Source organism: Syntrophaceae bacterium, from assembly GCA_013177825.1.
Classification (GTDB): domain Bacteria; phylum Desulfobacterota; class Syntrophia; order Syntrophales; family PHBD01; genus PHBD01.
Map to the genome: position 1 here is coordinate 114,522 of JABLXX010000004.1, position 57,671 is coordinate 172,192.

Below are 57,671 nucleotides of genomic sequence, written 5' to 3' on the forward strand. Positions count from 1 at the left end.
GGGAACCTGGACACGCGGATCCGGAAGGTCGAGACGGAGGACCTGGACGGGATCATCGTCGCGGCGGCGGGGATCCGCCGGATGGGCTGGATGAGCCGGGTGACCCAGTTCCTGCCGGAGGAGGTCATCCTGCCGGCGGCGGGCCAGGGCGTTCTCGCCCTCGAGACCCGGCAGGGCGACGGGAAGACGGGCGAGGCCCTGGCCTTCCTGAACGACCCGGTCACGTGGGGCGAGGCGGGGGCCGAGCGGGCTTTTCTCCAGCGCCTCGGCGGCGGATGCCAGGTCCCCGTGGCGGCCCACGCGAAGCAGAAAGGCGGCGACATCGTCATCCAGGGACTCATCAGCAACCTGGACGGCCGGCTGGTTGTGCGGGACGAGGTACGCAAACCCTTCGGGGAGTTCGAGGCGGCGGGCACCCAGCTTGCCGATAACCTCCTCTCCCGGGGCGGCCGGGCGATCCTGGAGATGGTCTACCGCCAGTGCTGAGAGCCGCATAAAAAAAGAAAAGGAAGGTATCGGATGGCGGAGAAGGGAATCGTCTACATCGTCGGCGCGGGGCCGGGGGACGCGGGGCTGATCACGCTAAAGGGCGTCCGGTGCATCGCCCGGGCCGACGTCATCGTCTACGACCACCTGGTCAACGAGGAGATCCTCGTCCATGCGAAGCCCGGCGCGAGGATGATCTACGCCGGAAAGGAGGGGGGCGACCACACCCTTGTCCAGGATGAGATCAACCGGATCCTCGTGGAGGAGGCCCTGCAGGGCCGCGTGGTGGCCCGGGTCAAGGGCGGTGATCCCTATATTTTCGGCCGCGGCGGGGAAGAGGCGCTGGTCGTGGCGGCGGCGGGGCTGCCCTTCGAGGTCGTCCCGGGGGTGTCCTCGGCGGTGGCCGTACCGGCCTACGCGGGCATCTCGCTGACCCAGCGGGGATACACGTCCACGCTGGCCTTCGTGACGGGCCACGAGGACCCCACGAAGGGCCAGAGCGACATCGACTGGAAGGCCCTGGCGGGTATCGGGACATTGGTCTTCCTGATGGGCGTAAAAAATCTCCACCGGATCGTCGCGAGCCTCGTCGAGAACGGGAAAAGGCCGGAGACCCCGGCCGCCCTGATCCGCTGGGGGACGACGCCGGACCAGCGGACCCTGGCGGGAACCCTGGGAACCATCGTCGAGCTGGCCCAGGAGCGGAAGTTCAAGCCGCCGGCGATTTTCGTCGTCGGCGAGGTGGTCTCCCTGCGGGAGAAGCTCTCGTGGTTCGAGAAGCGGCCCCTCTTCGGCCGGGGCGTCATCATCACCCGGCCGGAAGCCCAGGCGGAATCCTTCGCCGCCCTCCTGGAGGAGCGGGGCGCCCGGGTCGTTCATTTCCCCGTCATCCGCATCGCGGAGCCGGAGGATTGGTCGGGCCTGGACCGGGCTCTGGATAACCTGTCCGCCTACGCCTGGATCGTCTTCACCAGCGCCAACGGCGTCCGGCATTTTTTCGAGCGCCTCCGCGAACGGGGCGGCGACGTGCGGGACCTCCGGGGAATCCGGATCGCCACCATCGGCCCCGCCTCGGCGGCGGCCGTCGAGGGCCGGGGGATCCGCGTGGACATCGTCCCGGAAGAGTATATCTCGGAGGGCGTGGTGAAGGCGTTCGAAAGGGTGGACCTGAAGGGCGCCCGGGTCCTCCTGCCCCGGGCGGCGGAGGCCCGGGATGTGATCCCCGACGGGCTCACCGCCATGGGGTCGACGGTGGACGTCGTCACGGCCTACCGGACGGTCCGCTCGGAGAAGACCCGGGAAGAGCTGGAGGCGGTCTTCGCGGAGGACAAGGCCGACGTCGTCACCTTTACAAGCCCCTCTACGGTCAGGCACTTCCTGGACATTTTGGGCGGAGTGGAGGCCCTGCCTCCCGGCCTCAAAATCGCCTGCATCGGCCCCATCACCGCCGCCGCGGCCCGGAAAGCCGGCTTGGCCATCCACATCCACCAGCAGGAGTACACGATCCCCGGCATGGTGGCAGCAATAGAATCTTTCTTCTCAAAGCATTAAAAGGAAAAGGTGCCAGACACCTTTTCCCATTTTTTCTTTTCTACCGGGAACTTTTTCCTTCTTCCTCCTGTCCAATCCTCCAAAAGGCAGCACCAAAATCCCAGGATGGAAGAAGGAGGAAGTCATGAAAACTCTGTTTGCGATCTTTGCAGCGCTGTTGGTTCTGGCTGGGGGCCCCGCCTGGGCCTCCATCGGCGACTCGGTGGACGTGAGCATCGTTACCGACGACGGTCGCACCCTGCCCCTCCACATGCAGAAAAACCGGTATGGGCTGAAGAAGGTTTATGCCGAGGCCGTCCGGGGCGATCACTACCGGATCGTCGTCCACAACCGGCTGGACCGGCGGGTCGGCGTCGTCGTCGCCGTCGACGGCCGGAACATCATCTCCGGACAGAAATCGTGGCTGAAGAACACGGAGCGGATGTACATCCTCGAGCCCTACGCCACCAACGAGTACAGCGGCTGGCGGACCGGACAGGACCGGGTGAACCGCTTCTTCTTCACCGACGTGGCCGATTCCTATGCGGCCGCCTTCGGCGACACCTCCGCCATGGGTGTAATCGCCGTTGCGGTTTATCCTGAAGTCCGGCGCTACGAGCCGCCGATGGACTTCTCCATGTCGGCGCCCATGGGCAAGGCCAAGGGCGATACGGCCCGCCGGCAGGCGGCTCCCTCTGTGCAGCGGGAAGAATCGAAGAGCGCAGGCACCGGGTACGGCCGCGAAGAGTACTCGCCCTCGCGGCAGGTGCGCTTCGACCCGGAGGCAAGGGCTGTCGAGACGATCCTGGTGAAGTACGAGTGGCGGGAGACCCTCTGCCGGAAACACGTCATCTCCTGCGGCCACGGGTACCGGGAACACGGAAACCGCCTGTGGGACGGCTACGGCTTCGCCCCGCCCCCTCCGGGGCGCCACAGATAGCAGGGCTCTGCCTATTCCTCCCGGGCGCCGGCTCGAAGACGGAGAAGGGGATTGCCGACAGTCCGTTTCTCCGTCTCACTTTCCGGTTTCACTGATCGTGATTATCTCGGATCGAAGTCCTCGGGGTTGATTTCCCGCCGGGGTTCCGGTAGGTAGATGTTTCCCTTTCGGGACGGGAAGGCGATATGATCGGAATTTCAAAACTCTACTGCGGCGCCGTGGAGGCCGCCGACGTCCTCCGCTACAACCGGGAGTCAAAGCGCCTGCCGTCGCACCTGCTCCAGTTCTCCGCCGACAAGCGGCCGGTGGTGGTCTGGAACATGACCCGGCGCTGCAACCTGAAGTGCATTCACTGCTATTCCAGCTCGCGCAACATCCCCTACCGGGACGAAATGACGACGGAGGAGGGGAAGGCCCTGATCGCCGACCTGGCGTCCTTCGGCTCCCCGGTGATCCTCTTCTCCGGCGGCGAGCCCCTGATCCGCAAGGATCTGCCGGAGTTGGCGCAGTTCGCCGTGGACCGGGGCATGCGGGCCGTCATCTCCACGAACGGCACCCTGCTCACGCCGGATCGCATCCGTGTTTTCCGGGAAATCGGCCTGTCCTACATCGGAGTGAGCCTGGACGGCCTGAAGGAGACCCACGACTTCTTCCGGGGAGTGCCGGGGACCTTCGAGCGGACGATCCGGGGCATCCGGGCCTGCCGCGATGCGGGAATCAAGGTGGGCGTCCGGTTCACTGTCAACCGCCACAACGTGAAGGACGTCCCCGCGATCTTCGACCTGCTCGAAGAGGAGAACATTCCCCGCTGCTGCTTCTATCACCTCGTCTATTCCGGCCGCGGCTCGGCCCTCGTGGAGGAGGATCTCTCCCACGACGAAACGCGGCGGCTTCTGGACCTGATCATGGACCGGACGCGGGACCTCTTCGAGAAGGGCCTCGAGAAGGAGATCCTCACGGTGGACAACCACGCCGACGGCCCTTACATCTACCTGCGCCTTCTCCGGGAAGACCCGGCCCGGGCGGCGGAGGTCCTGGAACTCCTGAAAATGAACGAGGGAAACAGCTCCGGCAACGGCATCGGCTGCGTGAGTTGGGACGGCGCCGTCCACGCGGACCAGTTCTGGCGAGGCGTCTCCTTCGGGAACGTCCGCGAGCGGCCCTTCAGCGCCATCTGGACGGACACGTCCAACGAGCTGATGGCGAAGCTCAAGGACAAGAAGCCCCACGTCAAGGGCCGCTGCGCAACCTGCCGATGGCTCGGCGTGTGCGGCGGGAATTTCCGGGCCCGGGCGGAGGCCGTCGCGGGCGACATCTGGGCGCCCGATCCGGCGTGCTACCTGACGGACCGGGAAATCGCACAATAAAGGAGGCGACGATGCAGTTCCCCCTGTACAGGCCGAGGAGGCTGAGAAAAAGCGAGAATCTCCGGCGCATGATCCGGGAGACGAGGCTTTCCGTGGACGATTTCGTGTATCCGCTCTTCGCCGTCCCGGGAAAGAGCGTCAAGAAGCCCATTCATTCCATGCCGGGAAACTTCCAGATGTCCGCGGAGTACCTTGTTCAGGAGGCGAAGGCGGCGAAAGATTTGGGAATCCCGGCGGTCCTCCTCTTCGGCATCCCCGATAAAAAGGACGAGCTGGCCACGGGGGCCTTCGCGAAGGATGGCGTCGTCCAGCGGGCTGTCCGCGAGATCAAGAGCCGCGTTCCCGACCTCCTCGTCATTACGGACGTTTGTCTCTGCGAGTACACGAGCCACGGCCACTGCGGCATGCTGGAGAAAGGCGCCGTGGACAACGACTCGACGCTGGAGGTCCTGGCGGAGACGGCGGTGTCCCACGCCCGGGCCGGGGCGGACATGGTGGCACCCTCGGCCATGATGGACGGCCAGGTGGGGGCCATCCGGGAAGGGCTCGACGAGGCGGGCTTCGACGATCTTCCGATCATGGCCTATTCGGCCAAGTACGCCTCCTGCTTTTATGGGCCGTTCCGGGAGGCCGCGGAGAGTGCTCCGCAGTTCGGCGATCGGAAGGCCTACCAGATGGACCCCGCCAACGGGGACGAAGCCATCCGCGAGATCACCCTGGACGTGGAGGAGGGGGCCGACATCATCATGGTCAAGCCCGCCCTGGCCTACCTGGACGTGATCCGCCGGGCCCGGGAGGAGTTCGACCTGCCCATCGCCGCCTACAACGTAAGCGGCGAGTTCGCCATGGTCAAGGCCGCCGCCCAGATGGGCTGGCTCGACGGCGAGCGGGCCATGATGGAGTGCCTGACCTCGATCCGGCGGGCCGGGGCGGACATCATCATCACTTATTTCGCCCCCGAGGCGGCGAAGGTCCTTGCCCGCTGATTTTGCGGATAGCGAATGGCTGACACTGGAAAAGAAAGGCGCCTGCCCGTCCTGGAGGATACGCTCCGCATGGTGGCCTGGGAGGTCACCCGGCGCTGCAACCTCGCCTGCGTCCACTGCCGGGCCTCCTCCGAGCGGGGCCCTTACCCGGGCGAGTTGACCACGGATGAAGGCCTGCGCCTCCTGGACGACATTGCCGCCTTCAGCCGGCCCGTCATCATCCTAACGGGAGGCGAGCCCCTGCTTCGGGAGGACGTCTACGACCTGGCCGCTTACGGGACGAAAAAGGGCCTGCGGATGGTCCTGGCCACCAACGGCACCCTCGTAACGGAGACCGTTGCTCGGCGGATGATTGAAGCGGGCATCCAGAGGGTCAGCATCAGCATCGACGGGGCCGACGCGGCGAGCCACGACGCTTTCCGGTGTGTCTCCGGAGCCTTCGAGGGCGCCATGGCCGGCATCGAGGCCATGAGGCGGGCGGGCCTGGAATTCCAGATCAACACGACGATCACCCGGGCGAACCTGGCCGCGATCGGCCGGATCCTCGACCTCGCCGTCAGGATCGGGGCGGCGGCCCACCACATCTTCCTCCTCGTCCCCACGGGCCGGGGGCGGGAGATGGCCGACCAGGCCATCTCGGCGGAGGAATACGAAGAGACCCTGAAGTGGTTCGCCGGACAGGACCGCCGGTCGCCCATCCAGCTCAAGGCCACCTGCGCCCCCCACTATTTCCGGGTCGTGCGCCAGCAAAAGAAGCTGAAGGCGGGAGACAGTGACTCCGGGTCGGCCGGGGCGGGGGCATCGGGTCCCCAGGGCCATCCCTTCCACGCCATGACCCGGGGATGCCTGGGGGGGAGCGCCTTCTGCTTCATCTCCCACACCGGCCAGGTGCAGCCCTGCGGCTACCTGGAGGTGGACTGCGGCCGCGTACGGGAGCGGGGGTTCGAGGCGGTGTGGAAGGAATCGGCTGTTTTCAAGGACCTGCGGGACCTGAACCGCTACGGCGGCAAGTGCGGCCGCTGCGAGTTCATCCGGGTTTGCGGCGGCTGCCGCGCCCGCGCCTACGAGGCGACGGGGGATTACCTGGCGGAGGAGCCTCTCTGCATTTACGAGCCGGGGGGCAGTCGATAGAGGGCGGGCCGGGAGCATGCCCGGACCGGGGGAAGAGGAACAACGGGGCGCAGGGAATGCGCCGACTGGGAGAACGGAGCGAGACAATGAAGAGAGTGTGGCTGACGGCGGTGTTGATCCTCACCTTTCTGGCCGGAACGGCCCTGGCCGCGGGGCCTTCCTTTCAGGACATGGACACGGACAAGGACGGAAAGCTGTCCCGCCAGGAGGTGGATGCCGCGGCGGAAAAGGTGTTCAAGGAGGCCGACAAGGACCGGGACGGCTACCTGAGCGAGCAGGAGTTCAAGGCCATCCAGGGGGCGCGGTCGAAGTTCAAGGACCTGGACAGGAACAAGGACGGCAAGCTGTCCATGGACGAGCTCAGGAAGTCGGCGGACAAAAGATTCCAGTACCTGGACCGGAACCGGGACGGCTCCATTGACGCGCCGGAAAGCAAGATCCGCCGGGCGCCTGAAGTGAGCCCTCTGTTCAGAGTTTATTTCTGAACGTTGTTGCGACGGGCGGAGACCGGCCGGAACGGCCGAGCCGCCCGTTTACGGTGAGTGATGATGGACGGCAAGGACCGGGAGATTCTGAACATCCTCCAGAAGGAGTTTCCCCTGGAGGCGGCGCCCTTCAGGGCGGTCGGGGAGGCCGTGGGCCTCCCGGAGGGCGAGGTCCTGCGCCGGGTCCGCGCGCTCCGGGAGAAGGGGGTGATCCGCCGCATCGGGGCCTCCTTCAACCCCCGGAAACTGGGGTTCGTCAGCACCCTCTGCGCCGCCCGGGTCCCCGATGAGATGGCCGGCTCCTTCGTGAAGACCGTAAACGCCTATCCCGGCGTCACCCACCATTACCGCCGGGATCACGAGTACAACTGCTGGTTCACCTTCATCGCCCCGTCCGAGGAGGCCCTGGAATCTTCGCTCGCGGAGATCCGGGAGAAAACGGGGATCGAGATCCTGAGCCTCCGCGCGGTCAAAACCTACAAGATCGACGCCACCTTCGAGCTGTAATGCCGGCCGTTACGCCAGCGCCCGCCGGCACAGCTCCGTCACGAAGAGGGGTTCCAGGCCCTCGTCGCGGGCGACCTTCCGCAGATTCAGGAAGCACATGGGGCAGAGGAAGACCATGGCCTGGGCGGCCGCGTCCTTTGCATCCCTGATGTTCCAGCCTTTCACCTCCGCCGCGCGATCCCGGTCGCGGGCCATCAGGGGCGCGCCGCAGCAGAGGGCATTGATCCGCTCGTACTTCCGCGGCGGGCGCTCCACGCCGAGGAGCTCAAAGATCCGGTCGAGGTAGTAGTCCTTGCCCGGGGTGTAGCGGGATGCGCAGGGAGCCTGGTAGGCCACGCGGAGCGGGATCTTTTTCAGCTGGTCCTTCCGCTTGAGCAACTCCCGGTAGAGGTACTCGAAGATATGGACCGGGTGGAATGGGACCTTCAGACCGTACTCCGGTGCAAGGGACGTCAGCAGCGTGTAGCAGTCGTCGTGGAAACAGACGACTTCTTCCGAGTTGAGGGCCGCGAGATTGTCGATGAACCGCTGGGCCTCCTTCGCGACGGGGCTCGGCCGGCCCAGGTGGATGTAGCCGACGGTGCAGAAGTAGTCGGCCCCCTCGACGACCGTCAGTCCCTCGAACAGCGGGTTCTCCAGGAGGTCCCGCACCATGTCGCCGACGATGCAGATGTTCATCACCGGCTTTCCCGGGTCGCCCTTCTTCACGACGGTGGGCAGGCCGGACAGGCCGGCGAAGTTCTTGAAGGCCTGCTCGGGGATTCCGAGGGCTCCCGACGCTTCCTGACGCTCGTTCAGGAGATCGAAGGGATTGGCCTGGGTCGGGCAGACCATGTTGCAGGAGGCGCAGGTGACACATGCCCCCACGATGGGCGGCGTTCCCCCCGCCACGAGGTCCCGCATCTCCGTTTGGGCGCGCTCCAGATCGTAGTTGACATAGGGACAGAATTCCAGACATCGGCCGCAAAAATCACACCGCTCCGCATGAAACATGACCATCCTCCTTATTCACTCCCGTGACCGGCTCTCACCCCGGTCCTGAATTTTCTTCCGGATCGCCTCCACCGCGCTGTCTTTCATCTTGACGAGTTCGCGCCGCTGCTTCGCCGTGAGCTCCTTCACGGCATTGAACTGGATCTCCGTTTCGATCTTCGCGAAGGCCGCCATGGTCGAGAGGACCTTTTCCGTCTGCTTCAGGATGCCCTTCTCGTCCAGCTCGTCCGCCGCCAGAAGCTGATCCAGGTTGTCCCGCTCCTGGCGGAAGGTTTTCTTCAGCTCGGCGCTCTTTTTGACGTCGCCTCTGGTCTGTTTCCGGATGCGGCTGATCTGCTCCTCTGAGATCCCTAACATCTGGACGACCTTCGGGCGTTCCCACCAGTGCCGGTCGGAATCGTCGTCGCTTCGGGCGGGGGCGGCGGAAACGACGGGGTTTGCGATCAGGAGGAGCAGTAGTGCCGCCATCAAACCAGGGAGGATTCCCCTTCGATGAATGCCGCTGTGCATGGTTCTCCTCCTTTCCGTCGGCTTCGGTATCAGCGCCTGTATTTCTCGTCCAGTTGGGCGTTGATCGCCCTCATGATGACCGCGGTGGCTCCCTCGAACTGTTCCCTGAATTTCTGCTGTGAATCCCGGGACAGGAGCCGGAATTTCTCGGGGATTCGAAATTCCTTCAACTGGTTGTCCAGCGTGATGGGCTCTCCGATGCGGTAGGTGATCCAGCCGCTCTGTGCGACGGGACTGCTGCCGGGATAAACGGCGTCGGAATTGTTGCAGCCCACCGGTATGATCGTCTTCCCCGTGTGCAGGGCCACCTGGGCGATGCCCGTCCGCCCCTCTCCGAGTTGGGATCCCCGGGTGCCCTCGGGAAAAATGATGACGCTCAACCCCTTCTCGAAGAGAGCGTAAAGGCTCAGGTCCGCCACCTTCTCCATGATCTTCTCGTACAGGTCGCGGATGAAATCCACGAAGGTATCTCCCATCAGGCCGGCGACTTCCGCCAGGCCTTTCCGGTAGGCTTCCGGGTCGTCGCATTTCCGGTCGACGACGTCGCGTATCTTTCGGTATTCTTCCCGGTCGATCATCTTCCCGAACCGCTTCTTGTATAATTCCTCGATGAGGTAACCCATGGACGGTACCGGGATCAGGTTGCAGAGATCCAGGCCCTTGGCGAGCAGGTCGTTCCGGTAGTACTTGCCCTTCACCCAGACCGTCGTGAACGGGAATTTCAACCGCCAAAGCTTGTACTGAAACGGCCAGTAGTTGAACCGGTCCGTGTGGTTCATTGCGTAGATGACGTTTTCGTTCCGGGGGATCCGCTCGGCGTTTTCCAGGCGGATGTCCACATGCCGGAATATTTCGTAGTTCGGTCTCAGGAAGAACGTGCCCAGGAACCGCTGGACCTTTGGGTCCGATACAAGATGGATGTTATTGAGGTATTCGAGATCCACCATCGCTTCCGTTCCCTCCTTTTTGCAGCCTCGTTCAGGATGATATTTCCCCCACCAGGATCCGCCGGATCCGATCCAGCTCCTGGGGCGTGTCCACTTCGATGGAGTCGTGTTCCGTGACCACGACCCGGATGCGGTAGCCGTGCTCCAGGGCCCGGAGCTGCTCCAGGGATTCGAGATGCTCCAGGGTCCCCTCGGGGAGCTTCGTGAAGGTGTCGAGAAAGTGCTTCCGGTAGGCGTAGATGCCGTGGTGCTTGTAGTATTCCGCCGTTTTTCCCCGGTCCCGGACATAGGGAATGGTGGAGCGGGAGAAATAGAGGGCGTTTCCGTCCCGGTCGAAGACCGTCTTCACGGCGTTCGGGTGGGTGATTTCCTCGTCCCGCCGGATCCGGTAGATGAGGGTGGACATGGGCAGGGAGGGATCGCCCACGAGCGGTGCGACGACCTCGTCGATCTGGACCGGTTCGAAGACGGGCTGATCGCCCTGGACGTTCACCACGATGTCGTCCTCCCGGAGGCCCAGGATCCCCGCTGCTTCGGCGATCCGGTCCGAGCCGGAGCGGTGCGTGTCCGCCGTCATGACGGCCCGTCCTCCGAAGGCCTCCACAGCCGCGAAAATGCGCGGATCATCCGTGGCGACGGCAGCCAGGTCGGCCGTTCCGGACATGAGGACGCGCTCGTAGACGTGCTGGATCATGGGCTTTCCCGCCAGGTCCGCCAGGGGCTTGCCCGGGAACCGCGTCGATTCGTACCGAGACGGGATGATGACGGCGATCGTCATGGTCACTGAATGGCGCAGCACTGGCCCAGATAGGGGTCGCGCTGCGAGAGATGGTTTGCGACGTAATCCTGCACGGCTTCCTCCAGGGGGGCGGACGGGACGGGACAGCCCGTAGAGGCGAGGCGGTCCGTTTTCGCTTCCGTGAAGTACTGGTACTGCTCGTCCAGCCCCGGCGGCATGTCGATGTAGTCGATGACTGCGGGCCGGTCCATGGCCCGGAAGACCGCCGCCATCAGGTCGTTCCAGGTCCGGGCCTTTCCGCTTCCCAGGTTGAAGATCCCGTTGGCCTCCGGGTGGTTCAGGAGCCACCACATCGCCTCCGCGCAGTCCTTCACGTAGACGAAGTCCCGCATCTGCCCGCCGTCGGCGTACTCGGGGCGGTACGACTTGAACAGCCGGACCTTCCCGGTGGCGCGGATCTGGTGGAAGGCCTTGAAGACAACGCTCGTCATGTCGCCCTTGTGGTACTCGTTGGGGCCGAAGACGTTGAAGAACTTGAGGCCCGCCATGTGCCGGTCGGCGCCGCGCCGGAGCGCCCAGAGGTCGAAGACCTGCTTCGAGTAGCCGTACATGTTGATGGGCTTGAGAAGCGCCGACGTCGCGTCGTCGTCGGAGAAGCCCAGGGAGCCGTCGCCGTAGGTGGCCGCGGAGCTGGCGTAGAGGAAGCGGATGCCGTTCCGGATCGCCCAGTCGGCCAGTCGGCAGGAATAGAGGTAGTTGTTCGTCCAGAGGTAGTCGGCGTCCTTCTCCGTCGTGGACGAGCAGGCGCCCATGTGGACCACGGCCCGGACGGTGAAGGGCACCTGGTCGGCGTAGACCATCTTGAGGAAGTCGTCCTTGTGGATGTATTCGACGAACCGCCGGTTCACGAGGTTCTTCCACTTGTCGGAGGTCCCCAGGCGGTCGACGACGACGATGTCCTCGATGCCTTCGCTGTTGAGCTTCCACACGAAGGCGCTGCCGATGAAGCCGGCGCCGCCGGTGACGACGATCATGCCTGCATCTTCCTTCCGCATGGTTGAAAGGCCTCTCGCGCTTCCCGGCCCCGCTACAGGGCCTCGGCCGCCTTCTTCACCGCCGCCCGGATCTGCTCCAGGCGCCCCTCGGGCATCCGGATCGGGAGGCCCAGGAAGAGGGTCCGCCCCAGGAGGTCGTGGGCCTGCGGGTACTGGCGGATGCTGTAGTCCACCTTCCCCCGGTAGATGGGATTCGTGAAGGGGAAGCTCTTCGGGTTGGCCGTGGACCAGGCGATCAGGTGCTCCCAGTTGGCCAGGTAGTGCCACTTGTTCTTCTTGAAACAGACCGTGTCGACGCCGCCCGCGCCGAGGGCCGCCTGGAAGGCCTCCGCCTGTGCCTCCGTGGGGAAGTTGAAGGCCAGGTGCGTCGCCGTGTCGCCATCCGGGTCCGGGATCGCCCGGAAGCCGATCACGGGGATGCCCGACAGCATTTCCTTCACGGCGGCCTTGTTCTTCTTCTGCTCCGCGATGATGAAGTCGAGCTTCCGGAGCTGGGCGAGGCCCAGGGCTCCCTGCAGTTCGTTCATCCGGAAGTTGAACCCGAGGATGGTGCGGCCTTCCATGGCCCGGCTGACGTTCGGGTTGTGGTCGTGACCGTGGTCGTGGTACCAGTCGGCCCGGTCGTAGAGGTCCTTCCTGTCCGTCAGGACCATCCCGCCCTCGCCGGTGGTCAGGGTCTTGTAATAATCAAAGCTGAACGTGCCCATCTCCCCGAAGGTGCCGAGCTTTCTTCCCTTGTAGCTTCCGCCGACGGATTGGGCGTTGTCCTCCAGGACCATGAGCTGGGAGCTGCGGCAGGTCTCCATAATCCGGCCGATGTCCGCCGGGGCGCCGCACATGTGGACGGGAATGACGGCCTTCGTGTAGGGCGTCATCTTCCGGATGATGTCGTCGGGGTCCATGTTCAGGGACGCGTCGATGTCCGCCGCGACGGGGATGGCCCCCACCTCGAGGACGGCCTCGTACGTTGCGATAAAGGTAAATGCCGGAACGATGACCTCATCGCCGGGGCCCACGCCCATGGCGGAGAGAGCCACCGAGAGGGCCGTCGACCCGGACGTGACGCCCAGGGCGTGGGCGGCTCCGTGATAGCGCTTGAACTCCTCCTCGAACTGGCGGACCTTGAAGACGCCCTTCCGCTCCTTATCGAATCCGTAACGCGCGAAGACGCCCGTTTCCAGGACGTCCAGAACTTCCTTTTTCTCCTCGCTGCCGATCAGTTCCATTCCGGACATGGCTTTTTCTCCATCCTTGTCGTTTTTGATCGTGGGAAGGGACGCTCAGAGAGCATCCCGGTAAATGTCGATGGCGTCCTCCCGGGTGACTTTCCGGGGGTTGTTGGCCAGCGGGCGCGCCACGGTGAGGGCGACGTCCGCCAGGGCCGGCAGATCCTTCTCGGCGATGCCGAATTCCTCCAGGGTCATTGCCAGGCCGCAGTCCTCGATGAGGAGCTCTACCGCGTCCAGGGCGAGCGTGGCGGCGTCCCGCATCGAGACGCCTTCCACCTCCTGCCCCATGACCTCGGCGAGGACGGCGAACTTCTCGATGGCGCCGGGAAGGTTGTAGGCCATCACCGCGGGAAGCATCAGGGTGTTGGCCATCCCGTGGGGGATGCCCCAGGCGCCGCCGAGGGGGTACGAGAGGGAGTGGACCGCCGTGACGCCCGCATTCGCCAGGCCAAGGCCCGCGTAAAGGCTTCCCAGGAGCATGCGTTCCCGGGCCTCCAGGTCGCTTCCGTTGTGAACGCAGGTCCGCAGGTTCTCGGCGATGAGGCCAACGGCCTCCAGGGAAATCGTTTCGCTCATGGGTGATGCGTTGATGGAGGTGTACGACTCGATGGCGTGGCAGAGGGCGTCGATTCCCGTGGAGGCGGTGGCCTGCGCGGGGAGGCTCAGGGTCAGTTCCGGGTCCAGGAGGGCGACTTCGGGGTACAGGTAGGGGCTGTTCATGCCCTCTTTCTTCTTCAGGTTCTTTCGGACGAAGACGGCCGTGAAGGTGACCTCGCTGCCGGTGCCGGCGGTAGTGGGGACCATGATGGTCGGGAGGCCCGGACCGGGGACCTTGTTCAGTCCCAGGTAATCGACGGCCTTGCCCTTGTTGCCGGCCAGGGCGGCCACGGCCTTGGCCACGTCCATGGAGCTGCCGCCGCCGATCCCCACGACGAGATCGCACTTGCCCTTCAGGGCGGCCTTGGCGCCCTCGTCGGCCCTCTCCAGGGCCGGTTCCGGCTCCACGCCGTCAAACAGCGAATAGCGCAGGCCGCTCTTGTCGAGCAGGTCCTTCACGGTTTTCCGGAAGCCTGCCTCGGCCAGGGCGTGATCGAGAACGATCAGGGGGCGTGCCCCCCCCAGTTCCCGGATGTGGTCGGCCAGGCTGCGGAAGGAGCCCGTGCCGAAAACGATTTTTTTTGCCCCCGTATAGGTGAACGGTCGGATCATCGTTTTTTCCCTCCTGTTCCGCCGCCGAAGCGGCCAAGGTGTTGAAACAAGGGATGCTTATACATGATGAGGGACTCGATGGAAAGGGAAAAAACGGGACCGCCGGTTCGGGCAAACCCCGGTTTGCTTTGCCTTTTCCGGGAGGTGTGATAGGTAGGGACCCATGAATCCCTGGAAAACGTCGCGCCGCATCGTCCTCACCTGCGCCCGGGGCATGGTTCCCTTCCTTCTCACGGAAGTGGCCGGGCTGGGATTCCCCGTCCGCACCGAGACGGAGACGGCCGTGGAAACAGAGGGGTCTCTCACGGATTCCCTGCGCCTGAACCTCCGCCTCCGGACGGCCCACCGGGTCCTCTACCACCTTGCGACCCTGGAGGCCGACGGTCCCGGGAGCCTCTACGGGGGGATCACCGACCTCCCGTGGGAAGAATACATCCGCGAGGACGGCTACCTGACGGTGACCTGCACGGTGAATCACCCCACCATCAACGACTCCCGCTTCGTGAACATGAAGGCGAAGGACGCCATCGTGGACCGCATGACGGCCCGCCGCGGCCGCCGTCCGGATTCCGGGCCGGAGCGGACCGGGGCGGTCGTTCACGTTCACTGGCAGGGAAACCGCGCGGAGATCTTTCTCCACACCTCCGGAGAGCCGCTGTCCCGCCGGGGGTACCGCCGGATCCCCATGGCGGCACCCATGCAGGAGACCCTTGCGGCAGGAGTCCTGATGGCGGCCGGCTGGAAGGGGGAAGGGAACCTCGTCAACCCCATGTGCGGGAGCGGCACGCTGGCCGTCGAGGGAGCCCTGATGGCCCTGAACCGGGCCCCGGGACTGCATCGTGAGCATTTCGGGTTCATGTCCGTCCGGGGTTTCCCGGAAAAGGAATGGGACGTCCTCCTCCGCCAGGCCCGGAAAGAAGGCCGGAGAAGTATTCCCGGCCGCATCGTCGCCACCGACATCGAGCGGGAGGCCGTGGCGGCGGCCCGGAAGAATGCCCGGCGGGCCGGGGTGGAGGAGCACATCTCCTTCTCCGCCGGCGACTTCATGAGAACGGAGGTCCCCCCCGGGGACGGACTCGTGATTTTCAACCCCCCCTACGGAGAGCGCCTGGGGGACCAGGCTGTTCTCGGGGAGCTGTACGGACGCCTCGGCGACTTCCTGAAGAAATCCTGCCAGGGATACACCGGCGCCGTTTTCACCGGCAACCTGGCCCTGGCCAAGCGGATCGGCCTCCGCACCAGCCGGAGAATCCCCTTCTACAACGGGGATATCGAGTGCCGCCTCCTCCTCTACGACCTCTATGGCGGCAGCCGCAAGGGAGACCGCGGGGTTTGAATTTTCCTCCTCCGTAGGGTAAGAAGAAGTTCATCGTTTCGGTGAGGAGAATCTCATGGGCGACATGACAAAACATCCCATCGGCGTGTTCGACTCCGGCGTGGGAGGGCTCACGGTAGTGCGGGCGCTCATGGAGCGGCTCCCCTTCGAGGGCATCGTCTATTTCGGAGATACCGCCCGGGTTCCCTACGGCGTCAAGTCCGTCGAGACGGTGACCCAGTACGCCATCGAGATCACGGACTTCCTGCTGAAGAAGGGAGTCAAACTCCTCGTCATCGCCTGCAACACCGTCGCCGCCGTGGCCGGTGACGCCGTGCGGAGCCGCTCGCCCGTGCCGGTCCTGGACGTCATCGACGCCGGCGCCCGTTCCGCCGTCCGGGAGACACGCTCCCACCATGTCGGCGTCATCGGGACCCCCGCCACGATCAACAGCAACGCCTATGCCCGGGCCATTCATGCCCTCGATCCGGCGACCCGCATCTTTTCCCAGGCCTGTCCGCTTTTCGTGCCCCTCGTGGAGGAAGGGTGGCTCGATCACACAGTGACGCGGATCACGGCCAACGAATACCTGAAGCCCGTCCTGGCGGAGCACCTGGACACCCTGGTCCTGGGGTGCACCCATTATCCCCTGCTGAAACCACTCCTCGGAGAGATCGCCGGTCCCGATGTTCACCTGGTGGATTCGGGGGAGGCGATGGCGGATGCCACGGCGGACCTCCTGACGGAGCTTCACCTGGGAAACCCGAGCCGGGAGAAGCCCTCCTATTCCTGCTATGTCAGCGACGTTCCTTTCCGGTTCCAGACCATGGCCGAGCGGTTTCTCGGCAGGACGATCGGCCACGTCGAGCTGGTGAAACTCTGAATGATGGAACGGGTCGTTGTCACCGGACTGGGAACCCTCAACGCAACCGCCAAGAGCGCCCCTGTCTTCGCGCAGGCCCTGCGGGAGGGCCGCTGCGGGATCGGGCCGTTTTCGGTCTTCGATCCCTCGACGTTCCGGACACAGATCGCCGCGGAAGTGAAGGATTTCAATCCCCGCGACCACATCCCCCGGCCGTACCCGATCAAGCGCATGTCCCGGGCGGACCTTCTCGGATTCGCCGCGACCCTGGAGGCCCTGCAGGACGCCGGGCTAGCCCCGCTTTCGCCGGTACTGGCGGAGGAGACGGGCGTCGTCATCGGCGGAGGCGGGGGGGGGCTCCTGGAGGGGGAGCGGTTCTACGGCGAATACCTGCGCACGGAGGGCAGGCTGGCCCGCTTCTCTGCCCTGTCGGCGGTCTACTGCGCCTCATCGGCGGACCGGATCGCGAGCCTCCTGGGGCTCCGGGGACCCAAGACCACCTTCATGACGGCCTGCTCTTCCGGGGCCACCGCCGTCGGCTACGCCCGGGACCTGATCCGGAGCGGAGCAGCCCCGGTCGTCATCGCCGGCGGGACCGAGCCCCTCTGCCGCATCACCTACGCCGCTTTCAACGCTCTCCAGGCGGTGGACCCGGAACCCTGCAAGCCCTTCGCCGGAAACCGGGCGGGTCTTTCCCTGGGAGAGGCGGCGGGGATCCTGGTTCTCGAGTCCCTCGGACACGCCCGGGCCCGGGGGGCCCGGATCTATGCCGAGGTGCTGGGCTACGGCGTCACCTGCGACGCGCACCACATGACGGCCCCCGACCCGGAGGCCTCCGGGGCGGTCCGGTCGATGCGGGAGGCCCTGCGCGACGCCGGCGTTTCCGCGGAGCGGGTCGATTACGTCAACGCCCACGGCACCGCCACGCCGGCCAACGATGTCATGGAGAGCCGGGCCATCCGGCACGTCTTCGGCGACCGGGCCGGGCGAATCCCCGTCAGCTCCACGAAGTCCATGACGGGCCATACCCTGGGCGCCTCGGGAGCCCTCGAGGCGGTCGCGTCCGTCCTGGCGATCCGCCACCGGTTCATCCCGCCGACGATCCACTGCACCGTGCCGGATCCCGAATGCGATCTCGACTATGTCACCGAGGGGGCGCGGGAAACGGACCTGGCGGTGATTCTGTCCAATTCCTTCGCCTTCGGGGGGAACAACACCTCGCTCGTCATCGGGCGGTTCGAAGGAGGGAACGGGTAGCATGGACCGGCGCGTCGCGATCACCGGCATCGGCATCGTCTCCCCCCTCAGCTCCGGCCGCGAGGCCTTCGGGAAGGCCCTTTTTGCCGGGGAAAGCGGGATCGCCCCCGTGACCGCATTTCCCGTGGAGGCGCTTTCCTGCCGGCTGGCGGCGGAAATCCGCGATTTCCAGGCGAGGGACTTCATCTCCGTCAAAAACCTCCGGCGCATGGACCGCCTCTCCGCCGTGGCGACGGCGGCGGCCCGGATGGCCTTGGACGACGCGGGGCTCGCCGTAACGCCGGCCAACCGGGACCGCACGGGCATGATCCTGGGGACGGCCTGGGGCGGCACCGACGTGACGGTCTCCTTTGCCCGGGTCCTGGTGACGGAGGGACCCGGATCCGCCAACCCGATCCTCGTGCCCAACGTGGTCATGAACGCCCCGGCGGGGCATGCCTCCATCGAGCTGGGGTTCCGGGGGATCAATACGACGGTCAACCACTACGCCGTCTCGGCGGAGTCGGCCCTGGCCTACGGCGCTCAGGAGATCCGGCGGGGCGCCGCGGACGTCCTTCTGGCCGGCGGGGCCGACGTCCTGGCCCCTTTCTACTTCGAGTCCCTGACGCGCTTCAAGGCGCTGTCGCCCCTCCAGGGCGGGGGCTCCGAAGGCGCCCGCCCCTTCGACCTCCGGCGGAACGGGCCGGTGGCAGGGGAGGGCTGCGGGATCCTCTGCCTGGAGCCGCTGGATGCGGCCCGGGAGCGGGGCGCAACCGTCCATGCGGAGATCGTGGGGCAGGGCATGGCCTCTTCGCCGGCGCCCATGACCGGCTGGCCGGAGGACCCGCGGGGCCTTGTCCTGGCGGTCCGCCGGGCGCTCCGGTCCGCCGGTTGCGGGCCGGAGGACGTGGACGCCGTCTTCGCCGCCGCCAGCGGCGGCCTTCAGCCGGACCTCCTGGAGGCGGAAGGGCTGGAGCAGGTGTTCGGGCCAGGTGGAAAGATGCCGCTCGTGACGGCCCTGAAGGGCGCCCTCGGGGAGAGCTTCACCTCCGGGGGGATGCGGGCGGCGGCCTTGGCCCTGGCGCTCCGGGACGGCGCCGTGCCCCCCACCCTGGGACTGGAAGACCCGGTCCGGCCACTGAATATCGTGACGGGGCCGTCCGTCCGGGCGAATGTGCAAAGAGGACTCCTGAACGGGATCTCCCACGGGGGGAGCTACGTCTCCCTTCTGTTTTCCAATATCGGGGAAGAATCATGAACATCGGAGAATGGATTGAAAAGAGGGCCTTTACCCACCCGGACCGGGAATTCCTGAAGGACGGTGAGCGGGCCTTCAGCAACCGGGCCTTCAACGAGCGGGTCAACCGGACGGCCCGGGCGCTCCAGAACCTGGACATCGTGAAGGGCGAGCGCCTGGCGCTCATCATGGGCAACACGAGCGAATTCCTGGAGATCTTCTTCGCCTGCGCCAAGACGGGGGCCATCCTGGTGCCTGTGAACTACAGACTGGCGGGGCCGGAGATCGAATACATCCTCCGCGACTCGGCCCCCCGGGGGCTCGTCTACGCCGTCGAGTTTGCCGAAAAGGCGGCTCCCCTCAAGGAGCCGGGCCTGGGGATCCGCCACTGGATCCGCCACGGCGGAGAGCCCCTTCCCGGGGAATCGCTCCTGTCGGACCTGACGGCGGCCGAGTCGGATGGCGAGCCAAGGCCGATGGAGGAAGTGACGGGCGAGGACCCCCTCTTCATTATGTACACCTCCGGAACGACGGGCGATCCGAAAGGGGCCGTCCTGACCCATGGGAACATCCTCTTCGGGGCCGTCCATTCCCTCATCGGCTACGGCGTCAACCGGACCTACCGGTCCCTCGTCGTGGCGCCCCTCTTCCACATCGGCGCCCTGGCGGCGTCGGTCACGCCGGTCATCTACGCCGGCGGCTCCGTCGTCCTGTCGGGGTTCTTCAACGCCTCGGAAGTCCTCCTGACCATTGTCCGGGAGCGGATCAACTACATGTTCGCCGTCCCCGTCATGTTCCAGATCATGGCGGACACGCCCGAGTGGGCCGGGGCGGACCTGTCCCACGTCCACTTCTTCATTTCCGGGGGGGCGCCGATCCCCCTCCCGGTCATCCGGAAGTACCAGGACGAGAAGGGGATCGGCTTCGTCCAGGGCTACGCCCTCACGGAGACGGGGCGGCTCACGTCGCTGGACCTGGAGGACGCCGTCCGGAAGGCCGGGTCCGTGGGCAAGGAGGTCTTCCACGTGCGGCTCCGCATCGTCGACGAGGAAGACCGGGACGTCGCCCCCGGGGAGCCCGGGGAGATCGTCGTGAAAGGTCCCAATGTCTTCTCCGGCTACTGGCGGAAGCCGAAGGAAACTGCGGAGGCCAAGAAAGGCGGCTGGTTCCGGACGGGCGACATGGGGCGGCGGGACGAGGACGGATTTCTCTACATCATCGGCCGCAAGGTGGAGATGATCATCTCCTCCGGGGAGAACATCTACCCCGCCGAGGTGGAGCGGGCGATCCAGTCCCTCCCGGCGGTGAAGGAAGCGGCGGCCGTGGGCATGCCGGACCCGAAGCGGGGAGAGGTGGTGGCGGCCTTCGTGCTGCTCAGGGAGGGCGAGGCTGTGACGGAGGAGGACATCCTGGCAGGGCTCCAGGGGAAGATCGCCCCCTTCAAGATGCCGAAGCGGATTTTCTTCGTCGACTCCTTCCCGAGGAATCCCGGCGGCAAGATCCTCAAGCGCATCCTCCAGAAGCGCCTGCGGGAGGGATGATGGAGATCCTGCCCTGGACCGGTGAGCACCGGGCCTTCCGCGAGGAATTCCGCGGGTTCCTCGCCAGAGAGGTCATTCCCTTCGTGGACCGGTGGGAGGCCGACGGCATCGTTCCCCGGTCGGCCTGGCTGGCCATGGGCGCAGCAGGGTTTCTCTGCACCGACGTGCCCCGGGAGTACGGCGGCCGCGGCCTCGATTTCCTCCATTCCGTCATCGTCGTGGACGAGATGGCGAAGACCAACTGCTACGGTCTCTCCCCGCGGCTCCACAGCAACGTGGTCGTCCCCTACATCACGTCCTTCGCCTCCGAAGAGCTCAAGCACCGCTACCTGCCAGGCTGCATCCGGGGCGAGATCGTCACCGGCATCGCCATGACGGAGCCCCACGCCGGGAGCGACGTGGCGGCCATCCGGACAAGTGCCGTGGAGGACGGCGATTTCGTGGTCCTGAACGGCCAGAAGACCTTCATCTCCAACGGAACCAACGGCGACCTCTTCGTGGTGGCCGCGAAGGACCCGGCGACGGAGGACCCCCACCGGGCCGTGGACATCTACCTGGTGGAGGGGAAGACCCCGGGCTTCGAAAGGGGGCGCCGCCTGAAGAAGGCGGGCTGGCACAGCCAGGACACGACGGAGATCTTCTTCCACGACTGCCGGGTGCCCCTGACCCACCGCCTCGGCGGGAAGGGCTCGGGGTTCAAGAACCTGATGCGGCACCTCCAGCCGGAGCGCCTTGTCGTGGCCATCGGCGCCGTCTCCGCGGCGGAGTGGGTCCTGGAGCACACGATTTCCCACGTGAAGAAGACGGACGTCTCGGGGACGGCCCTGTCGTCGTTCCAGCACGTCCGCTTCGAGATCGCCGAAATGGCTACGGAGGTCCAAATCGGCCGGACCTTCGTGGACAAGCTCATCGCCGACCACATCGAGGGGAAGAACGTCGTCCGGGAGGTCTCCATGGCCAAGTGGTGGACCACCGAGACGGCCTGGCGGATCGCCGACCGGTGCCTCCAGCTCCACGGCCGCCTGGGCCTCGACGAGAGCGGCCCCCTCGCCCGGGCCTGGCGGGACCTCCGCGTCACCCGCATCCTCGCCGGCACCAATGAAATCATGAAAGGCATCATCGCCCGGATGACGGGGATATAATGAGAAAATAGGTCGGATTTATTTTCTATGTTGCAGTGCAAAATAATCTGACCTACTTTTCGAGGGAGCCATGAACGTCCGGATCGTCAACCTTCACCCGGGGTGCGAGAACAACGCCCTGTTTCTTTCCCGGGCCCGGCGCTACTTCGAGTTGAACGGCCACCGGGCCGGTGGCGAGAGGGAGGCGGACCTGGTGTTTGTGGGGGCCTGCGTCGTGACCGACTGGATGCGCCGGCGGTGCGAGGAAGCCATCGCCGGGGCGATGCACAGCCATCCGCTGGCTCATTTCGTTGTCTTCGGCTGCCTGGCGGCCTTTCCCGGGGAACTGCAGGCGTGCCTCGGCGGGGAGGCCGCCCGGATCCGGTTCATCCCGTACGGAGCGAGCGCCGAACTGGACGCCCTCGTCGGGGCGCGCGTTCCTTTCGAGACCGTCCACGTCTCCCGTCTTGAAGGGCACCGTCCCTACCAGCCCCGCATGGGGCCGGATGACCGCTACCTCCTGATCTCCCAAGGTTGTGTCAACGACTGCAGCTACTGCAGCATCCGGCTGGCCAAGGGGCGGGTCCGTAGCCGGCCGGCGGAGGAGATCGAGGCGGATGCCCGCGAACTGTACGATCAGGGCGTCCGGACCGTGACCCTGCTCGCGGACGACTGCGGCTCCTACGGCCTCGACCGGGACGACGACCTTCCGGGGCTGCTTGGCCGGATCTGCAGGATCGCCCCGGACCTCCGGATCAAGCTCTACACGGTGTTCCCGGCCCTGTTCCTGCAATACGCCGACCGGCTGGCACCGTTTTTCGCCGCCGGGCGCATCCCCTACGTCTGCCTGCCCGCCCAATCCGCATCCCCGCGCATCCTGGACCTGATGAACCGCCGCTACGACCCCGGCCGCCTGGCGGATGCGGTTCTCCGGCTCCGTGCCCTCGATCCCGGCGTCTTCGTCTATTCCCACTTCATCTTTGCCTTCCCAACGGAGACCTGGGAGGAGCTTGCGGAAAGCGTCTCCTTCGCCGGACTCTTCGATCACTCCGTCTTCATCGGCTATGGTGGAAACCGGGTGACCCGGGCGGCGGCCCTGGCCTCCCGGTGCGACGACGCCGACCGGCAGGCAAAAGCGGATTACCTGGGGCGACTGGTGGCGGAAGGAAAGCTCGCCTCGTTCGTGGTGCCCTATGCCTGATCCCGCAGCGGCCCCGAAGCCCGGCATCTTCGTCTTCAACCCGAGCCGGCGCTGCGCCCCCGGCGCATACCTCTTTACCCAGGCGGTCCGCTTCTTCCTCCTGAACGGCCACCCCCTGGTGCGGGACGTCCGGGACGCCGGGATCATCCTCGTGAACTCCTGCTGCGTCACGGAGGGAAAGATCGGCACGTCCCTGGCGGCGCTCGAGACGGCCAGGAGTCACGGGAAGGGGAAGAGCGTGGTTCTCCTGGGCTGCCTGGCCGGCCTGCCGGACACCCCGTTCGATCCGGAGGGGGTGTTGTGCGTCGGGCCGAAGGACCTGGACCTTCTCGATACGCATTTTCCAAACCGGATCCCTGTCCGGGCGGCCGCGGCGAGCCGCCTGCCGCCGGAGTTCTTCCTGCCGGGACAGCACCTCGGTCCGCAGGACGCCTTCCTCTTCATCGGCCAGGGATGCGTGAACGCCTGTTCCTACTGCAACATCCGCCGCGCGAAGGGAGGCCTGTCGAGCGTGCCCGTGGAGTCGATCCTCTCCCGGGCCCGCAGCGGGCTCGAACGAGGCGTGCGGGAATTCGCCCTGCTGGCGGATGACTGCGCCAGCTACGGCCGGGACATCGGGAGCGACCTGGTCGATCTGATCGGGGGGCTCCTCGGGCTGGACGGCGGCTTGTCGCTCAAGCTGAGCTACGTGTTCCCATCCTTCGTGGAGGATCGCTTCGACGATCTGGCGCCGCTCTTTGCCACCGGGCGCATCCGCTACGCGAACATCCCGCTCCAGTCGGGCTCGCAGCGCATCCTGGACCTGATGAACCGGCGCTATCCCATCGGCCGGGTCGTGGAGCGCGTGCGACGGCTCCGGGAGATCGCGCCCCGGTCGCTCCTCTGTACCCATGTCCTCATCAATTTTCCCACGGAGACCCGGGAGGACTTCCGGGCGTCCCTGGCCCTGGCGGACGCCTTCCGCGACACGTACTTTCTCCACTATTCGGACAACCGGGGGACTCCCGCGGCCCGGCTGGAGCCGAAGGTCCCGCCGGAGGAGGCGCTGCGGCGGCTGGACGCCGCCTCGGACTTCGTGAACGCCCGGGGGCGGGGGGTGGTGATCCGGGATTTCGACTGCGATCTGCCCTATAACGTCAGCCGGGATCGGGGTGCCTGACATGGCCCTGCCGCTCATCAAGGTCGTCCAACTCACCCTGACCAACCGGTGCCAGTTGAGCTGCCAACACTGCGGGGTGGCGGAGCTCAGAAACGTCATGCCCGGCGAGCTGACCCTGGAGCAGATCGACGATGTCTTCCGGGACCTCCGGCTGGCCGGCTGCCTGGTGGTGGATCTCTTCGGCGGCGAGCCGACGCTCAGGAAGGACCTGTTCGAGATCATCCGGCGCGGAAAGGCCTCCGGATTCATGATGTCCCTGGAGACGAACGGCTGGCTCCTGGACGGGGCCTTCGTCCGGGAGCTGGAAGCGGCGGGCCTGAACCAGATCTACCTCAGCCTGGACGATTCCCGCCCGGAGGAGCATGACCGGCGGAGGGGAAGGGCGGGGAGCTTCGAGCGGGCCGTCCGGGCGTTGGAGCTGGGGGCGGCGACCTCCATGGCCGTGCATGTCTCCATCGTGCCGCAGACGGCCGAATTCTTCACCGGCGGTGCCATGAACCGGTTCATGGCCTTCGTCCTGGCGAAGGGGGCCGAAAAGGTGCGGCTCCTCCTGCCCCGCTTTTCCGGCCGGTCGGCCCATCCAGACGGGACTCCCTTTGCGGCCCGCCGGGAGCGGGATCTCTTCGCCTGCATCGCCCCGGAGTACGCCCCCCACATTTACGTTCACACGCCGGGAACGCCGTTGGGAGAGACGAATAAGTGCACGGCCAAGAACATCTTCTGCCACATCATGAGCAACGGCTGGATCGCCCCCTGCCCGTACCTTCCCCTCGTCTTTGGCGATGCGACCCGGGAATCAGTCGTAGAGGTGTTCGAGCGGATGCAGTCCCATCCGCTGGTTCGGCTGGGCGGCGACACCTGCCCGATGCGGAATCCCGACTACATCGAGGAGCACATCCGGCCGATGGGCACGGGACGTCCCTTCTATCCCGTTGCCTCGAAAAACCAGGTGGATCTCGGCGCCCCCTGCCCGCCGGACTGCCGCGGCTGCGATGCCGCCGGAAGGCCGTCGCGCAGGCCCGCCGAGGCGGTGATCCGCGACCTTCAGGCCGTGGACCCGAACTACCGGAGCATCGAGTTCTACGGCGGGGACGCGCTGCTCCGGGCCGATCTGATCGGCATCCTTGGCCGCGTTCCCCCGGGCATGGATATCCGCCTCTGGACCACGGGAAGCTGGCTGCCGGAGGATCCGGGGTTCCGGGAACAGTTACGTTCCTTTCCCGTCCGCGCCATCCGGGTGATGATGCCGCTTGGCGAGGCGGGGACACCGGGCGGCCTGGGAGACGCTCTCGGACGGATCCGGGCCGTGCAGGGGCTGGGCATCCCCATCCATCTGTACGCCCCGGCGGACGCCCCGGCGGAGGCGCACCGGATTGTGGCCGAAAACGCGGCCCGTCTGGGGGTGGAGCGGATCTATCTCTTCCGCCGGGATCCGGTGTCGCCCCTGTCGAACGCAGTCGCCTGTTTCGGCAGGGCCCTCGGCCGGGCAAGGCTTGCCTGGGCCGCCCGACCATAAAAAAAACAGGCCCGGTTCAATGCCTCTCCTGCAGGAGGAGGCGGAATGGCGCGAATTCACGGGACGATGCCCGATTATGCCGCAAGCCGGGGGAATTTTTCATTGTATTTTGGGAGATGGATAGGTATACGGCCATACTAATCGTCCAGGCACACCCGGTCTTCGCGGTGAGGAATCATCGGCGGAGACCGCAGGAATCCACGCGGGGAGGGAAGGTTCCGAAATGCAGGAAATCTTGACGGCCGTCACCTACCTGTTGGTCTGGCTCCTCTGCGAGCGGGTCATCGGGATCGAGAGCGGACTGGTGAATCTGGTTGTCTCGCTGGGGGCGGCCGTGGGCGTTTACGTCTTCATCGCCGTCCGGGACCACCGCAAGAAGAAAGAAAACGGAGAGCCCTAGCGGACGCCGGTTTCGAATCCACGAAGACCAGTGCCGCCGCCGTCACCGCCGGTCTCATCCGCCGCTCGGCCGTTTCAGCGGCGAACGCAGGATGAAGGCCCGTCCCTGTGCCGGGACGCCGGATTTTTCCGCTGCCGCGGTTGCAGGCCCGTCCTTTATCCCCCCGTCACGAGTACCTTCGCTCCCCGGATTTTTCCTTCCTTCAGCTCCGACAGGGCGTGGTTCGCCTCCGCCAGCGGGTAGGCCTGCACCTCCGGCCGGATCGGGATCTCCGCCGCCATGGCCAGGAATTCCGCGATGTCCCGGCGGGCCACGTTGGCCGCGCTTTTGATCTCCTTCTCCATCCAGAGATGTTCGGGATACTGGAGGGCGAGGAGGACCTCCTTGTCGCCCTCCTCCTTGCGGATCGCGTTGATCACCAGGCGGCCCCCCGGTGCCAGGTTTTTCAAGGCCTCCACGACGGGCTTCCAGGCGGGGGTCGTGTCGATCACGGCGTCGAGCCGTTCCGGGGCCGTATCGGCCGTATCCCCCGCCCAGACGGCGCCCAGCTCCCGGGCGAAGGCCCGCTCCCGCTCGCTCCTCGCGAAGACGAAGACGGGGGTGTCGGGGTAGCGGTGCCGCACCAGCCGGAGAACCAGGTGGGCCGAGGCGCCGAATCCCGTGAGGCCGAGCCGTTGACCGTTCCGCAGGCCTGTCAGCCGGAGGGACCTCCAGCCGATGGCCCCGGCGCACAGGAGGGGAGCCGCCTCGACGTCGTTAAACGCCGGCGGCAGGGGATGGGCGAAAGCCTCCGGAACGGTTATGTATTCGGCGTACCCGCCATCGGTGTCCCGTCCCGTTGCCTCGAAGTCCGGGCAGAGATTCTCGTTTCCCTCCAGGCAGAATGGACAGCGGCCGCAGGCGCGGTAGATCCAGCCTACGCCGACCCGTTCTCCGACCGGAAACCGCTCCGCCCCGGATCCACGCCCGACGACGCGGCCCACCACCTGATGGCCGGGGATGACGGGGAAGCGGGGCGGTGGCGTCCGTCCCTCGATCTCGTCCAGCTCCGTGTGGCAGACACCGCAGGCGGAGACCCGGAGAAGGACCTCGCCTTCTCCCGGAACGGGCGTGGGAACCTCTGCAAACGCCAGGGGACTTCGATTTTCGGTGAAACGGGATATACCCTTCAGGAACATTGCCTTCATGGGGAGCAACCCTACTTTCCCTTCTTCATGGCCAGCTTGAGGGCCGTGAGGAGACCCTTCTCCCGGATGGCCTTCGCGGCGATCCCCCCGGGGGTGATCTCGAAGAACTTCTCCCCGTAGCGGGCGAGCCTGTCCTCGTCCAGGACGATGCCGAGGCCCGGGGCCTCCGGCAGCGGAACGGTGCCGTCGGCGGAGACCCGGATCGGTTCCGCCAGGATCCCGTCGCGGTACTCGGGGATCCAGGCGGGAGGTTCGTAAGGGTACTCGAGAGGGTGTTTCCGGGGGCCCGCGGCGTAAAGCTGGAGATTGACGAGGAAGCCGATGCCGTTCGTCCAGGTGTGAGGACTGAAGTCCAGGCCCTGGGCGGCGCAGGCGTCCATGACCTTCTTCGAGTCGCCGATGCCGCCGCCCATGGTGGCGTCGGGCTGGTAGATGTCGAAGCTCCCCTTCTCCAGCATGATCTTGTACTCCTGCCAGCCGGCGTTTAGCTCCGCTCCGGCGATGGGAACGTCGGAGCGGCGGCGGAGCTCCGCCAGTTCATCCCAGGCGTACATGTCCAGGGGCTCCTCAAGCCAGGAGACGCCCAGGTCTCTGCAGGCCCGGGCGAACTCGGTCGCCCGCTCGAGATCCCAGACCGGAGGCTTCTCGATGATCGTGACGGGCCATCCCTGGTTGGCGTCGACGCCGATCTCCATGGATTCTCCCACGGCCCGACGTACCGCCTCCACCTGGGCGACGTCCTCCGTGAGGGTGGCGCCGTGGACCCGGAGCTTCACCGTCCGGAATCCCATCTCCCGGAGGCGGAGCACCTCCTCGGTCCGCTGCGCCGGGGGGTGGACCTCGCCGGTGGAGGCGTAGACAGCGACAGGCCGGTTGTCCGTGCCGCCGAGAAGCGCCCAGGCGGGCTTTCTCTCCATCTTGCCCCGGATATCCCAGCAGGCCGCTTCGATCCAGTAGTTCCGCCAGCCCAGATAGCTGATTTCACGGAGACGCCGGCGGACCAAGTCGATGTCCGTCGGGTCCAGGCCGATCAGATAGGGGCCGATGAGCCCGCCCAGGCCCTCCCGCTCCCGTTCGAAGGCCATGCCCGCCGCCAGGCCCTGGAGACCCCCGTCGGTGGTGAGGCGGATGAGGGTGAAGCGGTTCACCGTCTGGGGATAGCCGGGAATCCAGGACGGCCAGAACGGTTTGGGAAGGGGGACGGCGACGTGGAAAAGTTCGATGCGGTCGATTTTCATGGCAGCCTCCTTTTCTTCAGGAAAGAAAGCCCGTGATCCCGCCGTTCCGCGACCAGGCGGTCTTCGCCGCGGGCAGGGATCCGGGGCAAACCCGTCAGGCGAGGCGCCTGATCAGCCCCGCCAGTTCCTCCCGGTTGAATCGATAGGCGATCCGGCAGAAATGGCAGTTCACTTCCGCCTCTCCGGGATTGTCGAGGATCGCCTTGAGCTCGTCGGCCCCCAGGCTCAACAGGACCCGTTCGATCCGGCTGCGGCTGCAGGAGCACCGGAGGGTCAGGGGCTGGGTCTCCAGGATGCGGAACGGGATTTCGGAGAAGATGTCCCGGAGCAGGTCTTCCGGAGTCTTTCCTTCCTGGAGAAGCGCGGTTACGGGAAGCATCGCCTCCAGGCGGGAAGCGATGCGTTCCACCGACTCCGGATCCGGCGGGGGGAGTGACTGGACCAGGAACCCCCCGGCGGCGGACACTCGGTCGTTGGATTCCACGTAAACGCCAAGGGCGATGGCGGAGGGGATCTGTTCCGATTCCAGGAGGTAATAGGCCAGGTCCTGAGCGATCTCCCCGGAACGGAGGCGAACGATGCCCTGGTAGGGTTCCTTCAGGCCGAGGTCTTTCAGGACCGTCAGGAAGCCGTTTTTCCCGAGCGCGCCGGACACGTCCAGCTTTCCATCCCGGTCCGGCACATCGGCCTCCGGGTTCTGGACATAGCCGCGGACGCTGCCGTCCCGTTCCGCCTCCACGACGATCTTCCCCAGCGGGCCGTCGGCTTCGAACTTCAGGGCCAGTCCCTGGCCTTCCTTGAGAAGGGACGCCAGGAGCGCCCCGCCCGTGAGCGACCGGCCAAGAGCGGCGGCGGCCACGGGAGACGTCCCGTGACGGCGGGCGGACCGGGCGACAAGATCCGTGGTGACACAGGCCAGGGCCAGGACCCCGCCGTCGTCGGAGATGGCTCGGACGAGGTAATTTTCAGGGTGATGGTGTTTTTGAGGCGTTTCCGTCATGGTCCCTGCCGAGCGAACGGTGAGCGTTGAGGGCCTCTCCGGAGACCCCCGCGGGTGGTCGGCGCGCACTGGGGATGTAACAAAAAACCCTTTATGTTGCAAGTGGTTGTTCTTGTTCTGCGGGGTGTGTCATGGATTCCATAGGGGGGTGAAATCGACTTGACAGGACGCCCTAATCGTGGTAGCGGCTCCACGGTCCAATCACGCCTCCCTCCAACGGGGGCGGTCGTAAGAGCGGTTTCATCGCAAGGTCCGCATATCTGCCCGATTCGCGTTCTGATCGATAATCCTGGGTGGAATGACGGGACGGACGAAAACATTCTGAGATATCCCGAGGTGGTGTCCAGTGGCTCAATCAAGCGAAAAAATCGGTGCGGTCATGGTAGTGGGGTCCGGAATCGCCGGCATTCAGGCGTCCCTGGATCTGGCAAACTCCGGCTTGAAAGTTTATCTGGTGGAAAAAGGCATCAGCATCGGCGGCGTCATGGCCCAGCTGGACAAGACCTTTCCCACCAACGACTGTTCTGCCTGTATCCTTTCCCCGAAGCTGGTGGAAGTGGGCCGCCATCCCAACGTGGAGATTCTCACCCGGCGGACCGTAGAATCCGTAGAGGGTGAGCCGGGCCGCTTCAAGGTCCGGATGACGAAGGCGCCGCGGTTCGTCGACCTCTCCAAGTGCACCGGCTGCGGCGACTGTGCCAATGTCTGCCCCATCTCCGTTCCTTCCGACTTCAACGAAAACTTGAGCGAGCGGAAGGCCACCTATCGGCATTTTCCCCAGGCCATTCCCAGCGGCTTCGCCATCGACAAGCTCGGCACCTCCCCCTGCAAGGCGAACTGCCCCACCCACATCAGCGTGCAGGGCTACGTCGCCCTCATCGCCACGGGGAAATTCAAGGAAGCCCTGAAGCTCATCAAAAAAGACAACCCGTTCCCCATCGTCTGCGGCCGGGTCTGCAACCATCCCTGCGAGACCGCCTGCATGCGAGGCAAAGTCGACGAGCCCATCGACATCATGCACCTGAAACGGTTCGTGGCCGATCTCGACCTGAAGGACGAGACCCGCTACATCCCCGACAAGAAGGAGAGCAAGGGCAAGAAGGTGGCCGTCGTCGGCGCCGGCCCCGCCGGCCTGACCTGCGCCTACTACCTGGCCGCCGAAGGCTATGACGTCGAGGTCTTCGAATCCCTCCCCGTCGCCGGCGGCTGGCTGGCAGTGGGCATTCCCGAGTACCGGCTTCCCAAGGATGTCCTGAAGGCCGAGATCAAGGTCATCGAGGACCTGGGGGTCAAGATCCACCTGAACAGACCCGTGGGCAAGGACCTCCCCTTCGCCCAGCTCCAGAAGGACTTCGATGCCGTCTTCATCGGCTGCGGAACCGTCAACAGCAGCAAGCTGAACATCCCCGGGGAAGACATGCAGGGCGTCATCCATGGCGTCGATTACCTGAAGCGGGTGAACCTGGGCGAGAAAGTCTTCCTGGGCGACAAGGTCGCCGTCGTCGGCGGCGGGAACGTCGCCATGGACGCCGTCCGGACGGCCATCCGTACGGGCTCGAAAGACGTCTTCATACTCTACCGCCGGTCCCGGGCCGAAATGCCCGCCTCGCCGGAGGAGATCGAAGAGGCCCTGGAAGAGGGCATCAAGATGGAATTCCTCGTGGCCCCCAAGCGGGTCGTGGGGGAAGGCGGCAAGGTCACGGGCATCGAGTGCACCCGGATGGAACTTGGCGAGCCCGACGCCAGCGGGCGCAGGCGGCCCATCGAGATCAAGGGCTCCGAGTTCATCGTCCCCTGCGACGCCTTGATTCCCGCCATCGGCCAGGAGGCGGACCTTGATTTCGTGCCTGCCGAGAGCGGCATCTCCATCAACAAATGGAAGAACTTCGACGTCGACGCGGTCACCTTCGCGACGAACGTCCCCGGCGTTTTCGCCGGTGGCGACGTGGTCACGGGACCCCAGACGGTCGTCAAGGCCGTCTTTGCCGGGAAGGAAGCGGCGGTGTCCATCGACCGGTATCTCCAAGGCGAGGACATGGCGGCGGGCCGGGCCAAGGACTGGACGAAGGATCTGGCCGACAAGGCCGACGTGAGCGCCGTTCCAAAGGCCCCCCGGGTCAAATATCCCCACATGAAGCCCGACGAGCGGCGGACGACCTTCCAGGAAGTCGGCATCGGCTTCGGCGAGGAGGAGGCCGTCCGGGAAGCCCAGCGCTGCCTGGCCTGCGGCATCTGCTCCGAGTGCTACCAGTGTGTCGACGCCTGCATCGCCGGCGCCATCAAGCATGACGATACATTTGAGGAAGAGACCATCGAGGTCGGCGCCGTCATCGCCGCCCCGGGCTTCGAGACCTTCGACGCCTCCATCCGTGGGGAATACGGCTTCGGCACCTACGCGAACGTCGTGACGGCCATCCAGTTCGAGCGGATCCTTTCCGCCTCGGGTCCCTACTTCGGCCACGTCCAGCGCATCTCCGACGGCAAGGAGCCCAAGAAGATCGCCTTCATCCAGTGCGTGGGCTCCCGGGACACCTCCTGCGGTAACAGCTGGTGCTCCTCCGTGTGCTGCATGTACGCTACGAAGGAGGCCATCATCGGCAAGGAGCACGCCAAGGAACTGGAGCCGACGATCTTCTTCATGGACATCCGGGCCCATGGAAAGGATTTCGACCGGTTCGTCAACCGGGCAAAGAACGAATACGGGATCCGATACATCCGCTCCATGCCCTCCAGCGTGAAAGAGCTCCAGCAGTCCAAGAACCTGCTCCTCAAGTACGTCACCGAGGACGGCAAACTCGTCGAGGAAGAATTCGAGATGGTGGTCCTCTCGGTGGGTCTGACACCTCCCCCGGAGGCGGCGAAGCTTGCCAAGGCCCTCGGGATCGACCTCGAAGAGCACGGATTCTGCCGGACCGCCCTTGAGAATCCCGTCGAGACCAGCCGGAACGGTGTCTTTGTCTGCGGTGCCTTCGGCGGTCCCAAGGACATCCCCGAGACGGTCATGGAAGCATCGAGCGCCGCGGCATGCGCCGCCGGTCTCCTGTCGGAACGCCGCGGAACGATGATCACCGAGGAGGAATTGCCTCTGGAGACGGACATCCGCGGGGTCGGTCCCCGGACAGGCGTTTTCGTCTGCCACTGCGGCATCAACATCGGCGGCGTGGTCGATGTTCCGGGAGTCGTTGAGTACGCCAAGACCCTGCCCAACGTGGTCTTCGCCACGGATAACCTCTTCACCTGTTCCCAGGACACGGCTGTGAAGATGGGCGAGGTCATCAAGGAACAGAACCTGACGCGCGTCGTTGTCGCCTCCTGCTCCCCCCGGACCCACGAGGGTCTTTTCCAGGAGAACTGTGAGAAGGCGGGACTCAACCGCTACCTCTTCGAGATGGCAAACATCCGGGACCAGGATTCGTGGGTCCACATGCACGAGCCCGAGGCGGCCACCGAGAAGGCCAAGGACCTGGTCAGAATGTCCATCGCCAAAGCCCAGTTCCTGAAGCCCCTGAAGCCGGGACAGCTGGGCGTCAACAAGAACGTCCTCATCATCGGCGGAGGGCTCGCGGGCATTACGGCGGCCCTCTCCTTTGCGGACCAGGGATTCAAGTCCTACATCGTCGAGAAGAAGCCGTCCCTGGGCGGCAACTACGCGAGCCTCTACTACACCCTCGAGGGGCTGGACACGAAGAAGCACCTGGCCGGCCTGATCGACCGGGTGAAGAAGAGCGAGCTGATCCAGGTCTATACGGGGACGGAGATCAAGAAGATCGAGGGCTTCATCGGCAACTACAAAACCACCGTCGCCACCCGGGACGGAGAAGAACAGTTCGAGCACGGCGTGGTCGTCGTGGCCACCGGCGGCTATGAGCTGGAGACCAAGGAATACCTGTACGGCCAGTCTGACCGCGTGCTGACCCAGCGCGACCTGGAGAAGTTGATCGCGGAGAAGGATGCAAAGGCCGCGGCAGCCAAGAGCGTCACGATGATCCAGTGCGTGGGCTCCCGCATCCCCGAGCGGCCCTACTGCAGCCGCTACTGCTGCTCCGAGGCGATCAAGAACGCCCTGAAGCTCAAGGAAATGGACCCGGAGAAGGATGTCACGGTCATATACCGCGACATCCGGACCTTCGGTCTCAAGGAAGACTTCTACAAGAAGGCCAGGGAGCTGAATGTCAAGTTCGTCCGCTACGACGAGGACCGGAAACCCGAAGTGAGGGCCGAGGGGGACAAGCTGGTGATCCGGCTGCTCGATCCCATCCTCAACGAGACGGTGGAACTGAAGACGGATCTCCTGGCGCTCAGCGTCGGCACTGTTCCGAATCCGGAGAATGAAGAAATCGGCAAGATGCTGAAGGTGCCGACCAACCAGGACGGATTCTTCCTGGAGGCCCACGTGAAGCTCCGCCCGGTCGATTTTGCCACCGACGGCGTCTTCATGTGCGGCATGGCCCATGCGCCGAAACTGAGCGAGGATTCGATCGTTCAGGCAAACGCCGCGGTCTCCAGGGCCTGCACGATCCTGACGAAGGACTTCATCGAGGCCGAGGGCAAGACGGCCTATGTCAACAAAGAGCGGTGCGCCGCCTGTGGGCTCTGCGAGGTCAACTGTCCCTTCAGCGCCATCGCCGTGGATCTTGCCGAAGGATGCGCGGCGGTCAATACCGTCCTTTGCAAGGGCTGCGGGGTCTGCACGGCCTCCTGCCGCATGAACGCAGTAGACCTCAACGGTTTCAACAACGAAGAGGTGCTGGCGCAGATCGCCGCCCTGTAACCGGCGGCGCGGATACGCGGTTGAATTAATCCCAACAGAAACGGAGCCGATATGTCTGGACAGCAAGCCAAGGAAAACTGGGAGCCGAAAATCGTGGCCATCGTCTGCAACTGGTGTACTTACGCCGGGGCGGATCTGGCCGGGATCAGCCGGATCCAGTATCCTCCGAACGTTCGCATCATCCGCGTCCCCTGCACGGGACGGATCAACCCCTTCTACGTCGTGAAGGCCCTTCAGGAAGGGGCCGACGGCGTTCTGGTTTCCGGCTGCCACCCCGGTGAATGCCACTATCTGTCGGGCAATCTTTCGGCCCGCCGGAAATTTGCCACACTGAAACGTTTCCTCTCCTACATCGGCCTGGAGGGAGATCGGACCATTTTTACCTGGGTATCCGCCTCCGAAGGGGAACGGTTCGCCAAGGTCATCAAGGGGGTAACGGAGCGGGTGACCGCCCTCGGGCCGGCGAACAAGCTGGCGAAGAAGCTCTGAGCCATTGTGAGCCGTCCCGGCGGATCGGGAGCACCCGGCGGGAGAGCCCGATCCGGAAACGCTTTCGCGGGGCGTAGGTTGCCAGACGAAATTTCGTATTCAACTCGAAGACGAGGACTCGAACAAAGTGGAAAACATTCAGAAAAAGCTGCGGGAAGAGGCAGGTAGACTCCTGGAGGAGAAGAAGGTGGATGTTATCGTCGGCTACGAGGCGGGAACACTGCCCGCAACGGCGACCCCCTGTTTCATCACCCTTCCGGAAGAAGCTCAGAAGCTGGTATGGAATTCCTTCTGCACCCAGAACCTCGCCAAGTTCGTCCATGACCTGATCTCCCAGCACCGGAACGCGCAGAAGCGGGTCAAGCCGGAGGACCGGAAGAAGAAGGTGGTCGGCGTGGTGGCCCGGGGCTGTACGAGCCGGTCCATCGTCCTGTGTCTCCAGGAGAGACAGTACAATCGGGACGAGGTCGTGATCCTCGGCGTGCCCTGTACGGGATACGTGGAACGCAAAAAGCTCGCGGCGGCCCTCGGCGGCGAGGAGGTCCTCGAAGCAACCGTCGCCGGCGACTCGATCACCGTGAAAACGCCCGCCGGCGAAAAGAAACTGGCCCTGAAGGATGCCCTGGCGGACTGCTGCATCACCTGCCGCTTCAACAACCCGGTCATCTCGGACGTGATGCTGGGAGAGAACGCCGCGCCCATGGACGCCGATAGGGAATACGAGGAAGTGACGGCCTTCGAAAACCTGCCGATCGAGGAGCGCTGGGCCTACTTCGAGAAGGAGATGGCCAAGTGCATCCGTTGTTATGCTTGCCGTCAGGCCTGCCCGTCCTGCTACTGCGCCGTCTGCTTCATGGACCAGAGCCAGCCCCAGTGGGTCGGAATCGGCGAGGACGCCACCGACACCCAGGTCTTCCAGTTCATGCGCCTCTATCACATGGTGGGACGTTGTGTGGACTGCGGTTCCTGCGTGTCCGTCTGCCCCATGGGAGTGGATCTGAGAAAGTTCCTCAAGAAACTCGACAAGGACTGCCTCGAGATGTTCAACAACCGGGTCGGCTCCTCGATGGAAGACGTTCCGCCGCTGTCGACCTACAGCGAACACGACAAGGACGATTTTATTTTCAACCCGTAGAGAAATGGGAGAGGCGCCGGTCGGATCCTTCGGGGACGGCCGCTGACCGAAGATTTCGAGACGAACGGAGAGGACATGAAGACATTTCTCGATGAAGTGAACGAAAAAATCCACGGGGTCCCCATCCAGCGATGCTATCACTGCCGGAAGTGCACCGCCGGCTGCCCCCTGGCCTCCGTCATGGAATACAACCCGAACAAGATCATCAAGATGATCCAGTTGGGCAAAAAGGCGGAAGTACTGGGAAGCTCCACCATCTGGCTTTGCGCGTCCTGCGAGACCTGCATTACCCGCTGCCCGAACGAGGTGGACATCGCCCGCATGATGGACGCACTCCGCGAGATGGCCATCACCTCCGGCGTCGGGGCCCGGGAAAAGAACGTTCTCCATTTCCACGAGGCCTTCCTGGCGAACATTCGCTCCAACGGCCGCATCAACGAGACGATGATGACGGTCAACTACAAGCTCAAGTCGGGAGATCTCTTCTCCGATGCCGCAATGGGGATCAGCATGTTCATGAAGGGAAAGCTCGCCCTGATCTCTCCCAAGACGAAGGATATCCAGTCCGTGCGGGGCATCTTCGATAAGACGAAGAACGCCTGACGCAACAGTCCACCTGAAGGAGGCAAGCGTTGAAAGTTCAATATTATCCGGGATGTTCCCTCCACGGGACGGCGAAGGAATATGACCAGTCCGTCAAGGCGGTCAGTCGGGCCCTCGGGATCGAGCTGAAGGAAGTGGAGGACTGGTCCTGCTGCGGGGCGACATCGGCCCACGCCACCAATTTCAAGTTGTCCGTGGCCCTGCCCGCCCGGAATCTGGCGGCCGCCGAGAAATCGGATCTCAAGGAAGTCATGGTTCCCTGCGCCGCCTGCTTCAATCGCTTCAAGTCGGCCCAGCACCATCTTGCCGAAGATGCCGCCCTGAAGACGGAAGTGGAAAAGATCCTGGGGCGGAAAGTCAAGGGAACGGTTTCCGTCCGCAATCCCATTGATATCTTCTGCAAAGACATCGGGCTGGATGTCCTGGAGGGCAAGGTTGCCCGGAAACTGACCGGCCTGAAACCCGTTTCCTATTACGGATGCCTCCTTCTGCGTCCGCCGGAAGTGTGCCAGTTCGACGATTACGAAAACCCTGTGCTTCTGGACAAGCTGCTCAGGGCGATGGGTGCGGATGTTCGTCCCTGGTCCTACAAGACCGACTGCTGCGGCGGCAGCCTGACTATCAGCCGGACAGACATCGTGATCAAGATGGTGGATAAACTGGTTGCCATGGCCCGGGAGGCGGGAGCCAACTGCGTCGTGACCGCCTGTCCGGTCTGCATGGCCAATCTGGACATGAGGGCCAGCGAGAATGTCCGCCTGCCCGTCTTCTATTTCACGGAACTGGTGGCTCTGGCCATGGGACTCCAGGGGCCCTCGTCCTGGTTCAAGCTCCACAACGTGGACCCGACTCCCCTGGTGAGCGGGCTGGGCCTCCTGTAGCGTATAAGACCCTTTCGGCCGGCCGCCGCGAACCGGCGGTGATAAACATCTTTCATACAGAAGAAAAAGGGACGTTATGGAAAAACGGTTGATCAAGAAGGACGCCCTCGGGGGCATCATCAGGAAGATCGGTGAGGACGGACCCGTGTTCGCACCGGTGAAGGTGGAGGACAATGTCCTCTTCAAGCTGCTGGAAAAAGGGGAGGAGCCCCTCACGGCCTTTTCCAACAGCAAGAACGCACCGAAGAACTTCTTCTTTCCGCGGACGGAAGTGATGATGCGCTACACGCGGACCCCGAAGGGGACGGAATTCGCGAGCCTGGAAGCGGAAAGCGGACAGGCCGTCCTCTTCGGCGTACGCCCCTGTGACGCCCGGAGTTTTGTCCTCCTGGACATGCTCTTCGATCAGGAGAAGTACAAGGATCCATTCTGGATCGACAAGCGGAATAAAACGACGATCGTCGCTCTGGCCTGCAGTCGTCCGCCCTATACGACCTGCTTTTGTACGTCCGTAGGCGGGCACCCCGTTTCCTCCGAGGGGGCCGACGTCCTGCTGACCGATCTGGGTGATCAGGTCCTGGCTGAGTTCATCACCGAAAAAGGAGCGAAACTCCTGAAGTATTTTGGCGATGCTCAGGCTGACGAGGGAGCCGCGAAAAAGAAAGAGGAAATCGCCGCCCAGGCGGAGCAGGCCATTTCGTCCAAAATCCCGGCGAAAGAAATCAAGCCGATCCTGGACGAGAACTTCGAGCACCCCTTCTGGAACACGATCCATCAGAAGTGTCTGGCCTGTGGAACCTGCACCTACCTGTGTCCGACGTGTCACTGCTTCGACATCAGCGATGAGATGAAGTACGGTGACGGCCGGCGCTTGCGGAACTGGGACTCCTGCATGTATCCGCTGTTCACGAAGGAAACGTCGGGGCACAACCCGAGGATGACCCAGAAGGAGCGTTGGCGCCAGCGGACGATGCACAAGTTCAAGTATTACGTGGACAATTTCAACGCCATCGCCTGCGTGGGCTGCGGGCGCTGCGTGATGTACTGCCCTGTGAACATCGACATCCGTAAAATTGTTCAGGACATTTCGACATTATAATATCGGGAGAGCGCAATGCAGAATCCATACGTACCCTACCCCGTGGAAGTGATCAAGATCGTCACCGAGGTGGACACCAAGGACATCAAGACCTTCCGCTTCGCCTTCCTCAATAAGGAGGACGAGGAGAAGTTCCGGTACATCCCGGGCCAGTTCGGAGAACTGTCCATCTTCGGCAAAGGCGAATCCCCCATCGGGATCGCGTCTTCTCCCACCCAGAAGGGATATGTGGAATTCACGGTCCAGAAGGCCGGCGTCGTCACCACGGCCCTCCACGAAATGGAGGAAGGCACCCGGATGGGGCTCCGCGGGCCGCTCGGAAATTCCTGGCCCATCGAGTTCCTGGAGGGAAAGAATATCGTCATCGTGGGTGGCGGCTTTGCCTTCACGACGCTGCGTTCCCTGATCAATTACATGATCCACGGGGACAACCGGAAGCGTTTCGGCAAGATCACCGTGGTTTACGGCGCCCGCAATCCGGGACTCCTCATCTACAAGGATGAATTGGAGACATGGTCCAAACGGGACGATATCGATCTCAACGTAACCGTCGACAAGGGAGATGCCGGCTGGAAAGGGCGGGAGGGCTTCGTGCCCACGGTCTGCAAGGAAGTGGCGCCCAGTTCTGAAAACGCCGTGACGGTCATCTGCGGTCCCCCGGTCATGATCCGCTTCACCCTGCCGGTCTTCTTCGATCTCGGCTTCTCCAAGGAGAACATCATCACATCGCTGGAGATGCGGATGAAGTGCGGCATCGGAAAGTGCGGGCGCTGCAATGTCGGCAGCAAGTACGTCTGCAAGGACGGCCCCGTGTTTACCCTGGCGGAGCTGGACAAGCTGACGAAGGAATACTGAAGCGGCGGGCCTTTCGAAAATCGTCGGCTGAATTCTCAAGCCGCAATGGAAGTCGATTCCGGGGAGCTTCAGGCTCCCCTTTTTATGTCAAGGGGGAAACAGCCTTGTATGCAGTAGTGGCAGCAAAGCAGTTGTCCGAGGCGGTGTTCCGGATGGACATCCTGGCGCCGGAGATCGCCCGGAAGCGGAAGGCCGGCCAGTTCGTGATCCTCAAGATCGACGAGAAGGGGGAGCGGATTCCGCTGACCATTGTCGATTCGGATCCGGTCCGGGGGACGATCACGATCATCTACCAGGTCGTGGGGAAAACGACGGCGGCCATGTCCGCCCTGAAGGAGGGCGATGCCTTTCAGGACGTCCAGGGCCCCCTGGGAAATCCCACGGAGATTGAAGTCTTCGGCCACGCCGTCTGCGTTGGGGGAGGCGTCGGCGTGGGCGTTATTTATCCCATCACGAAGGCTCTCAAGGAGAAAGGGAACCGGGTGACCTCCATCATCGGTGCCCGGACGAAGGACTTGATCATTCTTGAGAGCGAGATGCGGGCTGCCAGCGATGAACTCGTGGTCTGTACGGATGACGGCAGCTACGGGTTCAACGGATTTGTCAGCGCCGTCCTGCAGCAGATCATTGATCGCGGCGAGAAGATCGATCACGTCTTTGCCATCGGCCCGGTGCCCATGATGAGGGTGATCGCCAACCTCACACGGCCTTATGCGATTCCAACCACCGTCAGCCTCAATCCCATCATGGTGGATGCCACGGGAATGTGCGGAGCCTGCCGGGTGGAGGTCGGGGGCAAAACGAAATTCACGTGTGTCGACGGCCCGGAATTCGATGGGCACCAGGTGAACTTCGACCTTCTGGCAAGCCGCCTCCGGATGTACTGCGAAGAAGAAAAGCAGTCCTACGAAAAACACAGGTGCGGGTGGAATGGAAACTGAACCGAAGAAAGAAAAGAAAGAGAAGGTTCCCCGGCAGAAGATGCCGGAGCAGGCACCGCAGGAAAGAATTGCCAATTTTAACGAGGTTCCTCTGGGCTATTCGCCCGAAACGGCGATCCTCGAGGCGAAGCGCTGCATCCAGTGCAAGAAGCCGGGGTGCATCGAAGGATGTCCGGTCGATGTGCGGATTCCCGAGTTCATCAAACGGATCGCCGAAGGAGATTTCCTGGGTGCCGCCCGCAAGCTGAAAGAGACGAACGGCCTGCCCGCCGTCTGTGGGAGGGTCTGTCCCCAGGAGGACCAGTGCGAGAAGTTCTGTATCCTGGGGAAAAAAGGCGAGCCGGTGGCCATTGGCCGTCTCGAACGGTTTGCCGCCGATTACGAGCGGGACACGAACCAGGTGGTTGTTCCGGAAAAGCCGGCTCCGAACGGCAAGAAGATCGCCGTCGTGGGAGCGGGCCCTTCCGGACTGACCATCGCCGGGGACCTGGTGAAGCTGGGCTACGAGGTGACTATTTTCGAGGCCCTCCATAAGGCGGGCGGCGTCCTGGTGTACGGAATTCCCGAGTTCCGGCTTCCCAAAGCCATCGTGGAGGCGGAAGTGGACTACCTCCGCGGATTGGGGGTCAAGATCGTCCTGAACGCCCTGGTCGGCCGGATCAAGACGGTGGACGAACTCTTCGAAGAAGGTTATGACGCCGTCTACCTCGCCGTCGGGGCCGGCGCCCCGGTTTTCATGAACATCCCCGGCGAGAATCTGAACGGCATCTATTCGGCCAACGAGTACCTGACCCGCTCGAATCTCATGAAGGCTTACCGGTTTCCCGAGTACGACACGCCCATCGTCCGGGGGAAAAACGTGGCTGTCGTCGGCGGCGGCAACGTGGCCATGGATTCCGTAAGGACGGCCCTGCGCCTGGGGGCGGATAATGCTTATATCATCTATCGGCGAAGCGAGACGGAGATGCCCGCCCGGATCGAAGAAGTCCACCACGCCAGGGAAGAGGGCGTGCAGTTCAAGCTGCTTACCAACCCGGTGGAATATCTGGGCGACAAGGACGGCTGGGTGACGGGGATCCGTTGCCTGCGCATGGAATTGGGTGAACCGGACGCTTCGGGAAGAAGAAGCCCCGTTCCTGTTGTCGGCTCCGAGTTCGTCATCGACGTCGACACGGTGGTCGTTGCCGTGGGGACCATGGCCAATCCCATTGTGCCTTCCACGACCCCGGGTCTGGAAACGAACCGGTGGGGATACATCGTCACCAAGGGGGAGTCCGGAGAGACGACGCGGAAAGGCGTCTATGCCGGCGGCGACATCGTTACCGGTTCCGCCACGGTGATTCTGGCCATGGGGGCGGGCCGCAAGGCGGCCCAGGCGATCGATGCCTATCTGTCAGGGAAGAAGTAGAGCCGGCATTTGATACGGGCTGCTCTGCGAGAATGAACAGGGACGTCTGCCGGCACAGCGAATGATGAAAAGCATGCCCTGACAGAGGCGAAATACAGATGGATGTGGCACAAAAAAAGCGTCTCGAAATGAGACGCTTTTTTTGTCTATGGGATGATGCTTTTGCGTTCTTATCGGATCAATGGTGCTCTTCCATGGCCCCGGCGATGTACATCATGGACAGAAGCATGAAGACAAGTGTCTGGATGAAGGAAATCAGCACTTTCAGAATGAGGATGGGCAGCGGAATCAGCAGCGGAACCAGGATCAGCAGGACGATGATCACGATGTGTCCGCCTTCGATGTTTCCGAAGAGCCGCACGGAAAGGGACAGCGGGCGCGACAGGTGGCTGATGAGCTCGATGGGAAGCATCAGCGGGATGAGCCACCAGACCGGTCCGAGGAACTGCTTGAAATACTTGAGACCCTGCACCTGGACGCCCACAACGTGGGTCAGTACGAAAACGATGAGTGCCATGGCGATCGTCATGTTAAGGCTCGATGTTGGCGAGATAAATCCGGGAACAAGGCCGAGGAGGTTCGAAACGAGAATGAAGAGTCCCAGTGTCGCGATCAGGGGAAAGAACCGTTTGCCCTGCTCCCCCATTGTATCAACGAGCAGGGAATCGAGGGCTCCCACGATGACCTCCATGACGTTCTGAAAACGCCCCGGATAAACGGACAGTCCGCGCGTGGCCAGAAATCCGCAGAGGGCCAGAAGCACCATGATCAGCCATGTGTGCGCGACATGGTTGGCAACGCCGGGAATGTGGACAAAGAGAAATTCACCGTGCATGTTTTATAAAACCTCCTCAACGCGATTTTTTTTTGAGAATACCAGAACTGCTGTCAGCACGATGTTCATGACCACCACGGAGAGACCGACAAGCAGGCCGATGATATCCACAAGGGACTGGCTGATCAGGATGTACAGCACGACTGCCGTAACGGCCAGACGCAGGTAATATTTCAGCAGGAGGGCGGACTTCGCCTTTCCCGTAAGATTGGAAAATATCCCCCTCAGGTCCCGGTCCAGCCAGTGGAAATTGATGATGCTGATGAACCCGCCGAGAAGAATTCCGTAGGTAAACGAAGAAGACAGCAGCAAGGCGCTGACGACCAGGCAAACGGCCAGAACGAGCCAGTTGGTGATTTCAAGTCTTGCCTGGAGAGGGTCTTTTTCGATGCGGTTCACTTTTTATGTACCGGATGATGGGTTCATCATCCTGCGCGCTTTTCTGAATTACCAGGTAGATGTTCCGGAATCCGACGATTACCCCGATCGCCAGAAACAGGAACATGAAGTAATGATGCCCTGTTTCCAGTCTCCGGTCCAGCCAGGCTCCGAAATAGAGCCCTCCGAAAATGGTCAGCACCATGGCAATGCCGACGGTGCTTGCATAGGCCAACTGAATCAGGGACTGTCTGTCTGATCTATCCCATTTCATCGCGCCCCCTATCATGGCCACCGGGGAATGTCAACGAAAAAAAGGTCGATGATTTAAGCTGTCATTTCAGTAGGATATGAGCGAAAAACAGGGGGCTGGAAAGCCCTTCCGCCGGTCGTTTCGCCTTGCCTGCATCACGGCGGTATGATATTGACGTTTTCCAGTCATGGTGTAACGAAAACAACCAACATTTTGGAGTAGGGAAAGACCCGCAGCGGGAGGTTATCCAGGATGACTCTGCTCATTGGCGGCGCGATTGCGACCGTATTCGGTCTTATCGGCATCATGTTCTGGGGACATCAGTTTCTTGTCATCGTCCAGGGCGGGTTGCCGATTGCCCTGATCATGGGCGGAATTCTCGCCATGTACGTCGGATTTGACGACATCCAGGACAAGATCCGGGAAGACCGCCACAAACACGAGGAAAAACTGGACAAGGCCCGTGAAGAGATCGAACTGGCCAAGGCAAAGGCCGAACAGTACAAGGAAGAAGTAGAGCGGCTGCGCCGTGAGGTAAGCCACCAGAATCAATCCCGAACAAATAATACTTGACAGCGATACATCGATCCCATAGGAGTGAAACCTCATTTTTTGTGATCGAGGAAACGGTCGTGATTCCGGACACCATGCCCCGAGCATCCATGAGTATTCTTCTCGTCCAGCCCTATATGTATTGATGCCTGCTTCTCGCCGACCGGCGGGAAAGCAGGCTTCCTCCAGATTTTTTGTCCGTCCCTATCATCCCCGTCAGTAAAAAAGCCCTAAAGCGGGAAATTATGATTCTATGATGTTTTATGACATCCAGGCTCGATATTATTTCTGTTCTTCATGCTACGCCTACCGACGGCCTGTCTGGTCGTTCATCGGGCGGGCAGACAGGCCATTCATGAGTGGAGACGGCACCCATGGTATGGGTCCCGGGAATCCTGAAACTGCTGCATCCGGCTGACATGCCGGCAATTCATTCATCATCATAAAAAGGAGAACAAACATGAAAAGAATCGTCTGGATCGCACTGGCAGTCCTGCTGCTGGGGGTAGGCTCCGGCATTCCCGCCGCTTGGGCGGGACCAACCCAATTGACGTACAGCATCTTTTTCCCGCCGAACCACGGTCAGAAAAAGGCGGCCGACGCATGGGCCAAGGAAGTGGAGCGCCGTACGCAGGATCGGGTGAGAATCCAGATCTTCGCCGGGGGATCCCTCACCCAGGCGGATCAGTGCTACGACGGCGTCGTCAAGGGGATCTCCGATATGTGCATGTCCGCGTTCGCTTACACCCGTGGACGTTTCCCCGTCATGGAGGCCTTGGATCTTCCTCTCGGGTACCCGAACGGCCGGACCGCCACGAGGGCTGCCAACGATTTTTACCAGAAGATGAAACCCCGGGAACTGGATCAGGTGAAGGTTCTCTATCTGCATGCCCATGGTCCCGGACTTCTGCATACGGTGAAGCCGGTGCGGTCACTCGAAGACCTGAAGGGAATGAAGATCCGTTCGACCGGTCTCAGCGCCAAGGTGATTACGGCTCTGGGGGCCGTTCCTGTGGCCATGCCCCAGGGATCGACCTATGAGTCCCTGCAGAAGGGTGTTGTGGAAGGGACGATCGGTCCCATTGAAGTCCTCAAGGGATGGAAGCAGGCAGAGGTGATTAAATATACGACGGATTGCCGCAATATCGGATATACAACGGCCATGTACGTTGTTATGAACCTCAAGAAGTGGAATTCTCTGCCGGCAGATGTCCGCAAGGCATTCGAGGATGTCAGCGCCGAATGGATCGATGTCCACGGCAAGGCCTGGGACGACCTTGATGCGGAAGGCAGGGCTTTCAGTCTCGGACTGGGTAACAAGATCATTCCGCTGTCGAAGGGGCAGAGCCTACGGTGGCGGAAAGCCGTCAATCCCGTGATCGACGAATACGTGAAAACGGTCAAAACGAACGGCGTGTCGGGAAAGAGTGTGGTCCAGGAAGCGGAACTCCTGATCAAGAAAGCGGGCCGTTCGGGGAAAAAATAGCGGAGCAGGCGGACCGGCACCACGGAGGGAAAAGGCATGCCCTGGAGAAGGGGATATCTGAAGACGATCGGCTATGCGAACGGCATTGCCTGTGCGGGCATTGTGGCCATGATGCTCCTGACCTGCGCGGATGTGATCCTTCGCCTTGTCCGTTCTCCCATCCCCGGGACCTATGAGATCGTCGGCTTTCTGGGAACGGTCGTTGCGGCGTTCGCCATGGGTCAGACATCCATTGACAAGGGGCACATTGCCGTGGAGTTTTTTACTTCCATGCTGCCGGTCCGCTGGCAGTTGTACATCGAAGGCCTGGAGGCCTCGGTCGGCGCCGTTCTTTTCGGGCTTCTGGCCTGGCAAAGTGCTGTCTATGCCCGGGATCTGCAGGCCAGCGGCGAAGTGTCCCTGACCCTGGCCATGCCGATTTCACCGTTTGCCTGGGGAATCGCCGTCGGCTGCGCTCTTCTCGTCTGCGTGTTACTGGTCGATTTCGTTCGCTTTGCCAGAAGGGTGGTGTCGTCGTGACGCCGATCGCCACCGGCATCGCCGGATTCGTCCTGCTTGTTGTGTTGATGTTTCTCCGGATCCCCGTCGGGTTCACGATGGCCCTTGTGGGCTTCGTCGGCTTCGGAGTCCTGGTTTCCTGGGATGCGGCGCTGGGTCTCATGGCCCGGGACGTCTTTTCCGTCTTCAGTTCCTACAACCTGACGGTCATTCCCCTGTTCGTACTCATGGGCCAGGTGGCCTTTCACTCGGGAATCAGCGGGCGTCTGTTCAATGCCGCCCACCTGTTTCTCGGGCATTTGCGGGGTGGGCTGGCAATTGCCACCATCGGCGCCTGTGCCGCCTTTTCGGCCATTTGCGGTTCAACGAGCGCCACGGCGGCGACCATGGCATCCGTGGCCCTTCCGGAGATGAAGAAGCGCGGGTATGATCCGGCTCTGGCAACCGGCGTCGTGGCGGCGGGGGGAAGCCTGGGCATCCTGATCCCGCCCAGTACGATCTTCATCATCTACGGGGTGATGACGGAGCAGTCCATCGGGAAGCTCTTCATGGCAGGCGTTCTGCCGGGAATCCTCCTTTCGCTCCTTTTCGTGCTGGCGGTAGTGATCTGGGTCGCCTTGCGGCCGGATCTCTGCCAGAAGGACAACCGGGCTCCATTTCGCGCGATGATCGCCTCGCTGGCCGGCGTGATTGAAACGCTGGTCCTGTTTTTCATGGTCATGGGCGGCCTGTTCGTCGGCATCTTCACACCCACGGAAGCGGCCGGCATCGGCTCCCTGGGAACGATCCTCATCGCCGTGGTCGGGAAAAACATCACATGGCGAAAATTTGTTCTGTCGTTACAGGAAACGGCCCGGATTTCCTGCATGATTATGCTCATCGTGGCGGGGGCCACCGTCTTCGGCCATTTCCTGGCTGTGACGACCATTCCCTCGGAGGTCGGCGGCTGGGTGGCGGGCGTTGCTCTTCCTCCGCCCCTGATCATGGGCCTCATCATCCTGACCTATCTCCTGCTGGGGTGCCTGATGGATTCCCTGGCGATGATCATGCTCACCATCCCCATCTTCTTTCCCGTGGTCATGACGCTCGGCTACGACCCGATCTGGTTTGGCGTCGTCATCGTTCTGATCACCGGCATGGGTGTCATCACACCGCCGGTCGGTATCAACGTCTATGTCGTGGCCGGTGTGGCCAAGGATGTGCCCCTGCAGGTCATCTTCAGGGGGGCGACGCGGTTTCTCCTGGCGCAACTGGTCATGGCGATCCTGCTGATTCTGTTTCCCTCCATTGCCCTGTGGCTTCCAGGTTTAACACAGTGACCCAAAAAACGGGGGAGACCATTCGGACTCCCCCGTGTGTTTCCCGGCTACCATCATTCCCATGGAGAGGATTTGTCTCTCCAAGCCGGATCAGAAGGTCTTCTTCTTGATCAGGCCCCGCTCCCTGCCGGCTTTTTCCAGTTCCTCCCGGAATTTCGGATGGGCGATCTTGATAAGTTCCTCCGCCCGCTCCGGTTCCGACCGCCCATACAGGTCCGCCGCCCCGTATTCCGTGACAACATAGCCCGCGTAATGCCGCGGTACGGTGACCCGTGCGCCCCAGGAAATGTAAGGAACGATTCTGGATACCGTGTCGTTCAGGGTCGTTGACGGTACCAGGTTGATGGCCCGGCCGCCCTTGGACCAGAAGGAGCCGATGACGAAGTCCAACTGGCCGCCCGACCCAGTCCGCATCAGGTTCCCTACGGACTCGGAGACGATCTGGCCCGTGAGGTCCACCTCGATGGAGCCATTGATAGCCACGAGATTTTCTTCCTGGGCAAGGGTTGGAATGTAGTTCGCGTAGATCGTCGGCCGGAACTCTACCATGGGATTGTTTGCCAGGAAGTCGTAGAGTTCCTTGTCACCCATCGTGAAGGCCAGGATGATCTTGCCGGTGTTGACCTTCTTGTACTTGCCGGTGACGACTCCCTTTTCGACCAGCTTGTGGGTTCCTGCCGGGGCCATCTCCGTGTGGATTCCCATGTCCTTCAGTCCCGAGTGTTCCAGGAGCTTGCTGATCATGGCCGGAACAGCGCCGATGCCCACCTGGATGCAATCGCGGTCCCGGAGAAGCTTCACGACGTTTTCCGCCATCTTGATTTCCACATCGGAAGGCGGTGGTGTGGGAACGGCGATGATCGGATTGGGATTGTCCACAAAAGCGGTAAAGCGGCTCACATGGAAGCTTGTCTGCCCGTAGGTCCGGGGCATGTTCGGGTTCACTTCTCCGATGATCCAGTCGGACTGGTCCATGATCTGTTCGGTGTAGAACGTGTCCAGGCCCAGGTTTACGAAGCCATGCTCGTCCGGCGGGGTAACCTGGAGAATGATTCCTCCGCGGCGCGGATAAGTGCGCTGGCGATGGATGTTCTTGATGGAGATGTCCGAGCTCTGGGCGGGCCAAAAATTGGACCATTCCGTTTTGGCGAGTTCCTGAAGGTGCGGCGTGCTGTAGAATCCGCAAACAAGCTTGAAGGTATCCCGGTATTCCGGCTTGAAGATTTTGTAGGGTCTGAGGACAAGAGCGAAACAGTACTCCACGTCCTTGAGTTCATCCTTCCGGTCTGCGATGGCGTCCATGATCAGCATGGACGGCTGACCCAGAAGCAAGGGGGTCCAAAAACGGTCGCCTGATTGAACGATTTTTGCCGCTTCCTGTGCCGACATCAACCTGCTGTTGTAGATATCCTTCCAGCTCATGCGATCCCTCCTTTGCGGTTTCAAATGATCCTGTATGGATTGGTCTACACTGACGGACTGGACGCTTTCCCCTGGCCGGGTGGCTTTTTCCGTGAGGATCCGCTGCCTTTCTCCACCTCCTTCCCGAAGCGATTCATGTCTGGCGGTTTATAATGGATGGAAACTGTTTTCTGATGCGAGACGCAGAATGTGATTAATTGTCTTCATAGCACAGGTGGTTGCCGGCTGTCCAATTTCAGCCGGCGCGCCGTTCACACGGCGCTTCCCTTTCAGGCGGTTTTATAATAGGGGAAATGACATCTTTCCCATTCATCCGGAGGAGAACGATGGACTTTTTCTTCAACCCCAAGGGAATTGCAGTTGTCGGCGCCACACCGAACCCGGCGAAGGGAGGCAACGCCATCCTGAAAAACCTCATCACGGGCTTTCGGGGGGGCATCTGTCCCGTCAATCCGAAATACGGTGAAATCGAGGGAATCCGATGCGTCCCATCCCTTCGGAAAGTTCCAGATTCTGTGGACCTGGCGATTCTGTTCGTCCCGGCCCCGCAGGTTCTTACGGCCCTGGACGAATGCGCCGGGAAGGGGATCCGGGGCGCCATCATCGAGTCCGGAGGATTCGCCGAAACGGGTCCGGAAGGCCGGGAACTGCAGAACAGGATGGTAGTCAGGGCGCACGAACTGGGGATTCGGATCTGGGGTCCCAACTGCATGGGGCTCGTCGATGCCGTCCGCAGGCATGTTTTTTCCTTTATGGATCCCAATGCTCTCCTGCGGGGACTTGTCCCGGGAGATGTTTCCCTGGTCGTGCAGAGCGGCCTCCTCTCGGCGGGGTTCCTGGTGGACCTCATGACCCACGGGGTCATGGGTATCAGCAAAGCCTGTTCCATCGGGAACAAAGCGGATGTGGATGAAAACGATCTGCTGGAATATCTGGCTGGAGATCCGGATACAAAGGTGATCGGCATGTATCTGGAATCCTTTCGGGACGGCCGCCGATTCCTCGAGTTGTGCCGCACATGTCCCAAGCCGGTCGTCGTGCTGAAAGGCGGGAGGAGCAGCCGGGGCGCGAAGGCCGCCATGAGCCATACCGCCTCCCTGGCGGGAAACCATGCCATCATCGCCGGCGCCCTGGCCCAGGCCGGCGTCACGGAGGCCAGGGACTTCAAGCAGTGGATGGATCTCTGTCGTTCCATGGCTGTTGCTCCGCCGGCGGCATCCGGGAAGGGGAGGATCGCGGTCCTTACTTTCAGTGGCGGCGCCGGGATCCTGGCAGCGGATTTCTTCGAAGACGTGGGACTGGAGGTGGCTGATCTGTCTGCGGAGACCACCTCCGCTCTGCAGGAAATCTTCCCATCCTGGATGCCTGTTGCCAATCCGGTGGATGTGTGGCCCGCCATGGAAAAGAACATGGGGACCGGTGTGGACGTCTACAGCACGGCCCTGCGCTCCATCCTGGCCGATCCGGGTGTGGACGGCGTCCTGCTCCTGGCCTTTGTCGGCAACTTCCGTATCACCATGGACCTGGAAGACCTGGCCGCCCAGTCCCGGAAGGCGGGGAAACCCGTCTTTCTGTGGCTCCTGGGAACCCGCGACAACGTCTCCGAGTTTCAGCAACAGGCCCGCACCCTGGGCGTGCTCGCGTTTCAGGAGTTGTATCGCGCCGTGGAGTGCATCGAGGCCGTTTTACGGAGGCGGCCCGCTACGACCGCGATTGCCCGGAAGGTCCCCACCCCGGTAACGGCCGGTGTAACGCCGGAAATCGAGGCTCTGATGCGAGGCGCCCGGGGGACCCTGGACGAGGAGCTTTCCAAGCGGATTCTCCGCTCCCGGGGGATTCCAGCCGTAGAAGAGGCGCGTGTCGCGGACGAGGAAGCGTGCCTGAGGGAAGCGGAACGAATCGGTTATCCCGTGGTGCTCAAGGGACTGCAGCCCGGCCTGGTTCATAAGAGCGATGCCGGACTGGTGCATCTGAACGTTACCGATTCCCGGGGAGCCCGGGAGGCGTACGGCATGATCCGGAAAGGCCTGACCGACGAAGGAGAGGTTCTGGTCCAGCGTCAGATCCGCGGGAACGGTGAGCTGATCGCCGGCCTGATCCGCGATCCCCAGTTCGGCCCCTGCGTGCTGTTCGGCCTCGGCGGGACCCTGACGGAAGTGCTTCGGGACACGGCCTTTGCCGTGGCTCCGCTCAGCGAAGAAGAAGCGCTGCAGCTCATCGGGCGCATCCGGGGGCAGGCTCTCCTGAATGGACATCGCGGCGCTCCACCGGTGGACAGGGAACAGCTGGCGAAGGTTCTTATCGCTCTGGGAGAACTGGGGATGTCCGTCCCGCGGATCCGGGAGATCGACATCAATCCGTTCCTGGTCACGGAGAACGGTCTATGCGCGGTGGATGCCACGATCATCCTGGATTGAGGAAGCGAACCGGGAAGATCGGTGTCCGGGTGCAGCCGTTGCCGTGAAACGCCGATCTGGACGGTTCAATTGATCTTTTCGATGTCCTTGTCCTTGCCCAACACGACCAGGGCCTCGCCGTCCTTGATCACATAGCCGGCAGCGGGAACCATGGAAATCCGGTCTGTAAGGATGTCCCGCACCGCGATGACCTCGATGTGGTACTTGCCCCGGAGCTGCAACTCGCCGATGGATTTTCCGAGAAAGCTCGTTGGCGGCGCGATCTCGGAAATCATATAATCGTCGGACAAGGGGAGGTAATCCAGCACGTTTGGCGAACGGAGCCCCTTGGCCAGTTTGGCGGCGACTTCTTTTTCGGGGATGATGACCTCGGTGGCACCCACGCGCTCCAGAATCAGCGCGTGGTCCTCGCTGGGCGCCTTCACGATGATCGTTTTCACGCCCATCTGTTTGAGGTGAAGGGTGATGAGGGTGCTGGCGGCCAGGTCTTCTCCGAAGGAAATGATAGCCAGATCCTCTTCCTGGATCCCGATCAGGTCCATGATTTCCTTGTCCGTTCCGTCGGCGAGGACGGCCTTGGTGGCGAAGTCGCGAATCCGCTGGATGGCTTCCCTGTTCTTGTCGACGGCAATGACTTCAAAGCCGTTTTCGAAGAGTTCCTTAGCGATATTGAAGCCGAAAATGCCCAACCCGATCACGATGACCCGCTTCATCTCGACACCTCCTTATCCCACCATGACCGATTCTTCCGCATAGGTGATGCCCCGTTTGGTCTGGCTCCAGGAGAAGGCCAGCGTCAGGGGGCCCACTCGCCCTGCGAACATCATGATAACAATGGCCAGTTTCTGCAGATCGCTCAGTTTGGGCGTTATGCCCATGGACAGCCCGACGGTCCCGAAGGCGGAGACCGTCTCGAATATGTACTCGACGAAGAAATGGCGGGTCAGGGCGGGGTCATGTCCCGGATTGGATCCCACCAGCAGGAGAAAGGACGTGATGAGGCAAACCGAGAAGGCCGAGGCGAAGATGATCAGAATGGTCTTGGTCAGGATATCCGCCGGCATGGTTCGATTGTATATGTTGACCGCGTCAAGGCCTTTCATCCGGTTCCAGATCATCAGCATCAGCAGGGCGAAGCTGGTTGTCTTGATCCCGCCGCCGGTCGACCCCGGGGAGGCGCCGATGAACATCAGGAGCATCACGACGAGAATCGTTCCGTTTGTCAGCTGTCCGATGTCCACCGTGTTGAATCCCGCCGTCCGGGGAGTGACGGACTGGAAGAGGGTGACCAGAAATTGCATGCCCGCGGGCATGTCCTTCAGGATGTGGTTGAATTCGAACAGATAGAAAAACGCAGCCCCGGCGACGATCAGGGTGGAGGTTGTCAGGAGAACGATCCGGGTGTGCACGGACAGGCGTGGCTGCCGCCCGCGGAATTTCGAGAAGATCTCGTACTGGACGATGAATCCGATTCCGCCCAGGATGACGAGCGCCATGACGGTCATATTCACCAGCCAGTCTCCCTGGTAGCGGACCAGGCTGTCCGCGAACAGGGTATAGCCGCAGTTGTTGAAGGCCGAGACGGCGTGATACAGGGCCGAGTAAAAGGCCTGCCCGGTGGGCTGTTCCTGGACAAACCGCAGGAACAGCAATGCCGTTCCCGCACTTTCGATCACGAACGTGTACAGAAGAACCCACTTCACAATCGTCAGGAAGTCACGGCGGGGGGTATGAAGAAAGGTGGATTGGATGATTTCCCGTCCCTTGAAAGGAACTCCCAGTCCCGCAATCCCGAGGAGAACCGTTGAGAAGGTGATGATGCCCAGCCCGCCGAGCTGAAACAGGATCAGGGTTACGATCTGTCCCGTGAAGGAGAGATCCCGGCCGATGTCGATGGTGGCAAGCCCCGTCACGCAGACCGCGGAGGCCGACATGAACAGGGCGTCCAGGAAGGAGAGCGGACCTTTTGCGGCGGAAACGGGGTGCCACAGAAGAAGGGCTCCCGCCAGGATCAGGAGCGCGAAGCTCAGGATGAACAGCCTTGCGGATGACAGGAGCCTGGAGAGAAACAGGGCCGGTTTGAAGGACATGGAATGCATTCCCTTCAGGAATCAGGAACCCGTCTCGAGTGCGTCCTTTTCACCCCGAAAGGCCAGGATGGTCAGCAGGACGGCTCCCACCGTAATGGCGGAATCGGCCACATTGAAGGCAGGCCAGTGCACCGACCCTACGTAAAGATCCAGAAAGTCGATGACTTCCCCAAAGCGAATCCGGTCTGCCAGGTTCCCCAGCGCGCCGGAAAGGATCAGGACCAGCGGCGTTCTCCAGGAGGCCTGGATAAACCGCTCCCTGACCAGGGAATAGAGGATCAGGCCGATCGCGAGGAGGGTCACGGCAACGAAGAATACCAGACGGATATGCGGCGATGCGCCGGCCAGGAATCCGAAGGCCGCCCCGGGGTTACGAACATAGGTGATGCTGAACAGACCGGGAATGACCGGGATGGATTCGTAGAGATTCATCGTGGCGGTCACCCACGCCTTGGTGACCTGATCGGCCAGAACCACCAGTATGACGATCGCCAGAAATGGCGCCTGTTTCCTGAGTGTTCCCATATCCGGTGCCTTCGGCCTGCTTGAGGGAGGCATTTCCGATTCCCGGAGCCTCTACGGCAGGTTCCGCTGGCAGCGTTCGCACAGATCGGGATGCGAGGTGTCCATTCCCACCGTGTCGCTGTAATTCCAGCAACGTTGGCATTTGGCTCCCGTCGCTCGGACGACGCCGACTGCCAGCCCATCGATTTCCTGGCTTTCATAGGGATTCACCAGGGTCGTACGTTCCGTCACGTCGATCTGGGACACGATCAGAAGCGCCCGCAGGTCCTCCAGGTGTGACGCCAGGAGGGACTGGAGGGATGCCGGCGGAGCGATCCGGACCCGCGCATCGAGAGAGTGGCCGATCGTCTTGTCTTTTCTTGCAAGCTCCAGAGCCTTGGCGATTTCCCCCTTGACGGCGATCATGGATTTCCACTGCTCGCTGAGTTGAGGATTCAGCAGGGCCGGATCTGCCTTCGGGAACTCCGTCAGGTGAACGCTGGCGGCCTTTCCGTCCCAGGCCGGCAGAGCGGACCAGATCTCTTCCGCAGTAAAGGTCATGATGGGGGCCAGCAGGCGGGCCATGGCGTCGAGAATGATCGTAACGGTCGTCTGGGCGGAGCGACGCTCCCGGGATGCCGGTTTGGATGTGTAAAGACGGTCCTTCAGCACGTCCAGGTACAGGGCGCTCAGGTCCACCGTGCAGAAATTGTGCAGGGTGTAGAAAGCGACGTGAAACTGGAAGTTTTCGTAGGCATCCACGACCCGCTGCGCGACCTCTTGCAGGCGGTGCAGGGCCCAGCGGTCCAATTCCTCCATGTTTTCAAGGGAGATCGCGTCTTTCCTGCGGTCGAAATCGTAGAGGTTGCCCAGGATGAACCGGCTCGTATTGCGGATCCTCCGGTAGGCCTCGACGAGACGCTTCAGAATTTCCTCCGAAATCCGGATGTCCACGGTGTAGTCCTCAGCGGCCACCCACAGGCGCAGGATCTCCGCGCCGTATTTATCGATGATGTCCTGTGGATCGACGACGTTGCCGACGGATTTGGACATTTTCTTGCCCTCTCCGTCCACGACGAATCCATGAGTCAGGACGTTTCGGTAGGGGGCCCGGTTCCTGCTTCCCACGGACTCCAGCAGGGAGGAATGGAACCAGCCCCGGTGCTGGTCGCTTCCTTCCAGGTACATGTCCGCGGGGGATCGATAGCCCGGCCAGGTCTCCAGAACGGCGGCATGGCTGACTCCGGAGTCGAACCAGACATCCAGGATGTTGGTTTCCTTTCGGAACTCGGTTCCCCGGCAATGGGGGCAGACGGTCCCGGACGGTATCAGGTCCTTGGCCTCCCGTTCATACCAGACATCGGCCCCGTATTGTTTGACGAGGGATACGATGTAGTCCAGCATTTCCTGTGTCAGGAACTCGTTCTGGCAGGCCGTACAGTAGAAAATCGTGATGGGCACGCCCCAGAGCCGCTGGCGGGAGATGCACCAATCCGGACGGTTTTCGACCATGCCGTAGATCCGGTCCCGTCCCCAGGAGGGAATCCATCGTACCGTATCGATGGCCTCCAAAGCCTTCTTTCGCAGGTCGTTGCGCTCCATGGAAATGAACCATTGTTCGGTGGAGCGGAAAATGATGGGCTGCTTGCATCGCCAGCAATGCGGGTAGGAATGCTCGATGTCGACGAGGCCGAGGAGGGCTCCCTTTTCTTTGAGTTTTTCATTGACGGCGTCGTTGGCATCGAAGACGAACTGACCGGCGAAATCCTCCACGTCGGGCGTGAACTTTCCATCCTCGTCCACCGGGGCATAATTCTCCAGACCGTATTCCATCCCAATTTCGTAGTCTTCCTGGCCGTGTCCCGGGGCGATGTGGACGCATCCGGTTCCCGCTTCCAAGGTGACGAAGGGCGCGAGGATGAGAAGGCTCTCGCGGTCGATGAGGGGGTGGCGGCACTTGAGCCCTTCCATCACACGACCGGGAAACTCGTCCAGAATCTCGTAGGGCTTCCCCTGCCAGCCGAAGGCGTCAAGGCAGTAATCCAGGAGATCTTTGGCCAGGATCAGGACTTCTCCCTCCACCCTGACGGCGATATAGATGAATTCTTCGTGAAAGGCGATGGCCAGGTTGGCGGGAATCGTCCAGGGCGTGGTCGTCCAGATGACGACGCTGACCTTTTCACCCTTCAGGGCGGGTCGAACCGCACCGATATCGGAAATCATCGGGAACTTTACATAGATGGAAGGTGTCGTATGGTCGCCGTATTCCACTTCCGCCTCGGCAAGCGCCGTTTTGCAGGAGGCGCACCAATAGACGGGCTTTTTCCCCTTGTAGACGCTTCCTCCAAGCCAGAGTTTCCCGAACTCGGCGACGGTTACGGCCTCGTAGTCGTAGGTCATGGTAAGGTAGGGCTTCGGCCAGTCACCGAAAACTCCCAGCCGTTTGAACTGCTGCCGCTGCAGATCCACGAATTTCTCCGCGTAAGCTCGGCAGAATCTCCGCTTGTCCGCCTGGGACATGTCGTAGCGCTTTTCGCCGAGCTCCTTGTCGACCTGATGTTCGATGGGGAGGCCGTGGCAGTCCCAGCCGGGCAGGTAGATGCTGTCGAATCCGGACATGTTCTTGGACTTGATAACCATGTCCTTGATGATCTTGTTGAGAGCGGTGCCGAGATGGATGTTCCCGTTTGCATACGGAGGGCCGTCATGCAGAATGTATACTGGCCGCCCCTTGGAGACGTCGCGGATCCTGCTGTAGATATCAGCGTCATCCCAGGTGCGAAGCATTTCAGGCTCCCGCTGAGCCAGGTTGGCTTTCATCGGGAAATCCGTTTTCGGTAGGTTCAGGCTGCCCTTGTAGTCCATCATCCGCTCCTGTTTCAGGAATTTTATGTCCGATGAGGCCTACCATAGAAAGGAATGTATTATCAAGAATAAGAAAAAGCCCCCGGCGGTCGGCCGGGGGCTTTTGTCATAGATGTGAATTTTCGTTGCGGGCTTTTTTACATGCCCATGCCGGGATATCCGCCGCCGCCGGGCATGGGGGGCATCCCCGCGCCCTTCTCTTCCGGCTTGTCCGCGATCATGCACTGTGTCGTCAGCATGAGAGACGCCACGGATGCAGCGTTCTGCAGCGCGAAGCGGGTCACTTTCGTCGGATCGATAACGCCGGCCTGGATCATGTCTTCAAATTTCTCATTGGCGGCGTTGAACCCAAAGGCCCCCTTCTTTTCCTTGACCTTTTCCACCACGATGGAGCCTTCCCACCCGGCGTTGGAGGCAATCATCTTGAGGGGTTCCTCCAATGACTTCTTGACAATGTTGACACCGATCTGCTGGTCCCCGGTGAGTTTCAGCTTGTCGAGGGCCTGGACGCAGCGAACATAGGCCACGCCACCACCTGGAACGATTCCTTCTTCAACCGCCGCGCGGGTTGCGTTCAGGGCGTCTTCGACACGGGCCTTCTTTTCTTTCATTTCAGTCTCTGTGGCGGCGCCCACACGAATCACGGCCACCCCGCCGACGAGCTTCGCCAGGCGTTCCTGGAGTTTTTCGCGGTCGTAATCGGAGGTGGTCTCCTCAACCTGCGCACGGATCTGCTTCACCCGACCCTCGAGCGACTTGCGGTCTCCCGCCCCATCGATGACCGTGGTGTTGTCCTTGTCGATGATGATCTTCTTGGCCCGTCCGAGATCCTCTACCCGGGCATTCTCGAGCTTGGAGCCGAGGTCTTCGGAGAGCATCTTTCCGCCGGTGAGGATGGCGATGTCTTCGAGCATGGCCTTTCGCCGGTCGCCGAAGCCGGGTGCCTTCACTGCGGCAACATGGAGGGTCCCGCGGATCTTGTTCACCACCAGTGTGGCCAGCGCCTCGCCCTCGATGTCCTCGGCGATGATCAGGAGGGGACGTCCCATCTTGGCGATCTGCTCGAGGATGGGGAGCAGGTCCTTCATGCCGCTGATCTTCTTCTCGTTGATGAGGATGAAGGCATCTTCGAGGACCACTTCCATTTTTTCAGGATTGGTTACGAAATAGGGGGAGATATAGCCGCGGTCGAACTGCATGCCTTCCACGATCTCCAGCTCCGTCTCGAGACCTTTCGCCTCTTCCACGGTGATGACGCCTTCCTTGCCGACCTTGCTCATGGCCTCGGCAATGATGTTTCCGATCCCCGCATCGTTGTTGGCGGAGATCGTTCCCACCTGGGCGATTTCCTTCTGATCTTTCGTGGGTTTGCTGAGTTTCTTCAATTCTCCGACGACCATCTCGACGGCCTTGTCAATGCCCCGCTTAAGATCCATCGGATTGCTGCCGGCAGCAACGGTCTTGGCTCCTTCGCGATAAATGGCCTGTGCCAGTATGGTGGCGGTCGTTGTCCCGTCTCCTGCGACGTCGCTCGTCTTGCTGGCAACCTCGCGGACCATCTGGGCACCCATGTTCTCGAACTTGTCTTCCAGTTCGATTTCCTTGGCTACGGTTACGCCGTCCTTTGTCACGGTTGGTGCGCCGAATGACTTATCCAGAATGACGTTTCTTCCCTTGGGGCCCAGCGTGACCTTTACGGCGTCGGCCAGGGTATTGACACCCTTGAGGATCGACTTCCTGGCC

51 protein-coding genes (2 of these 51 cut by a window edge) are annotated in these 57,671 nt (G+C 62.6%); 32 read left to right on the forward strand and 19 right to left on the reverse strand.

Annotated elements, in window-relative coordinates; translation table 11 throughout:
- The 8 genes from hemC to HPY65_10050 all read left to right on the forward strand — a co-directional run.
- A protein-coding gene (hemC, locus tag HPY65_10015; GenBank protein ID NPU84811.1) for a hydroxymethylbilane synthase crosses the window boundary here: on the forward strand, positions 1–486 show its 3' portion. 459 nt of this gene lie to the left of the window's left edge; 486 of the gene's 945 nt are visible here — the last part of the coding sequence; its start codon lies off the left edge, out of view; the stop codon is at positions 484–486.
- 33 nt (positions 487–519) lie between these two features.
- Positions 520–2,037, forward strand: a complete 1,518-nt coding sequence (cobA, locus tag HPY65_10020; GenBank protein NPU84812.1) for a uroporphyrinogen-III C-methyltransferase — start codon at positions 520–522, stop codon at positions 2,035–2,037.
- Between the two features lie 124 nt (positions 2,038–2,161).
- Positions 2,162–2,956, forward strand: a complete 795-nt coding sequence (locus HPY65_10025) for a hypothetical protein (protein NPU84813.1) — start codon at positions 2,162–2,164, stop codon at positions 2,954–2,956.
- 185 nt (positions 2,957–3,141) lie between these two features.
- Complete coding sequence (gene ahbC / locus HPY65_10030; protein ID NPU84814.1) at positions 3,142–4,323, forward strand: 12,18-didecarboxysiroheme deacetylase; 1,182 nt, start codon at positions 3,142–3,144, stop codon at positions 4,321–4,323.
- Positions 4,324–4,334: 11 nt separating this feature from the next.
- Positions 4,335–5,309: a porphobilinogen synthase gene (hemB, locus tag HPY65_10035; protein NPU84815.1), complete on the forward strand. Its 975-nt coding sequence runs from the start codon at positions 4,335–4,337 to the stop codon at positions 5,307–5,309.
- Between the two features lie 15 nt (positions 5,310–5,324).
- Positions 5,325–6,440: a heme b synthase gene (ahbD, locus tag HPY65_10040; protein ID NPU84816.1), complete on the forward strand. Its 1,116-nt coding sequence runs from the start codon at positions 5,325–5,327 to the stop codon at positions 6,438–6,440.
- A gap of 86 nt (positions 6,441–6,526) precedes the next feature.
- Positions 6,527–6,925, forward strand: coding sequence for a hypothetical protein (locus HPY65_10045; protein ID NPU84817.1), 399 nt, complete (start codon positions 6,527–6,529; stop codon positions 6,923–6,925).
- Between the two features lie 63 nt (positions 6,926–6,988).
- Positions 6,989–7,432, forward strand: coding sequence for an Lrp/AsnC family transcriptional regulator (locus tag HPY65_10050; protein NPU84818.1), 444 nt, complete (start codon positions 6,989–6,991; stop codon positions 7,430–7,432).
- A gap of 9 nt (positions 7,433–7,441) precedes the next feature.
- On the opposite strand, the gene HPY65_10055 is transcribed toward HPY65_10050, so the two are convergent.
- From HPY65_10055 to HPY65_10085, 7 genes are read right to left on the reverse strand one after another with little or no spacing between them, the layout of a single operon-like run.
- Positions 7,442–8,425, reverse strand: a complete 984-nt coding sequence (locus HPY65_10055; protein ID NPU84819.1) for a (Fe-S)-binding protein — start codon at positions 8,423–8,425, stop codon at positions 7,442–7,444.
- A gap of 15 nt (positions 8,426–8,440) precedes the next feature.
- Positions 8,441–8,935: a periplasmic heavy metal sensor gene (locus HPY65_10060; GenBank protein NPU84820.1), complete on the reverse strand. Its 495-nt coding sequence runs from the start codon at positions 8,933–8,935 to the stop codon at positions 8,441–8,443.
- A gap of 29 nt (positions 8,936–8,964) precedes the next feature.
- The gene (locus HPY65_10065) at positions 8,965–9,882 is read right to left on the reverse strand and encodes a 1-acyl-sn-glycerol-3-phosphate acyltransferase (protein NPU84821.1); all 918 of its coding nucleotides are present in this window, start codon (positions 9,880–9,882) and stop codon (positions 8,965–8,967) included.
- A gap of 31 nt (positions 9,883–9,913) precedes the next feature.
- Positions 9,914–10,660, reverse strand: a complete 747-nt coding sequence (kdsB, locus tag HPY65_10070) for a 3-deoxy-manno-octulosonate cytidylyltransferase (protein NPU84822.1) — start codon at positions 10,658–10,660, stop codon at positions 9,914–9,916.
- 2 nt (positions 10,661–10,662) lie between these two features.
- Complete coding sequence (rfaD, locus tag HPY65_10075; protein NPU84823.1) at positions 10,663–11,655, reverse strand: ADP-glyceromanno-heptose 6-epimerase; 993 nt, start codon at positions 11,653–11,655, stop codon at positions 10,663–10,665.
- A 53-nt stretch (positions 11,656–11,708) separates the two neighbouring features.
- On the reverse strand, positions 11,709–12,911 hold the full coding sequence (locus HPY65_10080; protein NPU84824.1) for a DegT/DnrJ/EryC1/StrS family aminotransferase: 1,203 nt from the start codon (positions 12,909–12,911) through the stop codon (positions 11,709–11,711).
- A gap of 45 nt (positions 12,912–12,956) precedes the next feature.
- Complete coding sequence (locus tag HPY65_10085; GenBank protein NPU84825.1) at positions 12,957–14,114, reverse strand: iron-containing alcohol dehydrogenase; 1,158 nt, start codon at positions 14,112–14,114, stop codon at positions 12,957–12,959.
- Positions 14,115–14,277: 163 nt separating this feature from the next.
- Between HPY65_10085 and HPY65_10090 the strand changes: the two genes are divergently transcribed.
- The 10 genes from HPY65_10090 (at position 14,278) to HPY65_10135 (ending at position 25,702) form a co-directional block, all read left to right on the forward strand.
- Positions 14,278–15,450, forward strand: a complete 1,173-nt coding sequence (locus HPY65_10090; protein NPU84826.1) for a class I SAM-dependent RNA methyltransferase — start codon at positions 14,278–14,280, stop codon at positions 15,448–15,450.
- Positions 15,451–15,505: 55 nt separating this feature from the next.
- Entirely contained in the window at positions 15,506–16,312 is an 807-nt protein-coding gene (locus HPY65_10095) for a glutamate racemase (protein ID NPU84827.1), read from the forward strand.
- Positions 16,313–17,548, forward strand: coding sequence for a beta-ketoacyl-[acyl-carrier-protein] synthase family protein (locus HPY65_10100; protein NPU84828.1), 1,236 nt, complete (start codon positions 16,313–16,315; stop codon positions 17,546–17,548).
- Between the two features lies 1 nt (position 17,549).
- Positions 17,550–18,785, forward strand: coding sequence for a beta-ketoacyl-[acyl-carrier-protein] synthase family protein (locus HPY65_10105; GenBank protein NPU84829.1), 1,236 nt, complete (start codon positions 17,550–17,552; stop codon positions 18,783–18,785).
- On the forward strand, positions 18,782–20,305 hold the full coding sequence (locus tag HPY65_10110; protein ID NPU84830.1) for a long-chain fatty acid--CoA ligase: 1,524 nt from the start codon (positions 18,782–18,784) through the stop codon (positions 20,303–20,305). Before HPY65_10105 ends, HPY65_10110 begins: the two co-directional genes overlap by 4 nt.
- Positions 20,305–21,447 carry an acyl-CoA dehydrogenase gene (locus HPY65_10115; protein ID NPU84831.1) on the forward strand — a complete coding sequence of 381 codons (1,143 nt, stop codon included), beginning with the start codon at positions 20,305–20,307 and terminating at the stop codon, positions 21,445–21,447. Before HPY65_10110 ends, HPY65_10115 begins: the two co-directional genes overlap by 1 nt.
- Positions 21,448–21,517: 70 nt before the next feature.
- Positions 21,518–22,627, forward strand: coding sequence for a radical SAM protein (locus HPY65_10120; protein NPU84832.1), 1,110 nt, complete (start codon positions 21,518–21,520; stop codon positions 22,625–22,627).
- Positions 22,620–23,786 carry a radical SAM protein gene (locus HPY65_10125; GenBank protein NPU84833.1) on the forward strand — a complete coding sequence of 389 codons (1,167 nt, stop codon included), beginning with the start codon at positions 22,620–22,622 and terminating at the stop codon, positions 23,784–23,786. The genes HPY65_10120 and HPY65_10125 overlap by 8 nt, the downstream gene beginning before the upstream one ends.
- 1 nt (position 23,787) lies before the next feature.
- Positions 23,788–25,302, forward strand: coding sequence for a radical SAM protein (locus HPY65_10130; protein ID NPU84834.1), 1,515 nt, complete (start codon positions 23,788–23,790; stop codon positions 25,300–25,302).
- A 223-nt stretch (positions 25,303–25,525) separates the two neighbouring features.
- Complete coding sequence (locus HPY65_10135; protein ID NPU84835.1) at positions 25,526–25,702, forward strand: hypothetical protein; 177 nt, start codon at positions 25,526–25,528, stop codon at positions 25,700–25,702.
- Between the two features lie 155 nt (positions 25,703–25,857).
- Here HPY65_10135 and HPY65_10140 read toward each other — a convergent pair whose 3' ends face one another.
- From HPY65_10140 to hslO, 3 genes are all read right to left on the reverse strand, one after another.
- A complete protein-coding gene (locus HPY65_10140; protein NPU84836.1) occupies positions 25,858–26,889 on the reverse strand; it encodes a zinc-dependent alcohol dehydrogenase family protein in 1,032 nt (343 codons plus the stop codon).
- 11 nt (positions 26,890–26,900) lie between these two features.
- Positions 26,901–28,127 (reverse strand): mandelate racemase/muconate lactonizing enzyme family protein, encoded by a 1,227-nt coding sequence (locus HPY65_10145; GenBank protein NPU84837.1) that lies wholly within the window; start codon positions 28,125–28,127, stop codon positions 26,901–26,903.
- A 94-nt stretch (positions 28,128–28,221) separates the two neighbouring features.
- The gene (gene hslO, locus HPY65_10150) at positions 28,222–29,127 is read right to left on the reverse strand and encodes an Hsp33 family molecular chaperone HslO (GenBank protein ID NPU84838.1); all 906 of its coding nucleotides are present in this window, start codon (positions 29,125–29,127) and stop codon (positions 28,222–28,224) included.
- Between the two features lie 379 nt (positions 29,128–29,506).
- On the opposite strand from hslO, the gene HPY65_10155 reads away from it, so the two are divergent.
- From HPY65_10155 to gltA, 9 genes are all read left to right on the forward strand, one after another.
- On the forward strand, positions 29,507–33,898 hold the full coding sequence (locus HPY65_10155) for an FAD-dependent oxidoreductase (GenBank protein ID NPU84839.1): 4,392 nt from the start codon (positions 29,507–29,509) through the stop codon (positions 33,896–33,898).
- Between the two features lie 51 nt (positions 33,899–33,949).
- A complete protein-coding gene (locus HPY65_10160; protein ID NPU84840.1) occupies positions 33,950–34,387 on the forward strand; it encodes a hydrogenase iron-sulfur subunit in 438 nt (145 codons plus the stop codon).
- Between the two features lie 127 nt (positions 34,388–34,514).
- A complete protein-coding gene (locus tag HPY65_10165; protein NPU84841.1) occupies positions 34,515–35,522 on the forward strand; it encodes a 4Fe-4S binding protein in 1,008 nt (335 codons plus the stop codon).
- Positions 35,523–35,597: 75 nt separating this feature from the next.
- Positions 35,598–36,125, forward strand: a complete 528-nt coding sequence (locus HPY65_10170) for a 4Fe-4S dicluster domain-containing protein (GenBank protein NPU84842.1) — start codon at positions 35,598–35,600, stop codon at positions 36,123–36,125.
- A gap of 29 nt (positions 36,126–36,154) precedes the next feature.
- The gene (locus tag HPY65_10175) at positions 36,155–37,006 is read left to right on the forward strand and encodes a CoB--CoM heterodisulfide reductase iron-sulfur subunit B family protein (protein NPU84843.1); all 852 of its coding nucleotides are present in this window, start codon (positions 36,155–36,157) and stop codon (positions 37,004–37,006) included.
- 76 nt (positions 37,007–37,082) lie between these two features.
- The gene (locus HPY65_10180; GenBank protein ID NPU84844.1) at positions 37,083–38,105 is read left to right on the forward strand and encodes a 4Fe-4S dicluster domain-containing protein; all 1,023 of its coding nucleotides are present in this window, start codon (positions 37,083–37,085) and stop codon (positions 38,103–38,105) included.
- A gap of 15 nt (positions 38,106–38,120) precedes the next feature.
- Positions 38,121–38,960, forward strand: a complete 840-nt coding sequence (locus HPY65_10185) for an FAD/NAD(P)-binding protein (GenBank protein ID NPU84845.1) — start codon at positions 38,121–38,123, stop codon at positions 38,958–38,960.
- Between the two features lie 104 nt (positions 38,961–39,064).
- On the forward strand, positions 39,065–39,901 hold the full coding sequence (locus tag HPY65_10190; GenBank protein ID NPU84846.1) for a sulfide/dihydroorotate dehydrogenase-like FAD/NAD-binding protein: 837 nt from the start codon (positions 39,065–39,067) through the stop codon (positions 39,899–39,901).
- On the forward strand, positions 39,891–41,309 hold the full coding sequence (gltA, locus tag HPY65_10195) for an NADPH-dependent glutamate synthase (protein ID NPU84847.1): 1,419 nt from the start codon (positions 39,891–39,893) through the stop codon (positions 41,307–41,309). Before HPY65_10190 ends, gltA begins: the two co-directional genes overlap by 11 nt.
- Positions 41,310–41,487: 178 nt before the next feature.
- Here gltA and atpB read toward each other — a convergent pair whose 3' ends face one another.
- From atpB to HPY65_10210, 3 genes are read right to left on the reverse strand one after another with little or no spacing between them, the layout of a single operon-like run.
- Positions 41,488–42,144 carry a F0F1 ATP synthase subunit A gene (atpB, locus tag HPY65_10200; GenBank protein NPU84848.1) on the reverse strand — a complete coding sequence of 219 codons (657 nt, stop codon included), beginning with the start codon at positions 42,142–42,144 and terminating at the stop codon, positions 41,488–41,490.
- A gap of 3 nt (positions 42,145–42,147) precedes the next feature.
- On the reverse strand, positions 42,148–42,543 hold the full coding sequence (locus HPY65_10205; protein ID NPU84849.1) for an ATP synthase subunit I: 396 nt from the start codon (positions 42,541–42,543) through the stop codon (positions 42,148–42,150).
- On the reverse strand, positions 42,503–42,796 hold the full coding sequence (locus HPY65_10210) for an AtpZ/AtpI family protein (GenBank protein NPU84850.1): 294 nt from the start codon (positions 42,794–42,796) through the stop codon (positions 42,503–42,505). The genes HPY65_10205 and HPY65_10210 overlap by 41 nt, the downstream gene beginning before the upstream one ends.
- A 231-nt stretch (positions 42,797–43,027) precedes the next feature.
- Here HPY65_10210 and HPY65_10215 point away from each other — a divergent pair, with 231 nt between their 5' ends.
- The 4 genes from HPY65_10215 (at position 43,028) to HPY65_10230 (ending at position 46,630) form a co-directional block, all read left to right on the forward strand.
- On the forward strand, positions 43,028–43,348 hold the full coding sequence (locus tag HPY65_10215; protein NPU84851.1) for a hypothetical protein: 321 nt from the start codon (positions 43,028–43,030) through the stop codon (positions 43,346–43,348).
- Positions 43,349–43,787: 439 nt separating this feature from the next.
- The gene (locus tag HPY65_10220; GenBank protein ID NPU84852.1) at positions 43,788–44,813 is read left to right on the forward strand and encodes a TRAP transporter substrate-binding protein; all 1,026 of its coding nucleotides are present in this window, start codon (positions 43,788–43,790) and stop codon (positions 44,811–44,813) included.
- A gap of 36 nt (positions 44,814–44,849) precedes the next feature.
- A complete protein-coding gene (locus tag HPY65_10225) occupies positions 44,850–45,332 on the forward strand; it encodes a TRAP transporter small permease (protein NPU84853.1) in 483 nt (160 codons plus the stop codon).
- On the forward strand, positions 45,329–46,630 hold the full coding sequence (locus tag HPY65_10230; protein NPU84854.1) for a TRAP transporter large permease: 1,302 nt from the start codon (positions 45,329–45,331) through the stop codon (positions 46,628–46,630). The genes HPY65_10225 and HPY65_10230 overlap by 4 nt, the downstream gene beginning before the upstream one ends.
- Positions 46,631–46,720: 90 nt before the next feature.
- Here the strand turns inward: HPY65_10230 and HPY65_10235 are convergent, their stop codons facing one another.
- On the reverse strand, positions 46,721–48,052 hold the full coding sequence (locus HPY65_10235) for a 4-hydroxybutyrate CoA-transferase (GenBank protein ID NPU84855.1): 1,332 nt from the start codon (positions 48,050–48,052) through the stop codon (positions 46,721–46,723).
- Between the two features lie 326 nt (positions 48,053–48,378).
- On the opposite strand from HPY65_10235, the gene HPY65_10240 reads away from it, so the two are divergent.
- The gene (locus HPY65_10240) at positions 48,379–50,469 is read left to right on the forward strand and encodes an acetate--CoA ligase family protein (GenBank protein NPU84856.1); all 2,091 of its coding nucleotides are present in this window, start codon (positions 48,379–48,381) and stop codon (positions 50,467–50,469) included.
- Positions 50,470–50,534: 65 nt separating this feature from the next.
- Here HPY65_10240 and HPY65_10245 read toward each other — a convergent pair whose 3' ends face one another.
- The 5 genes from HPY65_10245 to groL form a co-directional block, all read right to left on the reverse strand.
- Positions 50,535–51,182 carry a TrkA family potassium uptake protein gene (locus tag HPY65_10245; GenBank protein NPU84857.1) on the reverse strand — a complete coding sequence of 216 codons (648 nt, stop codon included), beginning with the start codon at positions 51,180–51,182 and terminating at the stop codon, positions 50,535–50,537.
- 12 nt (positions 51,183–51,194) lie between these two features.
- Positions 51,195–52,559 carry a hypothetical protein gene (locus HPY65_10250; GenBank protein NPU84858.1) on the reverse strand — a complete coding sequence of 455 codons (1,365 nt, stop codon included), beginning with the start codon at positions 52,557–52,559 and terminating at the stop codon, positions 51,195–51,197.
- 21 nt (positions 52,560–52,580) lie between these two features.
- Positions 52,581–53,084, reverse strand: coding sequence for a signal peptidase II (gene lspA, locus HPY65_10255; GenBank protein ID NPU84859.1), 504 nt, complete (start codon positions 53,082–53,084; stop codon positions 52,581–52,583).
- 51 nt (positions 53,085–53,135) lie between these two features.
- Positions 53,136–55,928, reverse strand: a complete 2,793-nt coding sequence (ileS, locus tag HPY65_10260; GenBank protein ID NPU84860.1) for an isoleucine--tRNA ligase — start codon at positions 55,926–55,928, stop codon at positions 53,136–53,138.
- A gap of 137 nt (positions 55,929–56,065) precedes the next feature.
- Positions 56,066–57,671, reverse strand: the 3' portion of a protein-coding gene (groL, locus tag HPY65_10265) for a chaperonin GroEL (protein ID NPU84861.1). The gene runs 32 nt beyond the window's last position; the window shows 1,606 of its 1,638 coding nt (coding positions 33–1,638); its start codon lies beyond the right edge, outside the window — the gene reads right to left on this strand; it ends in the stop codon at positions 56,066–56,068.

Bases quoted from the DNA above. Each gene is read 5' to 3' on its own strand.
- cobA (NPU84812.1), top strand. From the start codon at position 520: ATGGCGGAGAAGGGAATCGTCTACATCGTCGGCGCGGGGCCGGGGGAC.
- HPY65_10025 (NPU84813.1), top strand. From the start codon at position 2,162: ATGAAAACTCTGTTTGCGATCTTTGCAGCGCTGTTGGTTCTGGCTGGG.
- ahbC (NPU84814.1), top strand. From the start codon at position 3,142: ATGATCGGAATTTCAAAACTCTACTGCGGCGCCGTGGAGGCCGCCGAC.
- hemB (NPU84815.1), top strand. From the start codon at position 4,335: ATGCAGTTCCCCCTGTACAGGCCGAGGAGGCTGAGAAAAAGCGAGAAT.
- ahbD (NPU84816.1), top strand. From the start codon at position 5,325: ATGGCTGACACTGGAAAAGAAAGGCGCCTGCCCGTCCTGGAGGATACG.
- HPY65_10045 (NPU84817.1), top strand. From the start codon at position 6,527: ATGAAGAGAGTGTGGCTGACGGCGGTGTTGATCCTCACCTTTCTGGCC.
- HPY65_10050 (NPU84818.1), top strand. From the start codon at position 6,989: ATGGACGGCAAGGACCGGGAGATTCTGAACATCCTCCAGAAGGAGTTT.
- HPY65_10055 (NPU84819.1), bottom strand. From the start codon at position 8,425: ATGTTTCATGCGGAGCGGTGTGATTTTTGCGGCCGATGTCTGGAATTC.
- HPY65_10060 (NPU84820.1), bottom strand. From the start codon at position 8,935: ATGCACAGCGGCATTCATCGAAGGGGAATCCTCCCTGGTTTGATGGCG.
- HPY65_10065 (NPU84821.1), bottom strand. From the start codon at position 9,882: ATGGTGGATCTCGAATACCTCAATAACATCCATCTTGTATCGGACCCA.
- kdsB (NPU84822.1), bottom strand. From the start codon at position 10,660: ATGACGATCGCCGTCATCATCCCGTCTCGGTACGAATCGACGCGGTTC.
- rfaD (NPU84823.1), bottom strand. From the start codon at position 11,655: ATGATCGTCGTCACCGGCGGCGCCGGCTTCATCGGCAGCGCCTTCGTG.
- HPY65_10080 (NPU84824.1), bottom strand. From the start codon at position 12,911: ATGTCCGGAATGGAACTGATCGGCAGCGAGGAGAAAAAGGAAGTTCTG.
- HPY65_10085 (NPU84825.1), bottom strand. From the start codon at position 14,114: ATGATCCGACCGTTCACCTATACGGGGGCAAAAAAAATCGTTTTCGGC.
- HPY65_10090 (NPU84826.1), top strand. From the start codon at position 14,278: ATGAATCCCTGGAAAACGTCGCGCCGCATCGTCCTCACCTGCGCCCGG.
- HPY65_10095 (NPU84827.1), top strand. From the start codon at position 15,506: ATGGGCGACATGACAAAACATCCCATCGGCGTGTTCGACTCCGGCGTG.
- HPY65_10100 (NPU84828.1), top strand. From the start codon at position 16,313: ATGATGGAACGGGTCGTTGTCACCGGACTGGGAACCCTCAACGCAACC.
- HPY65_10105 (NPU84829.1), top strand. From the start codon at position 17,550: ATGGACCGGCGCGTCGCGATCACCGGCATCGGCATCGTCTCCCCCCTC.
- HPY65_10110 (NPU84830.1), top strand. From the start codon at position 18,782: ATGAACATCGGAGAATGGATTGAAAAGAGGGCCTTTACCCACCCGGAC.
- HPY65_10115 (NPU84831.1), top strand. From the start codon at position 20,305: ATGGAGATCCTGCCCTGGACCGGTGAGCACCGGGCCTTCCGCGAGGAA.
- HPY65_10120 (NPU84832.1), top strand. From the start codon at position 21,518: ATGAACGTCCGGATCGTCAACCTTCACCCGGGGTGCGAGAACAACGCC.
- HPY65_10125 (NPU84833.1), top strand. From the start codon at position 22,620: ATGCCTGATCCCGCAGCGGCCCCGAAGCCCGGCATCTTCGTCTTCAAC.
- HPY65_10130 (NPU84834.1), top strand. From the start codon at position 23,788: ATGGCCCTGCCGCTCATCAAGGTCGTCCAACTCACCCTGACCAACCGG.
- HPY65_10135 (NPU84835.1), top strand. From the start codon at position 25,526: ATGCAGGAAATCTTGACGGCCGTCACCTACCTGTTGGTCTGGCTCCTC.
- HPY65_10140 (NPU84836.1), bottom strand. From the start codon at position 26,889: ATGAAGGCAATGTTCCTGAAGGGTATATCCCGTTTCACCGAAAATCGA.
- HPY65_10145 (NPU84837.1), bottom strand. From the start codon at position 28,127: ATGAAAATCGACCGCATCGAACTTTTCCACGTCGCCGTCCCCCTTCCC.
- hslO (NPU84838.1), bottom strand. From the start codon at position 29,127: ATGACGGAAACGCCTCAAAAACACCATCACCCTGAAAATTACCTCGTC.
- HPY65_10155 (NPU84839.1), top strand. From the start codon at position 29,507: ATGGTAGTGGGGTCCGGAATCGCCGGCATTCAGGCGTCCCTGGATCTG.
- HPY65_10160 (NPU84840.1), top strand. From the start codon at position 33,950: ATGTCTGGACAGCAAGCCAAGGAAAACTGGGAGCCGAAAATCGTGGCC.
- HPY65_10170 (NPU84842.1), top strand. From the start codon at position 35,598: ATGAAGACATTTCTCGATGAAGTGAACGAAAAAATCCACGGGGTCCCC.
- HPY65_10180 (NPU84844.1), top strand. From the start codon at position 37,083: ATGGAAAAACGGTTGATCAAGAAGGACGCCCTCGGGGGCATCATCAGG.
- HPY65_10185 (NPU84845.1), top strand. From the start codon at position 38,121: ATGCAGAATCCATACGTACCCTACCCCGTGGAAGTGATCAAGATCGTC.
- gltA (NPU84847.1), top strand. From the start codon at position 39,891: ATGGAAACTGAACCGAAGAAAGAAAAGAAAGAGAAGGTTCCCCGGCAG.
- atpB (NPU84848.1), bottom strand. From the start codon at position 42,144: ATGCACGGTGAATTTCTCTTTGTCCACATTCCCGGCGTTGCCAACCAT.
- HPY65_10210 (NPU84850.1), bottom strand. From the start codon at position 42,796: ATGAAATGGGATAGATCAGACAGACAGTCCCTGATTCAGTTGGCCTAT.
- HPY65_10215 (NPU84851.1), top strand. From the start codon at position 43,028: ATGACTCTGCTCATTGGCGGCGCGATTGCGACCGTATTCGGTCTTATC.
- HPY65_10220 (NPU84852.1), top strand. From the start codon at position 43,788: ATGAAAAGAATCGTCTGGATCGCACTGGCAGTCCTGCTGCTGGGGGTA.
- HPY65_10225 (NPU84853.1), top strand. From the start codon at position 44,850: ATGCCCTGGAGAAGGGGATATCTGAAGACGATCGGCTATGCGAACGGC.
- HPY65_10235 (NPU84855.1), bottom strand. From the start codon at position 48,052: ATGAGCTGGAAGGATATCTACAACAGCAGGTTGATGTCGGCACAGGAA.
- HPY65_10240 (NPU84856.1), top strand. From the start codon at position 48,379: ATGGACTTTTTCTTCAACCCCAAGGGAATTGCAGTTGTCGGCGCCACA.
- HPY65_10245 (NPU84857.1), bottom strand. From the start codon at position 51,182: ATGAAGCGGGTCATCGTGATCGGGTTGGGCATTTTCGGCTTCAATATC.
- HPY65_10250 (NPU84858.1), bottom strand. From the start codon at position 52,559: ATGTCCTTCAAACCGGCCCTGTTTCTCTCCAGGCTCCTGTCATCCGCA.
- lspA (NPU84859.1), bottom strand. From the start codon at position 53,084: ATGGGAACACTCAGGAAACAGGCGCCATTTCTGGCGATCGTCATACTG.
- ileS (NPU84860.1), bottom strand. From the start codon at position 55,928: ATGGACTACAAGGGCAGCCTGAACCTACCGAAAACGGATTTCCCGATG.